Here is a 57,671-nt window from a genome sequence, read left to right as displayed (position 1 = left end):
AGTGCCACTTGTCAATTCGTGGGTAACAGGCATTGCGGTTTCCATTTTTGCAGGGGTGATTCCGTTAAATAAGTTGGCCCATTTGACAAATATCGGCACGTTGTTTGCGTTTACAACGGTTGCGATCGGCATTTTAATTTTACGTAAAACAGAACCGGACTTAAAACGAAGCTTTATGGTGCCATTCGTGCCGGTCATTCCATTGCTTGCGGTAGCGTTTTGTTTATATTTAGCGCTTCAGCTTCCAGCGACGACGTGGTTAAGCTTTGGCGGCTGGCTTGCGGTCGGTCTTGTCATTTATTTCTTGTACGGTCGCAAACATAGTAAGTTAAATGAGGCAAACGTTGGACAAAAACAAGTAAGTTAACGGATTGACAAAATAAGTTCGTACGCTTATAATGAAATTACAAATAACATAGTTTTCCTTTACAAAGGGGAGTAGCGTTCAGGCGTTGCCTGAAAACAAAGTCGTCAGTTCATGGACATCGTCCATCGGCTTTGTTGGCACAACATGTGTCTAGCGAGACCTTTGCCGTTCGGCAAAGGTCTTTTTTGCGTTCTCGTGATTTTTGCCGACGGACGAGGGAAAACTACATATTACAGGAGGGATCATTCATGGATGTATCATTATTGTTAGAGTACGGTTGGGTGCTTCTCGTTTTAATCGGTTTAGAAGGCATTTTAGCCGCCGATAACGCCGTTGTGATGGCGGTGATGGTAAAGCATTTGCCAGAGAAAGAGCAAAAGCGGGCGCTCTTTTACGGGCTTGCTGGGGCGTTTATTCTTCGTTTTGCGGCACTTTTCGTCATTTCGTATTTAGTGAACATTTGGCAAATTCAAGCGCTCGGCGCATTGTATTTAATGTTTATTGCGGTGCATCATTTTATAAGCAAAAACAGGGACGGTTCACATAAAGAAGGGAAAAAACAATCTGGCTTTTGGATGACGGTATTGAAAGTGGAACTTGCCGATTTAGCGTTTGCGATCGATTCGATTTTAGCGGCGGTCGCTTTAGCGATGACGTTGCCGAATACGAATTTACCACCAATCGGGGGGCTAGATGGCGGAAAGTTTTTAGTCATCTTTGCCGGTGGATTAATTGGTGTCATTATTATGCGTTTTGCGGCAAATGCGTTCGTGAAGCTATTACAAAAACGCCCAAGCTTAGAATCGGCTGCATTTTTAATCGTCGGTTGGGTTGGCGTGAAGTTGGCAATATATACGCTTGCGCATCCAAGTTTAGCGATCGTCTCTGAACATTTTGCGCATTCGGCGTTATGGAAGTCGATTTTCTGGATCGTGCTTTTAGCGATTGCAGCTGGCGGTTGGTTTTTCTCCGGAAAAGAAACGAAACAACAAAAAGAAGCCATTCAAACGTTGAAAAAAGCACAAAACGAATAAGGGGAGGCACGTTCCTCCTCTTTTTGTTATAATAAAGAAAGAGAGGAGTGTTGATGTATGTTAAGTGAAAAATTGTTAAACGGATTGAACGATCAAATGAATTTTGAATTTTATTCGGCGCATGCGTACATGGCGATGGCAGCATATTGCTCGGCGGAAGGGTTGGACGGTTTTGCGAACTTCTTTTTAGTTCAAGCGGAAGAAGAACGCTTCCATGCGATGAAGTTTTACAACTTTATTAACGCGCTTGGCGAACGAGCGATTATGACAGGCTTCCCATCGCCAAACAACGAATTTACGTCCGTTCGCGATTGTTTCGAAAAAGCGCTCGCTCATGAAAAAGAAGTGACGCGCCGCATTTATAAACTATCTGACTTAGCGTTAGACGAGCGCGAACATGCGACAATGAACTTTTTAAAATGGTTTATTGACGAACAAGTGGAAGAAGAGTCGCTGTTTGATACGCTTATCCAAAAGCTTAAGCGCATCGAAAACGACAGCAACTCGCTATTTATGCTTGACAACGAACTCGCTCAGCGCACATTTACACCAGAAGCATAAAGGGAATGCATACGCATTCTCTTTTTTTTCCCTCCTAACTAAATCCTGCGCATGAAGCGATAGATAAATGTAGGAGGGATGGAGATGAAATGGTTAGTCGATGATGATCCGTTGTTCGTATTGCCGTCTGTGGCGGTAAAGCTCGGATTGAATGAAAGCATTTTTTTACAACAGCTTCATTATTGGCTCGGAAAAAGTACGCATACGTACGATGGATATACATGGGTGTATAATACGTACGAAGGATGGAGAAAACAATTTCCGTTTTGGTCGGAAAGCACGATTCGGCGCACAATCGTTCGGCTTGAGAAAAAACGGATTGTCGTTTCGCGCTATCGCTCAAAGCTTGATAAAACAAAATGGTATCGCATTGATTATGATGTGCTTGCACAAGTGCTTGACACAAACGTTGTACATGACGAGTCGAGTAGGCAACATGACGAGCAAGCGATGTGCATAGAACAAAAAACGAATATTCAACATGACGAACAGACGATGCAACATGACATGTCGCACATGTCAACTTGCCAAGACGCACATCGCAATATGAACAGACAAACAAATATAACAACAGATGATACATTACAAAACATGATCCAATTTTATGAACAAAACGGTTTTGGGACGATGAATAGTTATATCGAAGAAAAAATGGCGTTATGGGTCAATGAAACGTCAGAGGAATGGGTGCTAGAAGCGCTAGCGACTGCATTAAAAAACGGGGTGAAAACGTGGACATATGCGGAAGGTATTTTACGCAACTGGAAGAAAAACGGATATATGCGTTCCAAACATAGAAGAAAACGAGCGGTGCGAACGGAAATGATTCCAGAATGGCTACATATCGACTATACACAATATGAGCGAAAAACGTATAGCGAAGCAGAGTTGCAACAAAAGAGGCGCGAACTAGAGGAGCGATTAAAAAAGAAAAGGGCATGAATACTCATACCCTATCCGATTTGTTTAAGCGGTTTGTTCATTTGTTTTGTCGCTTCCACAGCTTCTAAAAGCAATTCAACGAGATGAACGGCGCGCACGTTTGTGAGTCCTTCCCGTTCAATGCCGAGCTTCATTTGCAGCAAGCAGCCCGGATTGGCGGTCACAATCGTCGTTGCTTTCGTTTGTTTTACTTGTTCCATTTTGTAATCGAGCACTTGCATCGACATGTCCGGCTCGATGATGTTATAAATGCCTGCGGAACCACAACATCGGTCGGCATCTTTCATTTCACGAAATTCAACGCCCGAAATAGATTGCAGAAGAAGGCGCGGTTCACTTGCTGTTTTCATGACGTTGCGCAAATGGCATGAATCTTGGTACGTCACCATTTGGTTTGGCAAGCGCCATCTTTGCTCGTGAAAGCCGAGCTCGACTAAAATGACTGATACGTCTTTCACTTTTGCGACAAACGCTTTTGCGCGCTCGGCCCAAACAGGATCGTCTTTTAACAAATGGTCGTATTCGATTAAAAAGGCGCCGCAGCCGCCAGCGTTTGTGACGATGTAATCGACATCGAGTGTTTCAAACGCTTCGATGTTGCGTTTGGCTAACGTTTTTGCGTCCGCTTTTTCACCGCTATGTCCATGAAGCGCACCGCAGCACGTTTGCGCCTCAGGAATGACGATGTCGCACCCCACAAGCTGCAACAGTTTCATCGTTGCATCGTTTATGTCCATAAACATCGTATCCATTAAACAGCCGCTAAAAAAAGCGACGCGACGCTTTCGAGGGATGAGTGCCTCAACGTGCGTCGGGCGTTCGTTCATTTGTTTCCACGTTGGCACGTTCGGCAATACGTTTTCCATCGTCGCTAAATGGCTTGGTAATAGGCGCAACAAGCCGAGTTTACGAACGAGCGTCTGCAACCCTGAACGTTGATAAAAGCCGATAAGTGCCGTCAACATGCGCATGCGTTTTGGATGCGGAAAAAGCTGTTTGAATACAATGTGGCGAATGAAACGGACGATCGGTGAATACGTTTTATGTTGCGCAATAATGTCGCGCGCTTCTTCAAGCAAATGACCGTAGCGCACGCCAGAAGGGCAAACCGGCTCACAAGCGCGGCAGCCAAGACAGAGTTGAAGGGAACGTTCGACATCTTCATCCGGCTCAATGAGTCCATCGACGACCGCTTTCATTAACGCGATCCGTCCGCGCGGGGAGTGCGACTCTTGAAAGCCGGATTCAATATACGTCGGGCATGTCGGCAAGCAAAAACCGCAACGCATACAGTTTAATAGCTCGTCTTCATTCATGCGCGCTTGAAATTGTTGTTGGATATGATGTTCGTTTTTCATCGTGTAATCACCACCCGTTTGCGCGTGCTTTTGGCGAACACTTTTCCTGGATTCATAATGTTGTTTGGGTCAAGCGCTTGTTTAATCGCCTTCATGGCAGCGATTCCTTCTTTGCCGAGCTTCCACTCTACATACGGCGCTTTCATGACGCCGACGCCATGTTCGCCTGTAATCGTGCCGCCAAGTTCAATCGCTTTGGCAAATATGTCTTCAAACGCTTGCTCGACGCGATGCAGTTCATCTTTGTCGCGCACATCAGTCGGGCATGTCGGATGAAGGTTGCCGTCTCCCGCATGGCCAAACGTGCAAATGTTGACGTTATATTTTTGCGCAATATCGTTAATCGCTTTCACCATATTCGCAATTTGCGAACGCGGAACGGTCGCATCTTCTAAAATCGTCGTCGGCTTTAAACGGGCGAGTGCTGATAGTGCCGAACGTCTCGCTGTGCGCAAGTTGTTCGCTTCTTCTTCTGTTTTTGCTACTTGGACGGAAATGGCGTTTTGCTCTCGGCAAATGCGCGCCATCGCTTTCATATCTCGCTCAACGACTTCTTTTGGCCCGTCTTGTTCGATCAGCAATACCGCTTTGACGTCTGTCGGCAAGCCAATGTTGACGAATGATTCGACGACTTGTAACGTCGGTTGATCTAAAAATTCAAGCGTCGTCGGAATGATTTTATTGGCGATAATGGCTGAAACGGAACGTGCGGCTGCTTCTAAATCTTCGTATAACGCCAGCATCGTTTGTTTCGTCTCCGGCATCGGAATGAGTTTTAACGTCGCTTCTGTAATGACACCGAGCGTGCCTTCCGAGCCGACAAATAGGCGCGTTAAGTCGTAGCCAGCGACGTCTTTGGCGAGCTTTCCGCCTGTGCGAATGATGTCGCCATTGGCGAGCACGACTTCAAGCCCCATGACGTAATCGCGCGTCACTCCGTACTTTAAGCCGCGCAAGCCGCCGGAATTTTCATTAATGTTTCCTCCGATCGTCGAGATTTTCATCGAGCTTGGATCTGGCGGATAAAACAGCCCTTTTGCTTCAACGGCGTGAATGAGATCAAGCGTAATAACGCCGGGCTGAACGGTTACCGTTAAGTTTTCTTCATCAATTTCTAATATGCGATTCATATGTTTAAACAACATCACGATGCCGCCTTCGGTTGGGCATGTGCCTGCACAAAGATTCGTCCCTGAACCGCGCGGAACGATCGGAATGCGTTCTTTATTACAAATTTTTATAATTTCACTCACTTCTTTTGTGTTGCGTGGTGCGATGACGGCATCAGGAATAGATTGAAAGTTTGGTGTTGCGTCGTATGAATAAACGATCCGTCCAGCTTTCGAATCATCGTAGTTTTCTGCACCGACGATGTCAATGAGCTGTTGTTTCATTTGTTCGGTGATCATATCATCGACCTTCTTTCTCCCATTTTTACTATAAGCATAAAAAAAAGCGGGAAAACCCGCTATGGATGAATATATAAAAATAAAACGTTTACATCTTATTTTTTTGTTGTTTCATCTAAAAAACGAATAGCTAAATATAAAGTGACGACATGTTCGATATTGCGCACGTTTAAATTTGTATATTCTTGTACTTTTTTTAGCCGATAATGAAGCGTATTAATATGAATGTGAAGCGCTTCGGCTGTTTGTTTGAGCGATAAGTTGTTTTCGAAAAAAGCACGTAACGTATGAAGAAGCTCTTGTTCATTCATTAATGGCTCAATCGTTCGTTTGATAAGTTCTTGTTTTGTCGCAAGCGAAATGTCTTCTAAACACATGTCCAATCGTAAATCTTCATCGAAAACGATGTCTCCTGTTTGTTTGGCGATATGAAGTGCGCGTTCGGCTTGTTTATACGAATGGTACGCCTGTTTACTATCTCCCATTTTTCCGCATCCGATATGAAGCGTCACACCATATTTTTCTAATAGTGCGCGTTGCATCGTTTTTATTTTAGTGATCGTTCGTTCTTTATCGTCGTCTGTTTGTAAAATAAGTAAGCGGTCGTTTCCCCAACGGACGATGACGTCACGTTCATCGCTCCAAACGGTTTGAACGTATTTCCATATGTCAACAGAAAGCGGTTGTTTTTTCTCATCTAATGAAGCGATGATGGCGCGCCGTTTCGCATGCAAGTCAATATGAAACAGTTGAGCGCGTTCGTAAAACGATGGCGACCACTCGTGCGCTTGCAGCCATTCAAAAACGAACGTTTCAAGCGTCCGCGCTTCGAGTTGAAGTTGTTCGATGTAATAGTTTTCTTGAATAAGAAGCTCGGTCATTTTTTTTAATAGTTCTCCATAAGGTGACACTTTTTTCGGGTCGCCTGTAATGCCGATGACGCCGATGACATCGCCGTGAAAAAAGATCGGCAAGTTGATGCCAGCTTTTACGCCTCGCAATACGTTTTCATCTTCTTTTGTAATAACTCGTTTTTTCTTTTCTTGGCAAACGAGAAACGCCCCTTCATGAAATTTGCCGAGGCGCGTCGTATCGGTGCTCGCCATAATGATGCCGTTTGTCGCGACGATAATAATGTCTTCATCAATGAGGCGTCGGACGTCGGATACAATTTTTTTCGCCAGGTGAGGGGAAAGCATGCATTCACTTCCTTTCAAAAAGCAACCGTCCTTTTTGCTTTGCAAAGAAGGACGGTTGTCCGAGTTACATGTGAAAACGTGCGACCGCTTGACGAAGCTGTTCAGCGGTGCTTGCGAGTTCTTGCGAAGAAGCAAGCAACTCTTGCATCGTTGCGTTTTGTTCTTCCGTCGTTGCGGCAACTTGTTCAATGTTTCTTGCGGATTGCGATGAAATATCAATAATTTGATCGGCAAATGCGGTCATTGTTTTTACTTTTTCGTCAACGGCACGAATCGTATCGTGCACCGTATCGCTTTCTGTTTGGACGCGCGCCATATCGGTCGAAATGGAACGGAAAATATGTCCGACTTGTTCGACGAGCGAATGACCTGTTTGGAACGATTCGCTACTTTCATTCATCACATGTACAGCGTGCGCCGTTTGCGTTTGCGACTGCTCAGCAAGGGTGCGAATGTTGCCTGCCGCATGCGCCGTTTGTTCAGCAAGCTTACGCACTTCTTCAGCAACGACGCCAAATCCTTTTCCGTGCTCGCCTGCTCGTGCGGCTTCAATCGCCGCATTTAACGCAAGCAAGTTCGTTTGATCGGAAATGCTCGTAATAAAGCCGACGATTTGATGAATTTCTTTTGATTTATCGTTTAGTGATTCAATGACGGTAGCAAGCCGCTCAATTTGTTCGCGAATGAGCTTCATTTGTGCAACCGTTTGCTCTACTAGTTCCGTTCCTTCATTCACGCGTTTCGTTGCTTCGTTTGTTCGTTTCGTTGTTTCGGATACTTTCGCCATGACGGTCGTTAACGCATCAGATACGTTATGCACCGCCTCATTTGTTTGTTTCGATACGTTTACTTGCTCATCTGCACCAGAGGCAACTTCGAGAATCGCTTGTGTAATTTGTTCGTTCGCTTCTGTCGTTGCTTCTGCGTTAAGTCGCAACGTTTGCGACATGTCGTTGACGTGTGTAGCCGCCGCTTGAATTTGAGCAATCGATTGTTCCAATCCGTCCGCTAACTCATTCATCGCCTGAGCGATTTGTCCGACTTCGTCATTTTTCGTATCGGTCAACCGTTGAACGCGCAAATTGCCACGCGCGAGCTCATGACAAACGTGTACGACTTCGTGTAATCGTTTGCTAATTTTTCGGCTGACGACGATTAAAGCGATGACCGATAAAACGATCGCAACAATGACGGTTGCAATCATCATAAAAATATTTTTCGCAATCGTATCGTTCATTTGCGCCGTCAACGTGCTTCTATCATCCATGACGATTTTTCTTAATAGATCAAGCTTTTCAATGCTCATATCACGAATCGTTGCTGCTTTATTTTGAAAGCTAATGACTTGGAAAATATCAATTTGTTCGCCGCGATCGCGATACATGAGGACGACCGGTTGAATCGTTTTATAAAGAAGTTCGTTCAGTTGGTTTTCAATCGAAATGGTTGAATTGTAAATCGTTTTTGCTTCTTCTGTTTTCATATGCGGTTTTAGCTGTTTTATTTTCTTATTGAATTGATCTGTTAAATCGTTGTATTGCCAAAGCGTCTCTGGACGAGGATTTGTCATATAGTCAGTAATGACGATATATTTTTGTTTAAATAATGAGCCGAGGTCGGTAATTAAAATCGCTTGGTCGCTTTTTTGTTCGACTTGTTTGACGACGTTTGTTAAGTTGTTGACGAGTAAAAAGACAAAAATGAAAACGCTGACAAATAAAAGTGTAGCAAAACTGAAAACGATTCCATATTTTTTCCCAATCGTCATTGCTTTGTTCGATTGCGTCGTTTTCGTTTTTTTCTGAAAACGGTTTGTCCATCGTCCCTTCATCATGAAGCCTCCTTTGCTTTTTTCCCATTATAGCACGATTTGTGGAGAAGAAGGGAGAGTATTTTTGGACAAAATGCCACGAATTTTGTCACAAATTTTTTGTTGCAATCGGTTTCAATTTCGTTTACAATTCAAATCAACAAGGAATCCGAAACGTTTTGGAGGAAGTGAAAGTGACAACGATTAAAGATATTGCGAAAGCAGCTGGCGTGTCGGTAACGACTGTTTCGCGCGCGCTAAACGGTTATTCGGACGTTAGTGAAAAGACGCGCAAAAAAATTATGGACATTGCCAAGCAGCTGAATTACAGTCCGAATACGCTTGCGCGAAGCCTTGTCATGAATAAATCGAAAACGATTGGGCTGCTCGTTTCAGGGATGACGCGCTCAGCGGTGAAAGACAACTTTACGTTTGAAGTGATGACAGGCGTCAACGATTATATCGCAAAAACAGACTATGACGTCATTTTGTTTAATACAAATTCGACGAAACAGCGGGAAAAAACATATTCGCAACTATGTCGCGAACGGCGTGTCGACGGCGTCATTTTACAAGGGATTAAAACGGACGATCCGTATTTAACGGAAGTCGTCGAAAGCGATATCCCATGCGTGTTAATCGACATTCCGATTCAGTCCGACCGCGTCGGATACGTCACAACCGATAACGTACACGGGGCGAAAAAAGCGGTGCAACATTTGCTTGAACTTGGCCATCGCCACATTGCGATGATGAACGGACACGATTACGCTTTTGTAAGCAAACAGCGCCTGCAAGGGTTTTATGAGGCGATGGAAGAAGCGAACGTGCCGATTCAAAAAGAATGGATTGTAAACGGTGACTTTTCAGAGGAGATGGCAGAAGCCCGAGCGTATGAGCTGTTTATGAAACATCAACACATTACCGCGATCTTTTGTGCGAGCGATTTAATGGCGCTTGGCGTCATGAAAGCGCTCAAACAGCTCGGTTTACGCGTGCCTGAAGATGTATCGGTCGTTGGATATGACGACATTTTACTTGCTTCATATGTATCTCCCGCATTAACGACGGTGGCGCAAAATAAGTTTCAAATGGGCTATGAAGCGGCAAGTATGCTCATTGATATGCTTGAAGGAAATGAAGCGAAAGTCGTGACGTTGCGGACGCAACTTGTCGTGCGCGAGTCAACGGCGGAAGTGAAAAAGGGGTAGCCCTTTTTTCATACGCAAAATCCGAAACGTTTTGGAAAAACTACATTCATACGAGGAAAGGGAGTTTACGATGCTGCAGTACAACTTAGGAACAGGCGAGTATAAAAACTGGATCGTGTCAGAAGTGCAATTTAACCCGTATGCGCTCGGAAAATGTGAAGCGATTATGGCGCTCGGCAACGGATATATGGGGCTTCGTTCAGCGACGGAAGAGTCGTACGTCGGGCAAGTGCGCAATTTATTTGTCGCTGGTACGTTTAACAAATTTGATGAATACGAAGTGACAGAACTGCCGAATGCACCAGATGTCGTTGAGTTAGACATTTGGTTAAATGGCGAAAAGTTTTCGCTAGAAAAAGGAAAAATCATTCATTATCGCCGCGATTTAAACATAAAAGATGCGGAATTAGTGCGCCACATCATTTGGGAAAATACGCGCGGCGAGCAGTTTGAGCTTACGTTCCGCCGCTTTGTGTCGCTAAAAAACTTACATCTCATCGGTATGAAGATGGAAATAAAACCACTCAATTGCGATGCGAACATTCATATTACATCAGGCATTAACGGACAAATGACAAATAGCGGGGCGCAACATTTCCACGAAGGCGAAAAGCGCATTTTTGATAAAAAATACTTGCAACTTATTCAAACGACGACGGAATCGAAAATTGATTTTGTTGTGAATGCAACGCATCGATATATGATTGACGGAAAAGAAGTCGAAACAGAGCCGCGCATGGCGATCGACCGCCGCAAAGTGTTTATTCAAGTATCATTTGATGTCAAACGAGGAGAGACGTTTACGTTTGAAAAGCTCGCCAACGTGTACACAAGCCGCGATAAACAGTACGATCATGACGCATACAGCCTTGATGTCATGCGGCAAGAGGCGTTAAGCGACTTAAAAGAAGAAGCGAAAAAAGGGTACGATGCGCTCTTTTTCGAAAACGTTTCGGAATGGAAAAAACGTTGGGAGCAAATGAACATTACGATCGAAAGCGAAAACGAATTTGACCAGCTTGCGATTCGCTTTGCGCATTACCATTTAATCATTATGACGCCAGCGCATGACGCACGCTTTGGTGTAGCGGCAAAAGGGTTAACAGGCGAAGGATATAAAGGGCATTCGTTTTGGGATACGGAAATTTTCATTTTGCCGTTTTTCACATACACGTTCCCGCATATCGCCCGCAGCTTGCTTGAATATCGTTACAACACGATTGAAGGGGCGCGCCGAAAAGCGAAAGCGAACGGCTATGAAGGAGCGATGTATCCGTGGGAGTCAGCGTTTACAGGCGATGAAGTGACACCAGTATGGGGCGCGGTTGATATTGTAACAGGAAAAGCGACGAAAATTTGGTCGGGCTTTATCGAGCAACATATTACGAGCGATATCGCGTTTGCGGTATGGCAATATTACAAAGTGACAGGCGATGAGGATTTTATGAAACGTTGCGGCTATGAAATGTTGTTTGATACGGCAACGTTTTGGGCGAGCCGATTAGAATGGAACGAAGAAAAGAAACAATATCACATTAACGATGTCATCGGTCCAGATGAATATAAAGAGCACGTCAACAACAACGCTTTCACAAACTATATGGCGCATTGGAACATTGAAACAGCGATTCGCTATTATGAAAAATTAAAAGAAACGAACGCGGCACTTCTTGATGCGTTACACGAAAAAATTGGCGTGCATGAATCATATAAAAAATGGAAAGAAAAAGTCGATCTTATTTACTTGCCGCAGCCGCGCGAAGAAGATCTCGTCATCCCACAAGATGACACGTATTTAACGAAACAAATCATCGATTTAACGAAATATAAAAAGCAAACGCGCGTCGGCACGATTTTTGAAGATTACAACCTTGAACAAGTGAACAACATTCAAGTATCGAAACAGGCGGACATTATGGTGTTGTTTTACTTATTAGAAAATAAGTTTTCACAAGAAGTGAAACGAGCGAATTGGAGCTACTATGAGCCAAAAACGCTTCATGATTCATCGCTTAGCTTATCGACGCATTGCATTTTAGCGAGCGATATGGACGATCGTGAGTTAGCGTATGCATTGTTTGAACAAGCCGCGCGCATCGACTTAGGACCGAATATGAAATCATCGGATCACGGCATGCATACCGCGTCCATCGGTGGTGTTTGGCAATCAGTTGTATGCGGATTTGGCGGCGTGCGCATGCTTGATGGGAAATTGCGCATTCATCCGAAACTTCCAAAACAATGGAAAAAACTATCGTTCCCGATCTATTGGCGTGGTGATCGGTTAGAAGTAACGGTGACGCATGAACAACTTGTTGTGAAAAAAGTGACGAACGTTCACGATGCCGTGACGTTTGACGTGTTCGGCACAGCATATGAAGTCAAAGATGAAATCACCATTCCACTTACATGAAAGGGTTTGACATGATGAACAAACAATTGAATGCAGTCATTTTCGATTTAGACGGTGTCATTACCGATACGGCAGAGTATCATTTTATCGCGTGGAAACAGCTTGCCGAGGAATTAGGTATCACGTTTGATCGGGCGTTTAACGAGCAGTTAAAAGGAGTCAGCCGCATGGAGTCGCTTGAGCGCATTTTAGCGCTCGGCGGCCAAGCGGATCGCTATACGATGGCGGAAAAAGGGGCGCTAGCCGATAAAAAAAATGAGCATTATAAACAGCTCATTGCGCGCATGACGCCAAGCGATTTGCTTCCTGGCATGCTCGATTTATTGCGCGAGTTGAAGCGTAATCACATAAAAATCGGCTTAGCATCCGCAAGTAAAAACGCGTTTACGGTTATCGAACGGCTCGGCATTCGCGATTATTTCGATACGATCGTCGATGCGGCAAAAGTACAAAACAGCAAGCCACACCCAGAAATTTTTCTTACTGCCGCTGAGCAGTTACGTGTCGATCCGTCTACGTGCGTTGGCGTAGAAGATGCGCAAGCAGGAGTGGCTGCCATCAAAGCGGCAAACATGTTTGCTATTGGTGTCGGCGACAAAGAAGCGTTAAAAGAAGCGGACTATATCGTCGAAACGACAGCCGATTTAACGTACGCTGCGATTGTACACGCTTTTCATCGGGAATAAGGGAGCTCGTCTCCCTTCCATATATACTATATTGAATAAGAAAGGGGTCTTATATGATGAAAAAGAAACAATGGTTTGCAGTTGGGATGTCGACGATGCTTTTTGGAAGCGTTTTAGCGGGATGTGGCGGTGAAGAAAAAACAGCGAAAAACGAAAACAAAGGTGAAACGAAAGAAGAACAAGTGGAAGTGACGCTTGCTGGTTGGGGCGGCAACCCAATGGAACAAAAATTGTTAAAGCAAACGTTAGACGAATTTGAGAAAAAATATCCGAACATTAAAGTGAAACATGAAGTCATTTCTGATCAATATATGGATGTCATTAAAACGCGTTTAATTGGCGGCGAAGGTCCAGACGTATTTTATTTAGATGCGTTCGAAGCGCCAGCGATGATTGAAACAGGTGTTTTAGAGCCGCTTGATGACTACGTGACAGACGATTTTGATATCAACGATTTTGAAAAGCCGCTTCTTGAGGCGTTTAAAGGTCCAGACGGCAAAATATACGGCTTCCCGAAAGACTATTCGACGTTAGCGCTTTTCTACAACAAAAAAATGTTTGCAGAAGCAGGATTAGATGTACCGAAAACGTGGGATGAATTGCGCGAAGCGGCGAAAAAATTAACAAAGGGAACAGAAGTGTACGGATTTGGTGTCGCACCAGAATTAGCGCGCCTATACTACATTGCGGAATCAAAAGGAGGCAAAGTTGTAACAGACAATAAAGCGACTTTTGCCGATCCGAAAGTTGTTGAAGCGTTACAACCAATCGTCGATATGCGCTTAAAAGATAAATCAGCAGCGCAACCAAATGAAGTTGGCGCCGGCTGGGGCGGCGAAATGTTCGGTCAACAAAAAGCAGCGATGGTCATTGAAGGAAACTGGGCGATTCCGTTCCTACAAGAAACGTTCCCGAATACAGAGTTCGGCACAGCAGAAGTGCCAACGATTGACGGCAAAAAAGGAACGATGGCGTATACAGTAGCGTACGTCATGAACAAAGATTCGCAAAAGAAAGAAGCAGCATGGAAACTCATTTCATTTTTAACTGGAAAAGAAGGAATGAAAATTTGGACAAGTAAAGGGTTTGCGTTGCCAACTCGTAAATCAGTTGCCGCTGAATTAGGATACGACAAAGATGAATTGCGCGCAGCGCTCGTTGCAGGGGCACCGTATGCGACAGTATGGCAAAACGGGACGAACTTGCCAATTATTATGAACAACTTTAACAACCAATTTGTAAGCGCCTTTTTAGGTGAGCAACCACTTGCAGAAGCGCTCAAAAAAGCACAAGACATTGCGAATAAAGAAATCGAAGCGAAGTAACGGCTGAGGGGATATTCCCCTCGCTGTTCCCTTCTTTCAAGTGAAGTGATGCACAATCTTCACTTGAAAGAGGCGAATAGCACGATATAAAGGAGATGAAACTATGTTTAGTCGTAAGCGATGGAAAGAAGCGGGAACGGCATATACGTTATTATCGCCAACGTTATTTGTTCTTCTTTTATTCGTTATTGGTCCGATTTTATTTGCGATTTATTTATCGTTTCATAAAGTGCAGTTGTTAGGAGGAGCAAGTTTTGAATTTGTCGGTTTCGACAACTTTACGCGTATATTAGACGATACGCGAGCAAAAATTGCGCTTTGGAATACAGTGAAATACGTGGCGATCGTCGTACCGACGCAAACGATGTTAGCGCTCGTTTTAGCGGCAACGTTAAATGCGGGTTTAAAAGGGGAAAAGTTTTTCCGCATCGTCTACTTTTTGCCGACGTTAACATCATCGGCTGTTTTGACGCTCATTTTTATGTGGATGTACAACCAAAACGGGCTTGTCAATCACGTGCTTCAATTTTTCGGCTTGCCGACGTACAACTGGCTTGGTGATCCGTCTGTCGCATTAAATGCCATTATGATTATGAACATTTGGTCAACCGCACCGTTTTTTATGGTCATTTATTTAGCCGCACTGCAAGACATTCCTGATTCGTTATATGAAGCGGCAGAGTTAGACGGGGCAAACGCTTGGCATAAGTTTTGGTATGTTACTGTGCCGTACTTAAAACCTGTCACATCGTTCGTCGTCATTATGGGCTTAATTGGCACGTTCCAATTATTTGACCAATCGTACATTTTTTCTGGTGGTTCAGGGGGACCGAACAACGCCACGTTAACGGTTGTTCTACTTATTTATCAATACGCATTTAAATCGCTCGGAACGATGGGATATGCGGCAGCGCTCGCGTTTGCATTAGCGATCGTTATTTTACTTGCGACGTGGCTGCAACGGAAATTTTCAAAAGAAGAGTCGCTTTATTAAGGGGGACTAGTGATGAAAAAGTTTGGCAAAGCGTTGTTATATACGATTCTCGTGTTATATGCGATCGTAACGATGATTCCGTTTTTATGGGCGCTTTCGTCATCGTTTAAAACGCTTGAAGAAATTGTGAGCGGTTCGATCAATTTTATTCCAAAACACTTTACGTTAGATAACTATAAACAAATTTTTATTGAACAAGAGCTTTTCCCGCGTTGGTTTATGAACAGCGTCATCATTGCGGTAACGGTGACGATTTTGAATTTAATGTTTAACTCGATGGCTGGTTATGCGCTCGCTCGTCTTCATTTCCGAGGAAAACAGACGATTTTTATGATCATTCTTGCGGTGTTAATGATTCCCGCGCAAGTGACGATGATTCCGAACTATTTAATTTTAAAACAGCTCGGTTGGTTGAACTCGTATCAAGGCATGATTGTCCCAGCGATGATTAATGCGACGTTTATTTTTATGATGCGCCAATTTTTCATTAACTTCCCGAAAGAGTTAGAAGAAGCGGCAGCGTTAGACGGATTAAGCCGCATCGGCACATTTTTCCGCATCGTGTTGCCGCTCGCTCGTCCAGCGCTCGCCGCGCAAGCCATTTTCGTCTTTATGGGCTCATGGAACGACTTTATGCGTCCGCTCATCATTTTGTCTGATCCAAACTTGTTTACGTTGCCGCTTGGATTAAATAGCTTTAAAGGACAATACATTAGCTATTGGAACTACATTATGGCGGCATCAATGGTATTTACGCTACCTGTGTTAGTTATTTATGCGTTTTTCAACCGTTACTTTATTAAAGGCATTTCGTTTACAGGGGGGAAATAACCTCGTGCATGTCGCACGAGGTTATTTTAATCCGCCCCGTATCCGACATCTTTATCCGGGTGCATAAATGGCGCGTTTCCGCCTCGTTTTTTTTCGAGCAGTTGGCGGTTTTCGGGTGTATTCCAACCGATGTCGTTCGTCGGGTGCACCCATTCATCGCCGGTCATGACGCTTGGATCGGTTTCATCGCTCCATTCATTAAGCGGGGAGTGTGGCGAGTTGTATTTGCTGTCGCCGATCACGACCCCGTGTTGATTAACAAATGGTGGCTTCATCTCGATGCCCGTTCCTTTAAACGACGGCGCATGAATTTGATGCGGCTGTGTCTCATCGAAAATGGGCGATTCGATTTTTTTATCCATTATCATCACCTCAGTATTAATGTGGCTAAATGGCGTATAAAATATGTCGCTTTGCGTGACATTACTTGTGAGGGGGAATGAATATGCGTTTTCCAATTGCATCTTTAAATGAACGCGACATTGCCGAAGTGCAACAATTTGAGCGAAAGCTTCGTCAACAAACGGGCGAAGACATCATACTCATTGCGTACAAAAAAGAACGTACGAGAGGTGAACGATTATGAAACGAAAAGTAACGCACGATGCCGCAAAAACGAACAACCAAACACCGACGGAAAGCATGCCAAAAGACGAATTTGAAGCGCAATATGCTGGAGGAGAAGATATGAGCCGCGGGGCAAACCGAAATTCAAAAAAAGGACGGCAAGGAAAATGAAAAAGAAACAAGCGGGCAAAACAGTTCCGATTCCAAGCGACATATTAAAGGAAGAATTCGGACACGAACAAGGCGACATCAATGCTCATAAAGTGATTGAGCTGTTAGAAGAAGCGAAAAAGGAAAAGAAAAATGAGTAAAGTATATTTATGAAATGATTGCATAGTATAAAGTGTAGGCGACATAGGTTCGGACTATGTAGCCATAGAGAAAGGGCTGCTTACGTATACATGAAAGCAGCCCAATTTGTTACGTTTTTTACTTTTTTAAAAATAAATACAATGGTAAAATGGAATAGTAATGGCTCTTTACCAAAAGTCGTACTTGAGATTTACTCTCACATTGGATGGTAGTTAGTACGTCGACGGCTTTTCACGCGGAATCCCGAGTTACTCACCGCCTATATTCAATATCACGCGGAGCCCCGAGGGATATTGATGTACTTTCATATTATAATACGACTTAGGCAAAAGTCAACTTCCAGTTGTTAAGGAACGGTGTTAATTAATGGGTAAGGAAAAGATCATGATATTTTTTGATGAGAGCGGCAAAAGGAGTGTCAAACCTAATTTAATGGGTGGTCTATCTATTCCGTATGAAATATACTATCAAGACGATTTTCAATTATTAACTCAAAAATTGAGAGATGGATTGATTAAGTTACATTTTAAGAGCTATTATGGCGATTCGAATGAAAGGGATAATTTTATTCGTGTTGGCGAGACTTTAGCAAAGTATTCTGAGTTCATCAAAATGATTGTCATTAATTATGATTATTCTGCTCTTGTTGGTACCACTGAATTAGGAAAAGATGTAGTTGAAGATATGATTTACACGAAGTTTCCTGAAAGAATTCTGTATGGTTTACTAAGAGGATACGGTAAGAACATTGACATAGAAGCAGAAGTGTTAATCGAAAAAGCTAATGAGTACGAAAATCTTAATCTTTTCCAACTTAAAGACAAATACGAACATGATGTTGCATTGAATTTAGATGGTTTAGTAAAGGATTTGTTAAATATTCAAGCGCTTTATAGAGGGGAAAATTACGTGATTAATAATTGTAAACTAGTTCCCAAGGGTGAAGAAATCGGCGTAGAAATGACTGACATGATGTTGGGGATTGTGAGAACAATTATAGAAAACAAGCCATCAACTACCTTAAAATATACTGCCAAAAATAAATTAACGATGCACTTATTACGGAATCGAGAGTTTTGTTCTTTAATACAAAATATAAGATATTTTGAATGGGATCAATCCGAAGAATTACCAGAAATAAGTTTAACGAGTTACTTGCAGCTATTCATGGCTAGACATTTTAATGAAACACTAAACTGAGTACCACCAAAGTGGGTGGTATCAGAATGTTGACAGGTTCCATCATGAGGAACCTGTCTTTTTTCTCCCACAAACATTTTACTCATACGTGACTGACTTGTTGTTCCATTTCCAAAAAATACGTCTCCGCTTTCATCGTCGTTTGGTCAAAGTAAACGATCATCGCCATGTTGCATCGGCGAATATGTTTCGTTTGTAAATAATGCGGCAAGTCGAACGGGATCATTTCAACGACCGTATGTTTAAATAGCTCTTTTTCCGTTAATGAAAGAAGGTGCGGCTGTTTTGCTAATTGTTCATATACGTACGCGCGTACATGTTTGTCCGTTTTTTCGTCCCACCACGGTTTGCGCGGTTTTTGTTTTTGATTGCGCAAATAGTCGTATTTCATCAACGCCTCAACGATTGGCAAGTCGTCTGTCTTTGTCGTTTGCAAAAACGAATGGAGGCGGCGAAATAAATCTTCAAGTTGATGTCCGATGCGCGCCCAACCTTGTTCGTCCCAATACGTGCCGAACGCTTGGAAAAAGTCAAACGGCGTGTCAAATAGATGGGTGACGATATATTCAATCGTTTCGTCCATGCGATGATCGTTCCAATATTTTTCGAGCACATCTTCGACTTGTTTTAATCGAATGATGTCATCAAACGAAAGCACATGGTTGCGCAAAATTTCATACGGGGCGCGGTCCATAAAGACGTAGCCGTATTCGTTTGCTTTTTGGCGCAGCCCTGTGCCGCGCAACATTTTTAAAAAGCCGAGCTGCAACTCTTCTGGACGGAGCGCAAATACGTCGTTAAACGTTTTGCGAAACGATGTGTAATCTTCTTCCGGAAGCCCGGCAATTAAATCAAGATGTTGCGCGATTTTTCCGCCTTGTTTCACCATCGTGACGGTGCGGGTGAGCTTTTCAAAATTTTGTTTCCGCATGACGAGTTTATTCACTTCATCGTTTGTCGATTGCACGCCAATTTCAAACCGGAATAGCCCTGGCGGTGCATGATCGTTTAAAAATTGAATGACTTCTGGACGCATAATATCAGCCGTAATTTCAAATTGAAAGACGACGCCGGGAACGTGCTCGTCAATTAAAAATTGAAACATATCCATCGCGTAGCTGCGGCTAATATTAAATGTGCGGTCGACAAATTTAATGACTTTTGCGCCGTGTTTCATTAAATAACGTAAATCTTCCTTTATTTTTTCACGGTCAAAATATCGAACGCCAACTTCAATCGACGATAAACAAAATTGACAGCTAAACGGACAGCCGCGGCTCGTCTCGACGTATGTGACACGTTTTGATAAATGCGGGATATCTTCTGGAAAGCGAAACGGTGACGGCATGCTCGCTAAGTTCATTTTATTTCGTTGTGGGTTAATGACCGCTTTGCCGTCTTGATGAAACGCAAGCCCAGCGATGTTTGCGACATCATCGCCATTTTGAAGCGCTGTCAGAAGCTGTTTAAACGTTTCTTCTCCTTCGCCGATGACGATGTAATCAAACTGTGGTACGCGCTCAAGCCAATAAGCGACGTCATATGACACTTCTGGTCCACCGACGACGATTGTGACGGTCGGATGTACTTTTTTCAAGAGCTGAATAACTTCAATCGTCTGTTCGATGTTCCAAATGTAACAGCTAAACCCGACGACATCGGGTTTGCGGCGATATAAATCGGTGACGATGTTTAACACCGAGTCTTTAATTGTATATTCGACAAGCTCCACGTGGAACTCCGGTTGGGCGTACGCTTTTAAATAGCGAATTGCTAAGTTCGTATGAATATATTTTGCATTTAACGTTGTACAGATGATATGCACTGCAAACGACTCCTTTATGTGTAGGTTGCAACGAACAATTATACCATATCCGAAGGGAAGGAAAAAGGTGCCCTTTTTGTGAGGACACCCTTTTGTATTATGCAGATATTTGATTTTCTGCCCGTTTCGTTTTGCCGCGGTTTGATACCATAAACAAAATGAATGCGACGACGACGATGGCATAAAGAATAAACCAAATGTTGAAGCCGCCGACGATGAAGCCCATGCCGAGCATACCAGCAGCTAAAATGTAATACGTCATCGGAATGAGCGCTTTACGAATTAAGCTTCCTTCTTGACCGACGAGACCGACTGTGGCGGAAGCGGCGACGACGTTATGAACGCAAATCATATTTCCAGCTGCCCCACCAACCGCTTGTAGTGCTACGACGACAGCAGCGCCTGAAGCGGATAAACCGATGCTTTCCGCTGTACCGAATTGGAAAAGCGAGAACATCATGTTGCTGAACGTGTTGCTGCCTGCGATAAACGCGCCGAGCGCACCGATGAGCGGCGCAACGATTGGCCATGCGGAACCAGCGATATGTGATACGCCTTCAGCTAAAACGAGCGGCATGCTTGCAAGCTCATCTGTTTTCGTATTAATGAAAATGTTGATCATCGGTACGGCGAAAATGAGTGCCGAACCTGCGCTTAATGCGGTTTTAAACGAATCGCTAAATGCTTTTTTGTAGCTTTTTGCATCCATCCGATGTAACACGTACGTGACGAGCGAAACGATGAAGAAAATTGTACCTGGCAAATAAAGTGGCGTTGATTTAATCGCAATGCCAGAGTTGAATACGTTGTCGATTAAAATCGTGACGCTTTCTCCTGTTAAAAACGCTTTCACTTCAGCGACGGTGCGCGTAATGACAAGCAAAATCGCAACTAAGACGTACGGGAACCAAGCGTTCAAAAGCGAAATGCGCTTTTTCCCTTGCGTGATATTCGTTTGTTCGTTGTTTAAACGACCGATCCATTCTTGTTCCCAATGGCTGCGATGTTCGAAATCAAACGTATCTTTCGGCATAAATAGTCCGGCTTTTGCAGCTGGAACGACGATAATAAGACCGATTAACGAACCGAGCAATGAAGGAAACTCTGGTCCGAGTACGTTCGCGATAATCGCATAAGGAACGGTAAACGCAAAGCCAGCAAGCATCGCAAACTTCCAGACGCGCAATCCTTCGCGGAACGAACGATTTTTGCCGAAAAAGCGCGTAAGCATCCCGACCATAATAAGCGGAATAAACGTTCCGACTAAGGCGTGAATGATGCCGACGTTGGCGGCAATTTGTAATAAATAGTCGGTAAATTCCATATCGCCAATCGCTTTCATGACCGCTTCTTGATTGGCAAGCCCTGTATTGACCCCGACGAGAATAGGCGTTCCGATCGCTCCAAATGATACAGGCGTACTTTGAATAATAAGTGCCACTAATACAGCAGCCATCGCTGGAAAGCCGATCGCAACGAGAAGCGGAGCGGCGATTGCTGCTGGTGTACCGAATCCTGCGGCACCTTCAATAAATGAACCGAACAACCAGGCAATAATGATGGCTTGAATGCGGCGGTCTGGCGAAATGTGAATGAATCCTTGGCGAATCGTCTCGATTGCGCCGCTTTCTTTTACCGTATTTAAAAGCAATACCGCTCCAAATACGATAAACATAATTTCAATGGCTGTTTTTATACCGTTTACGCTTGCGGCGGCAACAACGTTCATTTTCGTCCCCCAAACGAATAGGGCGATTGCCGCAGTGACGACGAGCGCAACAGGCATCGCGCGACTCGCTGGCCATTTCAGTATAACAAGAAATAAGAAAACTGTTAAAATTGGCAATAGTGCGATAAATGATAACATACCGATACTCATATGCATCCCCCTTTGTTCAATATGATGATGTAATTCCTTATCCCCTTATCATAAGGTCATACAATCATCTGATGAGTATATCATAATGTAAGCGCAACCAATTTTCAATATGAATATTTAAAAATTTTTCACAGTTATTTTGTAGAAAAATATGATATGATATTCTATTTGTATGGGGGAGCAAACAAGAAACAATGGGGTGGACAACGTGTACAAACAAATTAAACCGAAAAAAATATATGAAGAAGTAGCGGAAGCGATTTTACATATGATTCAAACGGGGCAGTTAAAGCCCGGCGATAAACTCGATTCCGTTCAACAGCTAGCAGAAAATTTTCAAGTTGGACGGGCGGCCATTCGTGAAGCGCTGACGGCGCTTCGGGCGATGGGGCTCATTGAAATGAAACAAGGGGAAGGCACATACGTGCGCGAGTTTGATCCAGCGATGTTATCGTTTCCGATTTCTGCTGCGGTGCTCATGAATAAAGAAGATGTCGCTCATTTATTAGAAGTAAGAAAGCTGCTTGAAGTTGGTGCCGCAGGCGTTGCAGCGAAACGAAGAACAGACGAAGATTTGCGCGCGATGCAAAGCGCCCTTACGCAAATGCGCGAAGCGATTGGCGATGAAGAGCTTGGCGAAAAAGCGGACTTTTTATTTCATATGGCAATTGCCGCTGCAACAAAAAATCCGTTGTTAGTCAGCTTAATGAACAACGTCTCAGGCATGATGATGGAGACGATGCGCGAGACGCGCCGCATTTGGCTGTTTGCCAAACAAGCGACGACCGAACAGCTGCTTGAAGATCATATTGCTATTTTTGAGGCGATTCGCGAACAAGACGCCGAACTTGCCCAAGAGCGAATGAAAGACCATTTAGGGCATGTTGAAAAAGTGCTTGCTCACTACATATCTTTATAATGGAGGTGCTCCCTCCGCCCTTAATCATCAGATGACCGGTTGACTAATTTGGCAATGAGATGTAAAGTGAAAAAAAGAAAACGTTTTCTTGGAGAGGGGATCGGGAATGAACGTCACATTATTTGTTACATGTTTAGTCGATTTGTTTCACGTCAACGTCGGAAAAGCGACAGTCGAGCTATTAGAGCGGCTTGGCTGTACGATTCATTTTCCCGAAGCGCAAACGTGCTGTGGACAGCCGGCGTACAATAGCGGCTATGTAAAAGAAGCGAAAGAAGCGATGAAACATATGATTCGCACATTTGAACATGCCGAATATATCGTTACGCCATCTGGTTCGTGTGCAACGATGTTTAAAGAATATCCGCACATTTTTAAAGGCGACAGTGAATGGGAAGAGCGGGCGAAACGCGTTGCGGATCGAACGTATGAACTGACGCAATTTATCGTTAATGTGTTAAAGGTAGAAGACGTTGGGGCGCGGTTAGAAGGAAAAGCGACGTATCATACGTCATGTCATATGACGCGCTTACTTGGCGTTAAAGACGCCCCGCTTACGTTATTACAACACGTAAAAGGGCTTGAAGTAGTTCCTTTGCCGAACGCGCACAATTGTTGCGGATTTGGCGGTACGTTTTCCGTCAAAATGGGGCCGATTTCGGAACAAATGGTCGATGAAAAAATACAATGTATCGAACAAGTGGAAGCGGATTATTTAATCGGAGCCGATTGCGGCTGTTTAATGAACATCGGCGGGCGCATCGAGCGAAAGGGAAAACCGATTCGCGTCATGCACATTGCCGAAGTGTTAAATAGCCGATAAAAGGGGGGATTCATATGGCGATGAAAATTAACATGGGAGAATTTCACGAGCGAGTGGAAAAAGGCATTCATAATACGTTTATGCGCGGAGCAGTGGCAGGGGCGCAAGAGAGGCTGCGCACGCGTCGGCTTGAGGCGGCTCAAGAGCTCGGCAACTGGGAAGAGTGGCGTGCGCTCGGAGAAGAAATTCGCCAACATACACTTGAACACTTAGACTATTATTTAATGCAACTGAGCGAAAACGTAAAAAAACGCGGGGGGCACGTCTTTTTTGCGCAGACGGCAGAAGAAGCAAACGACTACATTTGCCGCGTCGTTGCAAGCAAACAAGCAAAAAAAATTGTGAAATCAAAATCGATGGTGACGGAAGAAATTCATATGAACGCTGCGTTAGAGAAGCTCGGCTGCGAAGTCATTGAAACAGACCTTGGCGAATACATTTTGCAAGTTGATGACCACGATCCGCCGTCGCATATCGTCGCACCTGCGCTTCATAAAAATAAAGAGCAAATTCGCGACGTATTTCAAGAAAAGCTTGCGTATACAAAAACAGAAAAGCCAGAAGAGCTTGCGCTTCATGCGCGCCATATGCTTCGCCATGAATATATGACGGCAGACGTCGGCATTACAGGATGCAACTTTGCGGTTGCGGAAACGGGTTCGATCACGTTAGTGACGAACGAAGGAAACGCCGATTTAGTGACCGCGTTGCCGAAAACACAAATTACGGTCATGGGGATGGAGCGCATCGTACCGACGTTTGAAGAAATGGAAGTGCTCGTTAGTTTACTGACAAGAAGTGCAGTCGGACAAAAATTGACGAGCTACATTACGGTATTAACAGGTCCGCGCGAGGAAGGAGAAGTGGACGGACCAGAAGAATTTCACCTCGTCATTGTCGATAACGGACGTTCCGACATATTAGGAACAGAATTTCAACCGGTGTTGCAATGTATTCGTTGCGCCGCTTGCGTTAACGTCTGTCCGGTATATCGCCATATCGGCGGTCATTCGTACGGCTCGATTTATTCGGGACCGATCGGAGCGGTATTGTCACCGCTTCTTGGCGGATATGACGACTATAAAGAATTGCCGTACGCATCAACGTTATGCGCGGCATGTACAGAAGCATGTCCGGTCAAAATCCCGCTTCATGAACTGTTGTTAAAACATCGCCAAACGATTGTCGAACGGGAAGGAAAAGCGCCAATTTCGGAAAAGCTGGCGATGAAAGCGTTCGGATTAGGTGCGGCATCGTCTTTGTTATATAAGCTCGGGTCAAAAATTGCACCGACTGCCGTCCATCCATTTACGACAAACGACCGCATTTCGAAAGGCCCTGGACCGTTAAAAGCGTGGACGGACATTCGTGAATTTCCAGCGCCAGAAAAAGAACGGTTTCGCGATTGGTTCAAACAAAGGGGGGAAGAGTAATGGAAGCTTTTTTACAACGCCTCGCTTCTCGTCTTGGACGTGACATGCCAACATTTGTCGAACGTCCGCAATGGAAACATGCGCCGCAACAGACGGTATTTCGAGGGTATAGTCAAGACGAGTTACTTGATGAATTAAAAAAGCAATGTACCCGCATTCATACGACGCTCGTTGAAACGACAACAGATGGGCTCTATCACACGATCGAACAGGTCATTGACGCACATGGCGGCGGACCGATCGTTGTCGCAAATGATGAGCGATATGAACAAGTCGGTTTATCTTCGTTTTTAAAAAGAGAAGATGTGCACGTCTGGGACGTATCGCTCGGACGAGCAAACATTGAAGCGGCGGAAAAAGCGAACATCGGCATCACATTTAGCGACATGACGTTAGCGGAATCCGGAACGGTCGTATTGCTTAATGATCGCAACCAAGGGCGGACGATTAGCTTTTTACCGAAAACGTACGTGGCGATCATCCCGAAAAGTACAATCGTTCCACGCATGACGCAAGCGGCGCGTATCATTCGAAAGAAGCACGTTCCGTCATGTATTAACTTTATTACAGGTCCGAGCAACTCCGCAGATATTGAAATGAATTTAGTCGTCGGTGTACACGGACCGGTGAAAGCAACATATATCGTCATTACCGATCGTTGAGCAGCAAATGAGCTGCTCTTTTTTAATCCGATCAGATTAGTGAAATTTTCAGAATGTTAAGAAGGAATAAAAAAACAGATGGCGAATATACATAATAAATATGGAGAGGGAGTAGTGGGGAGGGAAAGGGATTGAGTTTGAAAGATATGATGGAGGAATCTGTATTCGTTCAGCTTTCAAAACGAGAGAAAGAAGCGATCGAGGAGCGAATCAGTCGGTATGATTTTATGTTGCAACAAGTGACAGATGCGATGATTATTGTGAAAGATGACGGGGCGTTCGTTGACGTCAACGATGCGGCGTGCCGTTTATTTCGTACGCCAAAAGAACAACTGTTGCGAAAAAAATTTCAAGAATATTTATACCTTGTACCTGAACATATTTTTCAATTTCAAAAGCAAATGTTGCGTAAATTTGGGGCGTACGATGATGAACTCGTCGTCCGTTTAGCTGATGGTGAATTAAAACATGTGCAACTATTTATGCGTCGCCATCAAAAGCAACAATTTGATTTATATATCATCCGTGACATTTCCTCGAAAAAAGCGCTTGAGCGTGAACGAACGATTAACGAAACGTTATTTAAAGATTTGTTTAATCGCGCAGGCGACGGCATCGTTATTTTTGATGGACAAGGTCGCTTCATTGACGCCAATCCTTCCTTTTGTGCAAGCGTCAACGTAAAAAAAGAAGATTTGTTCAAGCTTTCGATGCAAACATTTATTCCGATTGAATATCACGATTTATTTGAGCAACTGTTGCTGACGTTAAAACGAAACGGAACGGTATCAAGCGAGCTTCCGTTTATTTTAGGAGACGGCATGCAAAAATTGTTTGAACTGACGTTAACAGCGAACGTACATAGCGGCTTTTTTATGGCGATTATGCGCAACGTGACAGAAAAACGAAACATGGAAATGAATTTACAACGAAGCGAAGAGCGATTTCGCGCCATTTTTGAACAAGCGCATGAAGCGATTTTAATTTGCGACGATTTCGGAAATATTTTGCGCGCCAATCCTGCCGCGAGCCGAACGTTTGAATTGCCGCTTCACGATCTCGTTCATGCGAATTTAATGCAGTTTATTGATGGAAGACATGAAAAAGTACGCCGCGTGTTACGCTCCTTTTTCCGCGATGGACAAATTCGCGATGAACTGACGTTTCATATGCCAAACGGGGAACAAAAACAGCTTGAATTTACATCGAAAAAGGGCGTCATTAACGGCTACCATTTAACGATTTTTCGCAATGTCAGCGAACGACGCAAAATGGAAAAACAGTTGCGCGAACAAGAACAAAAGTTTCGTAGCGTCTTTAATCATGCGATGGACGGCATTGTGTTAATTGACGACAAACAGCGCATTTTTGATGCCAATCCGATGGCGTGCCGCATTTTCGCCCTTTCAAAACAACAGCTTATCGAAAAAAGTGTGCATACGTTTATCGGAAGTAACGCTTTAAACAAATTCCAAAAGTGGCTGAATAATGGAGAGGAAGAAGAACAATTTACGATTATAGACGGCGAAGGAAAGAAAAAAATCGTGGCATTATCGTTTAAACCGAACATTATTGAACGTGTCGGTCTCATGATGGTGCGCGATATTACCGAGAAAAAAGAAATGGAAGAGCAATTGCGTAAGTCTGATACGCTAAGCGTTGTCGGTCAGCTTGCAGCAGGCATAGCCCACGAAATTCGCAATCCGATGACAGCATTAAAAGGATTTATCCAACTTTTACAAGGAAGCATCGGCAATGATTGCGAACAGTACAATATGTATTTTCACGTCATTATGTCGGAATTAAAGCGCATTGAGTCCATTATTACCGAATTTCTCGTATTAGCGAAACCGCAAGCTGTTCATTATGAACGAGGCGACGTCGCAAAAATTATGCAAGAAACGGTCGATTTATTAAGCGTGCAGGCGATGATGCATAACATTCAAATTGAATCAACATACGAACAAGTCCCGCTCATTTATTGCGAACCGAAACAATTAAAACAAGTATTTATTAACATATTAAAAAATGCGATTGAAGTGATGCCAAACGGCGGGACGATTACCGTTTCCGTTAAGCATGTCGGAGACGATATACGCATCGCCATTCGCGACGAAGGGAGCGGCATTCCGAAAGATAAAATCAAAAAATTAGGAGAGCCGTTTTATACGACGAAAGAGCGCGGAACGGGGCTTGGCTTAATGGTCAGCTATAAAATTATTGAAGAACATCATGGGCGCATTGATGTGGAAAGCGAAGTGGGGACTGGCACAACGTTTTATATTACCTTACCAATAAATAATGACATGCGATAAAGCGATGTAGTACAATAGACTTATATGTCAAGACAGCTAAAGAGGTGAATAGCATGTTATTTAAGCGCCTTCGTCCGTCATTAAACGAATTGCTTGAAAAAGGGACAGACTATTCGTTTCACGGACGATTTGTTGATACGTTATCATACAATCATTTTACAACAGAAGATTTCGCAAAGTTAAAACAAATTGATGAACTCATTGCCTCGCATAAAAAAGAAATGGTTCATCTTTTTTATGAAGGATTAAAACAAGTGCAGCCGGAAGCGGCAAAAACGATTACGGAAGCGCGCATCGAGGCGTATTTGAACGCCTTTTTTACGATGGAGCGAAATCGTGCGTACGTCGATGAATCGCTTCGCTTTTTCCATTTGTTGCGAAAAGAAAAAGTGAACGTCGGGAAACTCATCGTTGCGTTTAACCAGTTCAATTTCTTCGTTTTAACGACGTTGTTAGCGAAAGTAGCGCTTGCGCCGAAACGGTGTTTAACGCTTATGGAAGCGTTGCAGCGGGCGATTAATATCGAACAGCAGCTTCTTGTCGAAGTGTACACAGAAACGATGATGGAACAAATCGCAAGCGGAACGGCAAAACTAATGGAACAAAATGCGGAAATTATGTTTATTAAAGACTTGCTGCAAGCGCTCGATCAACAAAATAGCGACGTGCAAATGGTCACTGCGGCAACGGAAGAAATGACGACGGCGGTGTCAGAAGTGGCGCACGCAGCGACAGTTATCGCTGAAAAAACGACGACGTCTGTTGAACGGGCAGAAAAAGGGCAACAAATGATGACGGAAGCGTTCGGAGAAATTATTGAAACGTCTGAACAATTTACGAATATGGTTGACCGTTTTGAACATTTACAACAACATTTAAGCGCGATTGAAAAAGTGATGCAGCTCGTTAACGGGATTGCAGATCAAACGAATTTGCTAGCGTTAAATGCATCCATTGAAGCAGCACGTGCTGGGGAATACGGAAAAGGGTTTTCGGTCGTCGCGGAAGAAATTCGCAAACTCGCCGACCATACGGTACAATCGCTCGGGGAAGTACAACGAAATGTCGGAGAATTGCGAACGATTTCATCGGAAGTATCGTCAGCCATTTACTCGACGTCATCAACGATTCGTCAAGCGGTCAATCAAGCACAAGAAGCAATGCCCCTCTTAGAAGAAATTGTATCTGCTATGGGAGAAATTCAAGATAGCACAAATACGAACGCCGCTGTGGCTGAGCAACAAGCTGCGGCTGTAGATGAAATCGCGACGCGCATGTCATCGATCGCATCACTTACAGAATTCGTTCGCGAGCTTGGTGAAAAAACAGGAAAAACTGTGCATGCGTTAAGCAAAGCGATTGACGAGTTCCGTTTAAATATGGTGAATGAAAATAGTGTGAAACTATCTGCTAAAGCGTTGTTGCATTTAGCTAAAACAGACCATTTATTATGGAAATGGCGCATTTACAATATGATCGTCGGTTATGAAACTGTGCGACCTGAAGATGTTGCCTCGCACCATCAATGCCGATTAGGCAAATGGTATTTTGATGAACAGACGAAAAAACAACTGCAAGGCACGCCAGCATACGAAAAGTTAGACGCTCCACACGAACGCGTACACATCGCAGCGAAAAAAGCAGCTGAGGCGTACGCCAAAGGCGATATAAAAGGTGCCGAAGCGCAATTAATGGAACTAGAACAAGCGTCGATAGAAGTCATTCATTTCCTTGATGAACTCATCGAAAAAGTCGAAAAAGAACGGACGTTTGAAACCCACCTCGCATAAGGTGGGTTATTTTTTGACCATATGGGACAACGCAAGTGCGAAAATTAATAGTGCGCCTTTGACAATATCTTGCGCGTAATACGGAACGTTCATCATCGTTAACCCGTTTAACAAGACGCCGATAAAAATTGAGCCAAGTAGTGTACCGATCACATTTGGTTTGCCGATGCCAAATACAGAAAAGCCGATAAACGCGGCAGCTACCCCGTCCATTAATAGTGATGCGCCCGCGGATACTTGCCCCGTGCCGATGCGCGAAGCAAGAACAATGCCGCCTAAAGCCGCAAACAATCCGCTAATCATATACGCATATGTGCGGTAGCGGTTGACAGGAATGCCGGTGAGATGAGCGGCTTCACGATTTTCGCCTGTCATATAAAACAAGCGACCGAATTTCGTATACGTTAAAAAAAGGTGAGCACAAACGACGACAAAAAGCATAAGCAACACAGAAAATGGAATGCCAAACAGCTCTCCTTGCCCGATAAATAAAAACGATGGAATAAATTTTCCCGGCGCCACGCCACCTTCGGGAAGCGGCATGTCGTTATAAATCGAAAAACCTTTCGTATATGTGAGCTGTACGCCGTTAATGATGTACATGACCGCTAACGTCGCCAACAAATCAGGCAAACGAAGGCGAATGATAAGAAAGGCGTTCAGCAATCCAACGAGCGCCCCGAGAAGAAGCGGAACGATGAGCGCGACGAACAGCTCTTGGCGATGTAAAACGAGCGCGGAGGCGCTTGCGATTGTCGCTAAACTGACGGTTGAGCCGACCGATAAATCAAATCCATCGACAATTAATGAAAACGTAATGCCGATCGCAACGAGCGTCACAATGGAAATAGAGCGTAAAATGTCGCTAAAATTGGCGTATGTGAAAAACGAATCGAGCGAGAAGCTAAAAAAAGCGATGACGATCACGATGGCGAGCATCGTTCCGTATTTGTGTAAAAACTTCAATTTGTTCCACCCCCTGTCATGTCATAGACGAGCTGTTCGTATGTCGCCTCTTGTGCGTCGATTTGTTTGATTAACTGCCCGTCGACCATAACGTAAATCGTATCGGCAATATGGAGCAGTTCTTGACATTCGCTCGTTAAATAAATGATCGCTTTTCCTTTTTCAGCAAGTGTGCGAATGATCGAAAACACTTCTTCTTTGGCGTGGGCATCAATGCCTTTTGTCGGTTCATCAAAAATCAAGACGTCGCTATTTGTTTGTAACCATTTCCCGATGACGACTTTTTGTTGATTGCCACCGCTTAAATGTTTCACAAGTGCATTCGGCGAAGATGGGCGAATGCGTAAAGAAGAAATGAGACGCGTTGCTAATGCACGTTCCTTTCGTTTTTGAATCCATTGCCATGCGGCGATGTTTGACAATAGACGGACGGTCAAATTTTTTTCGATCGTTTCGTTCATAAAAAGCCCTTGTTTTCGCCGTTCTTCAGGAATCAAACAAACGCCTGCTTCAATGGCATCTTTTGGCGAGTTCCACGTTTGTTTTTTTTCATGCAACAAGCGTTCGCCCGTCGTTTTCACGTGAGCAATCATGCTTTCGGCCAATTCTGTTTTTCCAGCGCCAACGAGACCGGCAATGCCGACAATTTCACCGCGTCGAACAGCAAGGTCTACCGTCGTTTTCGTTTTTGGAATGTATAGTTGTTTCACTTCAAATATCGTTTCTTCACTTTTTTCCCGCGCAAAAGTGTTGCGCGTCTCCGGTTGCCGCCCGACCATATGGCGCACGATTTGTTCCGTCGGAAGCGATACATCACCTTCATATACAACTGTGCCGTCGCGTAAAATCGTCATCCGATCGCAAATGCGTTTTACTTCGTGCAATTTATGTGAAATGTAAATAAATGATACCCCTTGTACTTTCAATTGTTCAATCATTGCGAATAATCGTTTCGTTTCTTCTTCGCTTAACGAGGCGGTTGGCTCATCTAAAATGATGTAGCGAGCGGAAGAAGAAAGGACGCGCGCAAGTAAAATGAGCTGTTTTTCATGGAGCGAGCACGTCTGTACCGGCGTATCAAGCGACACATGCGCCAAACCGACGCGCTCAAGAAGTTGTAACACAAACGCCCGCTTGTTCGTTTTTGAAAACAACATGTTCGGTTGTTCAACAATTTGTTCAGCGAGTACATTTTCATATACGGATAGGGCAGGGAATAACGCCGCATCGACTTCTTGCACGACATGTCCGATGCCGGCTCGTTTCGCATCTTTCGGAGAAGAAAATGTATACAGTTGTCCATCAATTTCAATCGTTCCGCCAGTCGGTTGCAACACGCCAGCTAAAATGTTCATTAACGTGCTTTTTCCAGCTCCATTCATACCTAAAAGGGCGTGAACTTCGCCCGATTGGACATGGAAGTTCACGCCGTTTAATACGGTTATATCGCCAAATGAATGTACCATTTGTTTCATGCGTAAACCGCTCATTGTTTTTTCACCTTTTCTTCGAGCGTTTTCATCCATGGCGAGACAGCAACATTCGATTGCCCCCAGCTCGCAATATAGTTGTGCAACTCATTCATCGTAATCGACGTATTCGGTAAGTCGGAGCGTTTCACTAAATGAGGTTCAAGTGAATAAATGTTTGGCGTTTTTTCCCCGGCAATTTTTTGATACGCAAAGCGCACTTGCACGCGTCCGACTTCTGCTGGGTCGGTTGCTGTCGTTGCGACCCATGGGCTATTTGGTTGTTGAATGAGTTGTAAATCTTCATCGCTTAAGTCGATACCGTACACTTTAATTTCTGTTCGACCTGCTTGTTGAATGGCGCGCGTTGCTCCTTTGGCGAATTCATCCCACGTCGCAAAGACAGCGTCGATGTCGCCTTTATTCGGATATTTTTTCAAAATGGCTTCCATTTGTGTTTGTGTATCTAATGCTGTATTGGCGCTTGCGGTGCCGAATTTGGCAACTTCTTTAATGTTTGGATATCGTTTTTGAAACGCTTCGTAAATGACGTGGCGCCGTTCCATCGGCGTAAAGCCGCCGACCCAAATCGTGACGATTTCGCCTTCACCGTTTAAATCTTCCGCTAACGTTTTTAACGTTTTCCATGCTAAGCTGTAATCGTCTTGGTCAATGACGGTCACACCCGGAATGTTTAAATCATTATCGAACGCGACGACGTGAATGCCTTTTGCTAGCGCTTTTTCCACAGGGGCTTTTAATGCATCCGCCCGTCCATGATCTAATAAAATCGCATCGACGTTTTGGCTAATTGCTGTTTCGACGTACGATGCCATTTTCGTTAAGTCGTTATCGGCGTTATAAATTTGCACGTCGCCTCCGAATTTCGCTACTTGTTCTTTTACACCAGCGATATATTGCGATGAAAATGTACCGATCGACATTTGCATAATCGCCGCAATTTTAATCGGTTTGTTTAATGCGGCTGGAATGTCCGCTTTTGCATCCGTTGTTTCGTTCGTTTGTTTCGTTTCTTCTTTCGGCTGCTCTGTCGGTTTCGAGACGGCGTCTTGTTCGTTCGTGCAACCGACTAACAGCGCGAATAAAAGCACGATGATTGCCCATATGTTTTTCATGCAAAAACCTCCTCAAATAATGTCGGTAATTTCGTTTCGTAGTCGCCAAAGATGATTCCTTTTTCGGTAATAATGCCCGTAATGAGTTCGTGCGGTGTCACGTCAAATGCTGGGTTGTAGACGTTCACATCCGGTGCGATGCGCACGCCGCCGATATGCGTCACTTCTTCTTTAGCGCGTTCTTCAATCGGAATGTCGTCGCCTGTTTTCGTCTGTAAGTCGATCGTTGAGAGCGGGGCGGCGACGTAAAATGGGATGTTGAACGCTTTTGCTAAAATGGCTAGACCGAACGTGCCGATTTTGTTTGCGGTATCGCCGTTTGCGGCGATGCGATCGGCTCCGACGATGACTGCAGAAATATGTTTGGCTTTCATCGTTTGCGCGGCCATGTTGTCGGTAATAAGCGTCACATCAACGCCAGCTTCAGAAAGCTCCCATGCGGTCAGTCTTGCGCCTTGCAACACCGGGCGTGTTTCACAAGCATACGCATGAAGGGTAATCCCCTTTTCTTTCGCTAAATGAAACGGCGCAAGGGCGGTGCCGTAGCGCGCTGTCGCAATTGCGCCCGCATTGCAAATCGTCATAATGCGGTCACCGTCTTGAAACAAAGAAAGGGCATGTTCGCCGATGCGGCGGCATACGTCTTCATCTTCTACTTGAATGCAAATCGCTTCATGAATGAGCGTCGTTTTCGCTTCGTTGACGGATTTTGCTTGCGCGACGCTTTTCATAAGCCGATCAAGCGCCCAAAATAAGTTGACAGCGGTCGGACGCGAGCTAGCTAAATAGTCGCGGTCGCGCTTTAACTCGGCATGAAATTGCGCTAAGTCGTCCGTCTCATACGATTTTGCCGCAAGCGCTAAGCCGTAGGCGGCAGTCATGCCGATTGCCGGCGCCCCGCGCACTTTTAACGTCACGATCGCATCCCATACGTCTTTTATGTTTTTTAATTCTAAATATTCCGTCTTATGAGGCAACGCTTGTTGGTTTAAAATTGTGATATGTGTATCGTGCCATTGTACAGATTTCATTGTCTTCCTCCTAGCTGTTCACATGTACCGTTTGTTGCACAAGTTGTTTGATCGCCTGAATCGGCAATTGTTCACGCTGTACGATCAGCGCACGTCCGAGGCTAAGCGCGTGACGTTTCGCATCAAGTCGGCGCTCAAGCGGCAATTCGTCAATGTCTGCGACATGGGCTAAACCGATCGTTCGGCGAATGACTTCACAACCAGCAAATCCAATCGCTTCAATCCGTGCATCGTGAAGCACGTCTTGAAGCACGCCAGAAATTTGCGCATACGGTTCATCGCTTTCACGCCACAGTTCAGAAAATGTGCGAACAAACACGTCCCACGTTTTTTCGATATGATGAAAGAGCGGTTCGCGGTCACGTTCATCGCGAGCGAGAGTGTTTAACAGCAAATTAGCGAAAAATTGCCCAAGATCAAAGCCGATCGGACCGTAAAAGGCAAATTCTGGGTCGATCACTTTCGTTTCATCATCGCTTGCAAAAATGCTTCCCGTATGTAAATCGCCATGAAGCAACACATCTGCTTTCGTTAAAAAAAGCCGTTTTAATTTTGCTGTTTCTCGCTTTAGCTCATCATCTTGCCAAAGTTGTTCGACATCGGCGCGAAGTTCTGCTTCAAAGTTGTTCGTGTCGTGGTCAAAAAACGGGTCGGTAAAGACGAGATCTTCCGTAATTTTACATAGCTCAGGGTTTGTAAATTGTTGCACGAGCTTCTTTTTTTGTTGTTGGTTCATGCCGAAATCGGACGTGTAAAACGCCGTTTTTGCGACAAATTCGCCAATATGTGTTGAAAGATTTGGGAACGTTTTTCTTTCGATTAGTCCACGGCGTGCAATTTGTAAATGCGACAAATCTTCCATCACCGTAATTGCTAAAACCTCATCGGAATAGTACACTTTTGGCACGTATTGAGGAACGTAGCTAGCGAATGTGCGCAACGCTTGGCTTTCAATTGTCGCCCGTTTTAATGTGAGCGGCCAGCTTTCGCCAACGACTTTCGCGTACGGTAACGCTTGTTTGATAATGATGCTGTCGTTTGTGCGCTCGTTGACGATACGAAAGACGAGATTTAAGTTTCCATCACCAATTTCTTTGCATGAAAGAAGCGCATCTTTTTCAAAAAGCCCTAAACGAACAGCGAGGGCAATCGCTTTTTGTTCTGTTAACGGTTCGTACATACAAATTCCTCCCTTGACATAAATAAAAAACCTCTTTCGCTGAACGAAAGAGGTTTGAAGTTTGCTTCGCACCTCTTATCTCTCAGCCTACTGCTGCAAGAATTAGCACCGTGCGTGATCGCCGGTTGCCGGGCTTCATCGGGCTCGTCCCTCCACCTGCTCTTGATAAGAGTGTTTATTGTTATTTGAATATTTTTAATAGTGAAAACGTTTCGTGAATTCGCTTGATTCGAATCATACATCGCTTTATGCTCGTTTGTCAATCTTTTTTTTCAAAAATTTTATACACGTCTGGACGGCGATCAGAAAAAATCGGGATGCGTGCGCGCACGCGTTGTACTTCATGTATGTCGATCGTTGCCTTGATGACCGCTTCTTGTTCGTCTCCTTCGGCAAGCACGTTTCCCCACGGATCGATAATCATCGAATGTCCAGCAAACTCGTTGTTCCGGTCTTTTCCTGCGCGGTTGCAGGCGACGATGTAACATTGATTTTCGATCGCCCGCGCCATTAATAACGTGCGCCAATGATGAAGGCGAGCGAGCGGCCACTCCGCGACGACAAATAATACTTCTGCGCCGTGTAATGTATGAGCGCGAATCCATTCCGGAAAACGAATGTCGTAACAAATGACGCCTGCGCACGTCGTTTCGCCGAGTGAAAATAGCCCCGTTGTTTCTCCAGCTTGTAAATATAAATGCTCATCCATCAATTTGAACAAATGAAGTTTACTATATTCACAAACGACATCACCGTTTCGGTTGACGACATACATCGTATTTGTTATGTTATCTGCCACTTTTTTGGCGACCGATCCGCCGACGATATGTACATCGTACGTGCGCGCAAGCTCGGAAAGAAACGTTTTTGTTTCTTCGCCGTCTTCATCGGCGATGTCTGTTAATCTCGTTAAATCGTAACCTGTCGTCCATAGTTCAGGTAAAACGACGACATCGACGTCACGCGCCATTTGTTCCATGTAGCGTCCGACCGTTTGCTTATTTTTTTCCGGTGCTCCAAACGCAATGTCCATTTGTATACAAGCGATATTCATGTCATTCACCTCGAAAAATTTTCTTTACATTTTGATTTTTACGATATATGATACAGGACTAGAATTTCAACCTTTTTGTGAAGTAGGTGTGAAAAATGAAAACATTTCCACAATCGAACTTGTTACAGCAACTACCGAAGCAATTTTTTGCTTCGCTCGTACAAAAAGTACAGACGGTCATCGCTGAAGGGCATGACGTCATTAATCTCGGACAAGGAAATCCCGATCAGCCAACGCCAGCTCATATTGTAAGCGCGATGCAACAGGCGGTAGCAAAACCTATGTATCATAAATATTCGCCATTTCGCGGTTATTCGTTTTTGAAGGAAGCAGTCGCTGCGTTTTATGAGCGCGAGTATGGCGTAACGATTGATCCTGAAAAAGAAGTCGCTATTTTATTTGGCGGCAAAGCCGGGCTCGTTGAGATGCCGATTTGTTTATTAAATTCGGGCGATGTTGTGCTCGTTCCCGATCCCGGTTACCCGGACTATTGGTCAGGGGTCGTGCTTGCGCGGGCGCGCATGGAAATGATGCCGCTAAGGGCGGAAAACGGCTTTTTGCCCGATTACGAGGAACTAAACGAAGACGTCGTGCGCCACGCAAAATTGATGTTTTTAAACTACCCGAACAATCCGACAGGAGCGACAGCAACGAAATCGTTTTTTCAACAAACCGTTTCATTTGCCGAAAGACATAACATCGCTGTCGTACACGATTTCGCATATGGAGCGATCGGCTTTGATGGGAAAAAGCCGGTGAGCTTTTTACAAGCCGAAGGGTCGAAAGATGTCGGCATTGAAATTTATACGTTTTCAAAAACGTACAATATGGCAGGATGGCGCATCGGCTTTGCGGTCGGCAACGAAAGTATGATTGAAGCAATCAACTTGTTGCAAGATCATTTATACGTCAGCATGTTCGGCGCCATTCAAGAAGCGGCTGCGGTGGCGCTGCTTGAGTCGCAACAGTGCGTCGCCGAGCTTGTCGCCACGTATGAAGCGAGACGAAACACGTTCGTTCATGCGTTACGTGACATCGGTTGGGACGTTCAAGCGCCAGCAGGTTCGTTTTTCGCTTGGCTTCCGGTGCCAAACGGTTATACGTCGGAAACATTTGCTGACCTTTTGCTTCAAAAAGCGCACGTGGCGGTCGCTCCGGGCGTCGGCTTTGGTGAGCATGGTGAAGGCTATGTGCGCACAGGGTTGCTCACAAGCGAAGACAGGCTAAAAGAAGCGGCCGAACGAATCGGACGATTGCAACTTTTTTAAAAAAATCATTGACAAAATCGGCATGTGCTGTCATAATTCGAATTAAATTTGTGAAAAACGAACTGTTCGAAAAAATTATATACATTTTGAATTCTTATCAAGAGTAGGCGGAGGGACGAGCCCGATGAAGCCCGGCAACCGACTTAAACAGCTGTTTAAGCACGGTGCTAATTCTCGCAGCAATAAGCTGAGAGATAAGAAGAGACGAACAATTAGCCTCTTCTTATGAAGAGGTTTTTTATTTGTAAAGGAGTGATACGATGATTACCGCAACATATTTGATTCATGATGACAAAGATTTGGCGAAAAAAGCAGAAGGGATTGCGCTCGGGCTAACTGTCGGGTCGTGGACCGATTTGCCGCAGCTTGAACAAGAGCAGTTGAAAAAACATAAAGGCATCGTCGAGTTGATCGAAGAGCTTGAAGAAGACGAGCGTGTCAATACGTTTTTTGGAAAACGACTGAAACGCGCACTCGTGCGCATTTCGTATCCGAGCGTCAATTTTAGCGCTGATTTTCCAGCTATTTTGACGACGACGTTTGGCAAATTATCGCTTGATGGAACGATTAAACTCGTTGACCTTACGTTTTCCGACGAACTAAAACGCGCGTTTCCAGGTCCGCGCTTTGGCATTGACGGTATTCGTGAAAAGCTTGGCGTCTTTGACCGTCCGCTTGTGATGAGCATTTTTAAAGCGGTGATTGGGCGCGATTTACAATACGTCACCGAGCAATTAAAACTTCAAGCGCTAGGTGGCGTCGATCTTGTGAAAGACGATGAAATTTTATTTGACAACGACTTAACGCCGTTTGAAAAACGCATTGTCGCAGGAAAAGAAGCGCTACAAGATGTGTACGAACAAACAGGGCATCGAACGCTATATGCGGTGAACTTAACAGGCAAAACGTTTCAGTTAAAAGACAAAGCAAAACGCGCGGCAGAGCTTGGTGCGGACGTGTTGTTGTTTAACGTGTTTACATACGGACTTGACGTGCTACAAGCGCTTCGCGAAGACGATGACATTCGCTTGCCGATTATGGCGCATCCGTCGTTTAGCGGCGCGATCGCCTCATCGCGCGTATATGGAGTTAGCTATGCGCTTCTTCTCGGGAAACTATTGCGCATGGCAGGCGCAGACTTTTCGCTTTTCCCATCACCGTACGGAAGCGTCGCGCTTGAAAAAGAGCAGACGCTTGCGATTGCTGAAGAACTTACGAAAGAAGAGCCGTTTTTACGGGCGTTTCCTGTACCATCCGCCGGCATTCATCCGGGGCTTGTGCCGCTTTTAATTCGCGACTTTGGCATCGATTCGGTCATTAACGCAGGCGGCGGGGTGCACGGTCATCCGGCCGGAGCGGTTGGAGGCGGGCAAGCGTTTCGTGCCGCAGTCGACGCGGTGCTTGCTGGGCGTTCGCTTCATGACGCCGCAAAAGAACACGAACCGTTACAACAAGCGCTTGACTTATGGGGGAGCGCATCATGAAGCCGGTCATTTTTTGCGACTTTGACGGGACGATTACGTTAAACGATAACATTATTGCGCTTATGAAACAGTTCGCTCCGCCCGAATGGGAAGCGATCAAAGACGATATACTCGCGCAAAGATGTTCCGTACAACAAGGGGTCGGGCGCATGTTTTCGCTGTTGCCAACGACGCTAAAAGAAGACATCGTGCAATTTTTGCTTGACACAGCAAGTATTCGCGATGGATTTTCCGACTTTGTCGCATTTACGAACGAACGGAAAATTCCGCTTTATATTGTGAGCGGCGGCATCGACTTTTTCGTTTATCCGCTCCTTGACGGACTTGTTGAAAAAGAGCGCATTTTTTGCAATCGTGCTGACTTTAGCAGGGAAACGATTCGAATTACGTGGCCGTATGCGTGTGATGAACATTGTCAAAATGAATGCGGTTGTTGTAAGCCGTCCCTTCTTCGTAAACTTGCGCCAAAAGGAGCGAAAACGATTGTGATTGGCGATTCGATTACCGATTTAGCGGCGGCAAAATTAGCGGATCATGTCATCGCGCGCGACTTTTTGCTTGAAAAATGCCGCGAGCTTCACTTGTCGCATACACCGTTTACGACGTTTTATGATGTCATTGATGTGTTAAAAGAAAGCGAGGTGGTCGCATGAGGCAAAAAAAATGGGAAGAACTTGCTGAAGTGAAACGAGAACTAGCGGCGCGCGACTGGTTTATGGGAACAAGCGGCAATTTGTCGCTAAAGGTGAGCGATGAGCCGCTCACGTTTCTTGTGACCGCAAGCGGAAAAGATAAACGAAAAGAGACGGCAGAAGATTTTTTGCTCGTCGGTGCGGACGGGCAGCCAGCGGAAGCAACGTCTCTCAAACCGTCAGCCGAGACGCTTCTTCACGTTAAAATTTACAACAAAACGAACGCCGGTTGTGTGCTTCATGTTCATACGGTTGACAACAACATCATTTCGGAATGGTATGGTGACAAAGGAGAAGTCGTTTTTACCAATCAAGAAATCATTAAAGCGTTCGGATTATGGGAAGAAAATGCGGCGTTCCGCATTCCGATTATTCCGAATTTCGCGCATATTCCGACGTTGGCGGATGAATTTGCGAAACATGTGCATGAAAGCACAGGTGCGGTACTTATTCGCAACCACGGCATTACTGTTTGGGGAAAAGATGCGTTTGAAGCGAAAAAATGGCTAGAAGCGTGCGAGTTTTTATGTCAGTACTATGTGAAATTATTACTTTTAAAACGATAAGGGGGAAGAAATATGGCAGTCATTAAAGTGCGCAACACAGGTGAAGTGATTGAGGGGAACGAAAACGTCGCAGCGTTTTTAAACAACCAAGGTGTGTTGTACGAACATTGGGATGCAAGTAAACTTCCAAATCATCTTCAAAACAAATTTGTATTAACAGATGAAGAAAAAGCGGACATTTTAGCAACGTTTCAATCGGAAATTGAAGATTTAGCCAAGCGAAGAGGGTATCAAGCGTGGGACGTTGTCGCTTTGTGCGAACAAACGCCAAATTTAGAAGAGCTATTGAAAAAATTTGAACAAGTGCATACGCACACAGAAGACGAAGTGCGTGCAATCGTTGCTGGCCATGGCATTTTCGTCATTAAAGGGGACGAAAAAACAGGCTACTTTGACGTCGAATTAGAAGCAGGGGACGTCATTTCTGTGCCGGAAGGAAATCCACATTTCTTTACATTAATGGACGATCGCCAAGTCGTTGCGGTTCGGTTGTTTATTGATCCATCTGGTTGGGTAGCACATCCGTATGAAGAAAAAGAAGGGGTATAATTGCCCCTTCTATTTTTTTGTAAACAATATGACCCCTGCAATGGTTACGAATGAACCAATCCATTGTGGTGGCGTTAACGTTTCCCCAAGAAGTATGTATGCAAACAAGGCAGTAAAAAGCGGATTAAAATTTAAAAACATGCCCGCTGTCGTCGCACCAACTCGTTTGACGCCGACGTTCCAAAGAAACATCGCGAGCACTGTCGCTCCGACGCTCGTATATAAAATGGCCGATACAAACGAGAGGTTGACGTCATGGATCGAAAAAGAAGAAAGAAACGGCAACAACCCGATAGCGCCAAACACGCCGGACCAAAACGTCGCCGCAAGCGGAGAGTACGATGTCATCACCGCTTTGGCACAGGCTGAATAAACGCCCCAAATGATGACCGCTCCGATCATCCATAAATCGCCGATGTTTACATCCGCTAGACGATGCAGTTGCCCGTGCGTCATGACGATGAGCACGCCAATGAGTGAGACGACCATCGCGAGCCATTGCCGAAGCGTCAGTTTGTCACGGTAGACGACGTATGCAACGAGCGCAATCGCCATCGGGTTTAACGTTGAAATTAACCCGACATGATCCGCTGATGTGTAGCGAAGCGCTTGAAACATAAATACGTTAAACAACATGACGCCTGACATCCCCATCGCAATCAAAGGAACGATGCCGCGCGTTTGAAGACGAACGGATCGCTCTTTTCTCAACACGATCGGAAATAAAAAAAGGACGGCGATCGTCCAGCGAATAAACGTCAGCGTGAGCGGGGAGGCGTGCGCAACAAGCAATTTGCTTGCGACAAAGTTTCCTCCCCATAATGCGCTTGTCAATAAAAGAAGCATATAATATTTCGACATGTGGATCATCCTTTAAAATGTTTCAATTAAAAATACCATCACTAATAGTCCGATAATAAAAGCGTACGTTGACGATTGTTCATTCCCATCACCATGGCTTTCAGGAATTAACTCTTTATAAATAATAAACAACATCGCTCCAGCGGCAAACGCTAATCCGTACGGGACGAGCGCATCGACGACCGACGTTAAATAAAAGCCGATGACGGAAGCGACAAGTTCAATCAGTCCTGTCCCTGTTGCCATCAAAAACGCTTTTCCTTTTGAAATTTGTTGATTAAATAAAAAAAGCGCAACGAGCAATCCTTCAGGTGCGTTTTGGAAGCCGATCGCAAGCGCAATTAAATCACCCATATGATTTTGTTCACCAGAGGCGTAACTCACGCCGACAGATAAACCTTCTGGAATGTTGTGAAGCGTAATCGCCGCAAGCACAAGCAGCGCTTTTTGATCCATTTTCATGCCGCTTTTCGTATGCGCCAAATCGATGTGCGGCACGATTTTTTCAAGGAACGTTAACGTGAGCACTCCAATGCACAATCCAACCGAAAGGGCAAAAAACGTGCCAGATGATAACGCCTCAGGAATTAACCCAAGCATCGATGCCGCCATCATAACACCAGCCGTAAAAGCGAGCAACATGTCGCGCCATTTGTGTGTTAACGAGCGCGACAAAAATAAAATGGGAATCGCGCCAGCCCCTGTTGCTAGCGCAGATAACGTACTTCCGATCAGCATGTCAACCATTATTCCACCTCCTGTCGCAAAGGAAGACGAACGATAATTGTCGTTCCTTCCTTTTCTATACTATGAATGTCGATTGTCCCTTCGTGCATATCGATGATGCGTTTACATATGACGAGCCCAAGTCCTGTGCCTGCTTGTTTGGACGTGACAAACGGTTGAAACAGTTTGTGTTTTACGTCGTCTGGAATGCCGCATCCATTGTCCGTCACTTGTAGCACCGCCCAGTCGTTTTGTTTCGTAAGAGAAATCGTCAGCTTGCCGCCATGCGGCATCGCTTCGATCGCATTTTTTGCTAAATTTAAGACGACTTGTTTTAAATGATCTTTTGAACAGCGAATCGGAAGCGGTACGTCCGCACGTTGAAACGTATATGCGACGTTATGTAAATGCGCTTGCGACTCAATCATCGGATGAATGCTTTGTACAATGTAGTTCAGGTCACACGTTTCAAGTTTTTGCGCTGTTGGCTTGCCGAGAATTAAAAATTCATTCACAATGTCGTTAATGCGCGTAATTTCATTTTGAATGACGGAAAAATAAAGCTGTGATTCGTTATCTTTATGTTTTTCACTTAATAGTTGAATAAACCCTTTAATGCCCGCAAGCGGGTTGCGAATTTCATGCGCCGTACTTGCGGCGAGCGTGCCGACTAATTCCAGCTTTTGCGCTTCCGTCTCTATGCGTTCCATCGTCGCTTGCCGCTTCAGTAGCCAATATTGAACGAATAACCAAATGATATGAATGAAAACGATTAGCGACAAAATATATGGAAGAGCCATTTGCATTTTTTGTTTTGTGCTTATGCTTGGCACGTTTGCTTCAATCGCCCATGGTGCGTGATTTAAGTGAACCGTTACTGTTTGTTGCGATGGGCGAAGTTCGTTTGTTGCCAACAAAATCGCCCCATGTTCATCGTATAAGCGAAATGATGCGTTCGGGTCAATGATTTTTATCCGTTTTTTTATGTAATCCATCCGTAATTCTGCCACAAAAAAGCCGACTGCATCACTTGTTTTTTCATCTATAATCGGTGTGACGATCGTCGTCGGACCGCTGTCAATGACCGTTTGTTTTGTCGTTTTTGCCAATCGCATCGCTTGATTTGTACTTTCAGAAAAAAACGATATGTGATGAAAACGAACGTCGTGTTTTTGCATTTGTTGCAAAATATTGTTTATGTCTTTTTCACTTAACATTGCCATATGTTTGCTGACTATAAACGCTAACGTCTCGAGTTTTGTTGTTGTCTCCGCAAGAAAGCGGTCGAGATCGTTTTTATGTATATTCGCAAACAAGCGCGTTTCTTCAAGCAATTGTTGTTGCTGTTGTTCATCTTGCCAAAGCACAATCCACACGCTTCCTACAAGGCATGGGATCATAACAAGCAAGATGTACAACCATCGTCTCATTTTCTCTCTCCCCATATATGCTCCCTCAACAAAACAAAATTCAAGGAATATTATAACATAAAGATGAAAAAAAGACGGAAAAAATCATTGGTGTAAGCAGGGGGATTTTGCTCGGGTAGGAAGGACGAAAAATAAATATAGGGAGGGGCTAATCAATGACCATTTATTATTCCTTGCCTGTCTGAAACAATGCTAGGAGACGAAAAATACGAAACCCCAGCACCGAAGTACTGGGGCAAAAACGATGATTTCCCCGCTAACAGGGGGAAATGGCCTGCGACGTGGCAGGCAACTTATCGTTAGTTTATGATTCTATTGACGATAATATGCAAAGAGAGGAGCCTAAATGGCTCCTCTCCGTTGCAAAAACAAACGAATCCACGTTTTTTACGTGTGAAATAGTCTGTGACGAGACAGACAACTTATTTTGTAATTTAAGTATAGAAAAAAACTAGGGAAATGTCAATACGATGTAAGTTCGTTACAGGTCAAATACCCACTTTACACGGTTCATAATCTTATTTAAGTCATCATCGTTTATATTACCAATATGTTGTTTTAATCGTACTTTGTTGACGGTCGTTAATTCTTCCACCTTTACCGCGGAAGTCTGCGCTAAAAACGGATACACTTCCTTTTGAAGAAAGTAATGTGTCTTTAAACGAGGAACTACTTTTGTTTTTCCTTTTCGATCTGTAATCGTTTTTGTTTTTAACTTTGTCGACAGAGGAGCTATCTTAACGCTTCCAGATGTACGGTTAATCCAGTCATTCGAAATAATAAGCACCGGTCGCTCTCCATTTTGTTCTGTGCCTATATTTTCTCCCAGTTCACAAGTGAAAATAGCTCCTCGTATGATTGGGCGCTTCATTTGTGTTTGCTCATTCTCAATCCATTCATTTGCTAAAGCAATCTTCTTTGGATGCCATTCATCTAGTTTTTCCTTTTTACCCACTTTTTTCAAACGCAAACGTTCGCGTTGAATTGTATCTAACTCCATTTTCTCCTACGTCCCCCTCGTTTTATATATCACGCTCATGATTGTATCACATTTCAACTACTTCTATAACCGTTCAATCGCATTCAAGACGGTAGAAGAAATAGAGTACAGCGCCTCGCCATGATCAAGAAATGCTTGCACCAGGATTTTGTTATGCCGATTGTTTTTGTTTGTTCGGTTGTTCGTTATGTTGTTTCATAACCATTGGATAGAAGAGCAAGCTGCTTGCAAGCAAGGCGATGCCGAGTAAAAAGGTTTTCATGTCAGCCGTGCCTGCTTTCACAAGCCAAATGGAATAAATAGTCGCAAAGACAGCGATCGTTCCGTCTATCATTCGTTCTTGCATCGTGCGATATGTTTCGCCTGTCCAAACGAGCTTCAATTGGAAGACGGATGCGATGACGTACGGAACGAGATATGATAACGTCGCAATGTAAATGACGAAATCGAACGCTGCCGCCATTGAGTTTGAAATCGTTGAAAAAATGAATAGTTGCGCAATCATATTTGAGACAATTAAAGAAAAGCGCGGCATACCTTTATTGTTTTCTTGTAAAAAGGCACGAATAAATAATCCTTGTTTTGCCGCTTGATACGGCACTTCGGCACTTAAAAAAATCCAGCCGAGCGTCGAGCCGATTAAACTAATTAAACCGAGACCTGCCAAAAGCTGCGATCCGATCGGACCCAATACAGTACCAATCGCATCGACGAGCGGCTTTTCCGACTGCATGAGCACCTCTTGTTTTAATAGTCCCATCACAAGTACGCTAATGCCGATGTAAATCGCTAAGGCGATAAATAAACCGACAATGGTTGCGCGTTTCACATCGCTTTGTTTGCGCGCGCGCGAAGCAAAGACGATCGCTGATTCAATGCCGATAAACGCCCAAAGCGTGCTTAATGCGACGTTGTTCATTTGCGAAAGAAGTCCGAGCGTATGCCCTGCTTCATCGTAACGCGGAGCAACAAACGGTTGGAGATAGCTTTTTTCAAAGGCGAACAATCCGATCACAATAAATAAGAAAAAGCCAAGCACTTTCGTTGCCGTTGCGACGAAATTCAGTTTTCCAGCGTTTTCTGCTCCTTGTAAAATAATCGCATGCATCACCCATAAAAGCACGGTGCAAACGAGAAACGTGAGCAAATTGCCGAGCTTTAACGTCAATGAACCAGCAGAGAAGACGACATGTCCGCTCGTTAAAATAGGGAAAAACGTTGATAAGTAACTAGCAAACGTCGTAATGATGGCGACGTTTCCAGCGACGTTTCCGATCCAATATCCCCAAGATGACATAAAACCGGATAAGATTGACGCATTTGAACCTTTTGGAAACAGCTCTTTCGCATAAATTTGCGGTCCACCATTTAATTCTGGTTTTCGAATCGCTAAGTTGCCGAAAATCATCGCAATCATAAGCACACCAGCCCCCGTCAATAGCCATCCGAGCAATACGCCAGCCGGGCTTGCTGCTTCCGCAAGCGAACGAGGAAGCATAAAAATACCAGAGCCGACCATATTCCCGACAACGAGCGCCGTCAATAGCCAAAAGCCGAGTTTTTGTTGTTTCATGTTGTTCATCCTTTCGTTCATAAAATATACGGTGTGTACGGTAGAGCGCTGTTGTCGTGCACTTTTTTCAAACAAAAAAGTGCACCCTAAGTTTTCAACGGGTGCACAATATATGACACATCCGCATCAAACTTAAGATCGATAGCTCTCCACCGCATGCGCGATGACAGTCCTGCACCTATTCGGCAACAGGCCCAGCTTATAGCGCCAGAGCACGCTATAAACTTCGGCGACAAATCCTTTCATCTCACTTCATCGACGTCTCTGCGTCTCCATGAAACTACTATTATTTGCCGCGACCTCTATCTCATCTTAGTTGACGAGAAAGATTTCGTATGCAATTGACGTTACTATCGTACAAAAATCTCTTTGTTTCGTCAATGAAAAATTTTTTAGCACATATATACAAGAAGGGAACGGAATATATATAATAAAAAGTGAGTACTCACTCATTTTTATGAAAGCGAGGGAAGATGATGGTCATTCAATTACAGCACGTATATAAGCAGTTCCATAAAAAAGAAGTCATTCACGATGTGTCTTTAACCGTAAACAAAGGAGAAATTTTCGGTATGCTCGGCCCATCCGGAGCAGGGAAAACGACGGTTGTGAAAATGATCGCAGGCATTGATATGGCGACAAAAGGGGAGATTCACGTGCTCGGCGCGCGCATGCCGAACTTGCAAACGATGGCGCGCATCGGCTTTATGGCGCAATCCGATGCGTTATATGGGGAGTTAACGGCACTTGAAAATTTACATTTTTTCGCATCGATTTATGGGCTAAAAGGAAAAAAGAGGAAAGAACGCATCGAAGAAGTGTTGGAGCTTGTCAATTTAACAGACGATATGAAAAAAGCCGTTCATCAATTTTCAGGCGGGATGAAACGGCGGTTATCGCTCGCCGCGGCGCTTTTACATGAACCAGAAGTGCTCATTTTAGACGAGCCGACCGTTGGGATCGATCCGCTTCTTCGCCAAGCGATTTGGGAAGAGCTCGAACGCATTCGCCAAAAAGGAACGACGATTGTTGTGACGACGCATGTGATGGACGAAGCGGAAAAATGTATGCGGCTCGCGATGATTCGCGACGGACGGTTGATTGCCGTCGGCAGCCCAGATGAATTAAAGAAACAAACAGGGGCATTGACGATTGAACAAGCATTTTTACATTTTGGAGGGATGCAATCATGAGAATACAAGCGATTGTCGTCCGCATTATTCGTCAGTTTTTTCGCGATAAACGCACGCTTGCGCTAATGATTATCGCACCGATGTTTGTGTTGTTTTTAATGGACTTAGTGTTTAATGGTGAGACGTACGAACCACAAATTGCGATTGATTCAAACGTACCGCAACAGCTTGCCGACGCATTACAAGAAACAGATGCACACGTGACGACAATGACAAAAAAGAAAGCGATGGATAAACTGGACGAACAACAAATCGACGCGTTTATCGAAATGGACAAAACGACGTTGCGCATCACGCTTGAAGGAAGCGATCCGTCCGTCAGCAAACAGGTGCTCATGACGGTGCAAAAAGCAGCCCAGACGCTTATGCCGCCGATGAAACAAACGTTAACGATTGATACGGTATATATGTACGGCTCAGAACATATGGCGCTATTTGACAATTTCGGTCCCGTACTCATCGGCTTTTTCATTTTCTTTTTCGTCTTTTTAATTGCTGGAGTGTCGTTTTTGCGCGAGCGGACGAGCGGCACGCTGGAGCGGTTGCTAGCAACGCCATTAAAGCGATGGGAAATCGTCATCGGCTACGTCATCGGTTTTGGCATCTTTACAACGATTCAAGCAAGCCTTATTTCTTCGTTTGCGATTTATGTATTAGACATGATGATGGAAGGTTCGTTCGGTTATGTGCTACTCGTGACATTTTTATTGGCGATGACAGCGCTTACGTTAGGGACGTTATTGTCCACATTTGCGAACAATGAACTGCAAATGATTCAATTTATTCCGCTCGTTGTCGTTCCGCAAGTGTTTTTCTCTGGACTGTTTAACTTGGATACGATGGAACCGTGGCTTCGTTCCATTGGGGTTGCGATGCCGTTATATTACGGGGCGGATGCGTTAAGAGAAATTATGATTCGCGGCAAAGGATGGGAAGCGATTTCGTTCGATGTGTCCGTTTTAGTTGGCTTTTCTCTTTTATTTATGATATTAAATGTATTAGCATTAAAGAAATATCGAAAGTTGTGAGGATGATGATGGACGAACGAAAATGGTTGCTTGATTTGTTGAATGTCGAAGAACAGCAAGTTAGTGAAAAGCAAATCAACATTTTACAAGCCGCAATTGAAATGTTTGCGGAAAAAGGATATGCGGCGACGTCGACGAGCGAAATTGCGCGGCGGGCAGGTGTAGCGGAAGGGACGATTTTTCGCCATTATAAAACGAAAAAAGATTTGTTGCTTGCCATTGTAAAACCGACGTTATTTCAATCGGTTGCCCCGTTTTTAGCGAAAAAGTTTGTGAAAGACGTATTCGAAAACGAATATGAGCATTACGAGCAGTTTGTGCGCGCCGTTTTTCAAAACCGATATGAATTTGTCAAAACGTATTTGCCTGCGATTCGTGTATTTTGGCAAGAGATGGCATTTCACAGCGACATTAAAGCGCAGTTTCAAACGATTTTTATCAATCATGTGTACGAAAAGTTTAAACAAATTGTCGAGCATTTCCAACAAAAAGGGGAGCTTGCTCCACTTCCGCCGGAGACGATTATTCGTTTGACGATTACGACAATTGCGGGGTTTTTATTTACTCGTTTTCTCCTCATGCCCGACTATCCGTGGGATGATGAACAAGAGATCGAGCGGACGATTCAGTTTTTGATGAATGGACTTAAAGCCTAATCCATGTGCGGATTAGGCTTTTTCAGCTTTTACAACGATGCGGTCATCTTCTACATCGATATGGATTGCGCGTACATCTTGTTCATCAAGCAACACATCGGCAATTTCGTCTTCGACGTGTTCTTGTATGACGCGACGGAGTGGACGAGCACCGAACGTTGGATGATAGCCGAGTTCGGCTAATTTTTCTTTCGCTTTGTCGCTAATCGTCATTGTGATATGTTGTTCATCAAGCGTGCGTTGCAACTCGGCAAGCATGAGGTCAACGATTTGCAACATATGCGCTTTTTCAAGCGGTTTAAATTCGATAATCGCATCGAGACGGTTTAAAAATTCTGGTTTAAAGTATAGACCAAGACGTTGAAGCAAGTCGCCTTCGACATTCGTACCTGCGTTCGATGTCATAATGATGACCGTATCTTTAAAGCTGACGGTACGACCTTGGCTATCTGTTAAACGACCGTCTTCTAAAATTTGCAAGAACATATGTTGTACGTCCGGATGCGCTTTTTCCATTTCATCAAGCAAGATGATGCTGTAAGGGTTGCGGCGCACTTTTTCTGTTAATTGACCGGCTTCTTCGTGACCAATGTAGCCAGGAGGTGCACCGATCAGTTTGGCGACCGCATGTTTTTCCATATATTCGCTCATATCTAAGCGAATCATTGCATCTTTAGAGCCGAACAATTGTTCAGCAAGCGTCTTTGACAATTCTGTTTTACCGACGCCAGTGGGACCGACGAATAAGAACGAACCGATCGGACGGTTTTTCGCTTTTAAGCCGGCGCGGCTTCTACGAATCGCTTTTGCGATTTTTCTCACCGCTTCTTCTTGACCGATTACTTTTTTCGCTAAGTTTTCTTCTAAATGTTTCATTTTTGCTTGTTCATCAGATTGTAATTTACCAACTGGAATTCCTGTTTTTTCTTCAATCATTTGTTGAATATGCATGACGTCTACAACAGGTGGCTCAGCTTGTCCGTTTTGTTTTAATTGTTTTTCGAGCTGCAATTCTTCTGTGCGCAATTTGGCAGCGAGTTCGTAATTTTCTTCTTGCGCTGCTTTTTCTTTTTCTTTTTTGATTTGTTCGAGACGTTGTTCGATCGCTTCTTTATTTGTCGGTGTCGCTTTTAAGCTCACTTTTGAACCCGCTTCGTCTAACAAGTCAATTGCTTTGTCAGGAAGAAAGCGGTCTTGAATGTAGCGATGTGACAACGTAACGCAGGCGCGAATCGCTTCATCTGTATATTTCACTTGATGGAATTGTTCGTATTTTGGCTGAATGCCTTTTAACATGTCGATGGCTTGTTCGATTGTTGGTTCGTGAACGAGAACAGGCTGGAAACGACGTTCAAGCGCCGCGTCTTTTTCGATTTGACGATATTCTTTTAATGTTGTTGCGCCGATGATTTGTAATTCCCCGCGAGCAAGCGTCGGTTTTAATATGTTGCTTGCGTCCATCGAACCTTCGGCTGAGCCTGCGCCGACGAGTAAATGAATTTCGTCAATGAACAAAATGACGTTTTTCCGTTGTTGCAATTCGGCAATTAATTGTTTCATTCGTTCTTCAAATTGACCGCGAATGCCTGTATTCGCAACGAGTGATGCGACGTCAAGCACGTACACTTCTTTATTCAATAATTTCGTAGGAACAGACCCTTCGGCAATTTTAAGCGCTAATCCTTCGACGATCGCTGTTTTACCGACGCCCGGTTCACCGATTAATACCGGGTTATTTTTGTTGCGGCGATTTAAAATTTCGATGACGCGTTCAATTTCTTTTTCACGTCCGATAACCGGATCGATAAGCCCCGCTTTCGCAAGTTGTGTTAAGTTGCGACCGAATTGATCAAGCAATCCGTTTCGCTTCGGTTGTTCTTGTTGTATTTGTTGCTCGATATGGGAATGTTCTGTAAGCGGTGCGAAAAAGTCGGAGAACCATTGGTCGAGACGATCGAAGTGGAATCCTGCTGGCACTTTTAATTGTTGTTTTTGCTTTGCATAGCATGCATCGCAAAGGTGTAATTGTTGTTTTTCGTTGTTCACTTGTACGTGTAAAAAGATGTTTGCTTCATTTTGTTTACATACTTGGCACATCATAGGCACCAACCTCCTTTGACTTTGACTATATTTGACCTTTCTGTCTTTATTATAATTTGACCTTCTTTGACTTTCAAGACCTTTTTTTAAAAAAAATAAAAATTTTTTTCGTGACGAAAAAAAACTGCCGCGATGGGCAGTTATAAAAGCTTCGTCAGTTTGTCTGTAATTTTCACCATATGTTGCTGCACTTGATGAAGTTCGTCAATCGCTTCGGTGCTATTGTTTATTTTTTCCGCCACTTCTTGTAGCATATGCACCATTTCTAATACAGAGCTTGTAATGTGATTAAGCTGTTCAGAAATGTCTTCGGCAGATGTTTTGCTTTTTTCTGCCATTTTGCGCACTTCTTCCGCGACGATCGCAAAACCGCGGCCGTGTTCGCCAGCGCGGGCGGCTTCGATGGCGGCGTTTAATCCGAGCAAGTTTGACTGTATCGAAATGTCTTTCACAAACGAAATAACGGACTGAATTTGTTCGGTGCTTTTGCTTACGCGTTCCGCTTTTTCGCTTAATCGTTGCAAATGTTCGTGAATGAGTTGCGACGTTTGATGAATATCGTTTGTGCTCGCATTCATTTCTTCAAGTAAACTCGCAAACTCTTCATTTAATGTGTTTTGACGATCGGTGACGTCCGTTGCGATTTTAAAAATCGCTTGCACTTGCCCAGCCTCATCTAACACCGGAGCGTAAAGCGCTTCAAGCCATATATGTTTGCCGTGACGAGTGACGCGTTGCACCGTTCCATAAAACGGTTGTTTATTTTTTAGGCGATTCCAAAACTCTGTATACTCGTGGCTGTTTGCGTATGATGGCAGGCAAAATTGACGGTGGGATAAACCGAGCAATTGTTGCTCCGTGTAGCCCATCGCATGAAGAAACGCATCGTTTGCCCATAATACTGTTGTATCTGGGCGAAATAAAATCATCGCAAATGAGTGGCACATCGATTCAAATATGCGCTCTAAATCGAGCGGAATCGTATGTAACTTCATGTCATCCCTCCTAAACATATGATAGATCTATTGTACTATGATTCATCATATAACGGCAATTGAACGTACACGGTCGTTCCTTTTCCTTGTTCGCTTTCAAAACGAATCGAGCCGCCGTGTAGCTTGACAATTTGCTTGACGATCGCAATGCCAAGCCCTGTGCCGCCATGTTCGCGCGAGCGTGAGCGGTCGGCGCGGAAAAATCGTTCTCCTAATCGTTCGATGTCTTGTTTCGACATTCCTTGTCCTGAATCGGAAATGACGAGCTCGCACATCGGATGTTTATTTACAGTACGCACCAATATGTTGCCGCCAGCAGGGGTGTAGCGCAACGCATTATCAAGCAAGTTTTGCAACACTTGTTCGATGCGATCTGGATCGCCATCGACGATTAAGTCGTGATCGAGGTCGAGCGAAAGGTGAATGTTCTTTTCTTGCAACATCGGTTCGTATTTTTCAATCGTCTCCTCAACTAATTGCGCAATTGAAAACGGGGTGCTAACAAGCGGATACGTGCCTTCCAGTTGTGCTAAGTCAAGTAAGTCGCGCACGAGACGTTGCATGCGGCTCGCTTCGCGGTGAATGAGTTTCATATATTTCTTTTGTTGCGCTTCATCTTTGATGACGTCGTCTAGTAGCGCTTCACTATATCCTTTCACATAGCTTAGCGGCGTGCGCAATTCGTGAGAAACGTTCGCTAAAAATTCTTTTTTTCGTTCATCTTCTTTCGCGAGCGCATGCGCCATTTGATTGAACGCTTTCGCTAATTGCCCAATTTCATCTTCCGTTTCAACATCCACTTGGACAGAAAAATCGCCTTGCGAGACGCGATAGGCGGCTTGTTGCATATGTTGCAGTGATTTCGTCAAATGCATCGCAATTTTTCGGCCGACAAATACCGTAATGAATAAAAAAAGGATGCCGCCGATCATGACGAACGTTTGAATGCGCTCGAGCACATCTTCAATCGATGCAAGCGGTACGTACAAATATAAAATGCCCATGAGCCGATGTTCGTCTAATAGCGGAATGATGACGCCGACGATTTGGCGGTCAAACGTTTGTTCATATCCTTTTTTCGTTACCGTTTTCCCTGCAAGCAATTGTTGCCGTTCCGCCTCGCTAATGATGGAATGATGGTCGACTTCAAACGGTAAGCATGCGCTTAATTCACGCGGATTGTTCACAAGTACAATTTCGGTATCAGATATGTCATTCATCAGAGAGACGATGTGACGAAACGAATCGGTCATCTCGCCGCCGTTGTATTTGGCAGCTATATTCATTCCTTCTTGGAATAAACGTTGTTCGACGTTGGCGATATAAATGTTTTCATATATATAAACAGCAACTGTATATAAAAGCAACACCGCCAGCACTAAAAAAGCGCTAATCGTCAGCCATAGTTTTTGTTGTAAGGAAAGAGAATTAAATCGTTTCATCAAATTTATATCCCACTCCCCATACCGTTTGGATGAGTTGCCCTGCTTCGCCGAGTTTAATGCGCAACGTTTTAATATGCGTATCGACCGTGCGCGTACTGCCGACATAATGAATGCCCCAGACTCGATCTAACAGCTGTTCACGCGTAAATACTTGCCCGCGATGTTTTAAAAACAATACAAGCAATTCAAATTCTTTTAACGTTAACACAACCGGTTTTCCGTTTACCGTTACTTTTCGTGCTTTTTCATCGACAACAATCGAACCTGCTTCATATTGTGATGTTGCATCTGTTCCTTTCGTTCGTCGAAGGACGGCATGCACGCGTGCGACAACTTCATTGGGGCTGAATGGTTTCACGATGTAGTCGTCCGCACCAATTTTTAATCCATATACGCGATCCCACTCATCGCTTCTTGCTGTTAAAAAAATGATTGGCACTTGTGAACGTTCGCGTACGTGCATGCAAAAGCGGTAGCCGTCAAGTTTCGGCATCATAATATCAAGTAAAATTAAATCGATATGTCTTCGTCCGAACTCCGCTAGCCCTGCTTCGCCATCGTCTGCTTCAATGCACGTAAATCCTTCTGGTTCTAAATAAAGGCGAAGCAATTCGCGCATCTCTTTTTCATCGTCAATAATTAAAATCGTTGCCATGTTTATTCCTCCTTCGCATTGCGGAAAAAGATGTAAAACGGCCCACGTCCGACAGAAACGGTTTTTGTTTGTTTTAACGTTTTTTCATCGACAAAAATTAGTTCATTGCTGTCGTAGCTGGCGATGGCGATGTCGTCTTTCGCCTTTATCATTGCGAAAGGGTTTGCGCCAATATTAAGTGAGCGCATGAAATGTTTCGTTTTTGGTTCAAATGCATATAGCATGTTCGAGCCGTGGCAAAGCACGTATATCGTTTCGTTCGTCTGTACAAATTGAACCGGCATCGTTTCTGCCTTCACACGTGTGAGCAACTGGCCGTCGACAAGCGAATGAACATATGCTTCTTGTTGAATATTCGCTCCGCTCCCATGTCCGCCAACCCATAGTTCATCCGTTTCTGGAACAACTAAGCCGCTGACGGCAAAATCGAGCGTATCGACCGTTCGTGTCACACGTTTTGTCGTCTTGTCAATAAATGAGATGGCGCCATGTTTAAAATGAATGACAATCCATTGATGATGTTTGTCGTCGGCGACAATGGAAAAAGGGGAGGGGGGAGTAACAATCGTATGTTTTACTTTTCCATCGAACGTCATGATCGACACTGTTCCATCTTTTTCGTTCACCACAAGTAACTCATGTGCGGTGACAAGTACGTCGGTCACACCTTTACGTACGTTCCATCGTTTTTTTTCTGTTCCTGTCGATAATGTATACGCGATCATCTCGTCCATCTCTTGTCCGAATAAAATGACCGTATCGCCATCAGGAAGAAGGACGGCTTTCGTTATCGGCTTTTTCATTTTCCATGTTGCAATACGTTTTTTCGTGTTATAATCAATAAATGACAAGCTTTTGTCTTTTATATTGACGACGCTAACGACCGATTTGTCTCGTGGAATCGGAGTGTACGTCTCTCGAGTGCAGCTTGTCAACAAAACGACGATGATAAGCAAAAAAAAGAAACGAACTTGCATCGCATGCATCCTCCGTCGAGTATATTTATTATCATTGTAGCAAATCATTGTGATAACTTTGTGAAATTATTGTAACACGGAAGGGGATCCAAATGAAAAAATGGCTACTGTTGTTTGCCTTCGCTTTGCTTTTTGTCGCTGGTTGTGCAAACAATGCGGAAGAAGAAGAGCTGGCGTATTTAGACGTCAAAATGGCGGTTGAAGAAAAGCTTCCAGCTAATCAAGAAGTCGAGCTCGCTTGTTTTGTCACATACGGTGATGAAAAAGTGACAGATGCATCAGAAGTGAAGTTTGAAGTGTGGAAACATGGTGAAGAAGACCGGCAAATGATTGAAGGAAAACATGTCGGGGACGGAAAATACGTTGCGCCATATACGTTTCCAACGAAAGGGACGTATTCGGTTGTCGCACATGTGACCGCAAAAAATATGCACAATATGCCAAAAGTTGATGTAGTTGTAGAGTAGGAAAAACGGCGGAAAATATTCGCCGTTTTTTTTCATATATATAATAGAAAAAATGGACGAGTGGGGGAGAGTATATGTGGATGCGGGCGATTCAAATTGCGTTTGTATATGTCGGAACAGTAGTCGGTGCAGGATTTGCGACCGGGAAAGAAATTGTGCAATTTTTTACACAATACGGGGCGATTGGGATGGGGATGATTGTAGTAAGCGGGGGGCTATTCATTTTTTTTGGGACGCGTTTAATGATCATGGCGAATCGGCTTCATGCGCGTTCATATGAACAATTCAATGCATATTTATTTGGGAAAGTGAGCGTTGTTGTCAATTTGTTTATGTTTGTTGTGCTATTTAGTGTCACCGCGGTCATGTTATCTGGAGCGGGGGCGGTGTTTGAAGAACAGCTGCATATGCCGGCATATGTTGGACTTTTGTTTACCATGGTAGTGACGTTTGTCACGATGTTGTTTGGTTTAAATGGCATTTTAAGCGTCAATATGGTCGTTGTGCCGCTGATGATTATCTTTAGTTTGTCTATTGCGATGATGAACGGAGGCGACATCGTATGGACGAAGCCGCCGCTTGCTGCGTTTTTTTCTCCGTTTGCGTATGTGGCGTTTAATTTAGCGATGGCACAAGTCGTGCTCGTTCCACTTGCGACAGAAGTAAAAGATGAACGGACGATTCGCCTTGGAGGATGGCTTGGCGGCATGTTGCTTATGTTTATTTTATTCAGCAGTCATTTGGCGCTTTCTTTGCTTCCAAACTTCCAATCTTACAGCATTCCGATGGCGGAAGTGGTGAAACGTTCGCTCGCATCGTTTTATGGACTATATGTCGTCATCATTTACGGTGAAATTTTCACTTCATTTATTGCAGGCGTGTTCGGCTTGCATCGGAAATTGGCGCTTTTTTTTCGGACGCCGATCTTCGTCCTTATTGCGCTTTTAATAGCGATGTATGCGTTTAGTTTAGTCGGATACCACTCGCTTCTTACTGTACTATATCCTTTATTTGGATATATGAGCATCATATTTATTTTCTTACTTTTCTATCGAAAAATGCCTAGCTAGAAAAAAGGAAGTGTAGTACATTGAATGTAAGGGGGTGAAATGATGCGTCAAACGGTCATGGCAATGTTCGTTTTACTTCTTTTCTTTACGCTCGAAACGTTTCACATCATTCAATGGTATGATGCAAGTGTATGGCCTCTTATTGTTTTTTCTTTTGGACTTATTGTGCATATATATGTGTTCAAGCGCGGTGTACGTGAGCACGAGGTGTTTCTTTTATTGCCAGCAGCCATTG

General features: G+C 44.2%; 54 protein-coding genes and 4 riboswitches (2 of these 58 cut by a window edge). Of the genes, 31 read left to right on the top strand and 23 right to left on the bottom strand.

Going from position 1 to position 57,671, the window contains the following annotated elements; all coding sequences use genetic code 11:
- The 4 genes from bcaP to CS060_RS01775 form a co-directional block, all read left to right on the top strand.
- A protein-coding gene (gene bcaP / locus CS060_RS01790) for a branched-chain amino acid transporter BcaP (protein ID WP_035049656.1) crosses the window boundary here: on the top strand, positions 1–367 show its 3' portion. It extends 1,049 nt beyond the left edge of the window; only the last 367 of its 1,416 coding nucleotides appear in the window; the start codon falls outside the window, past its left edge; its stop codon occupies positions 365–367.
- Between the two features lie 54 nt (positions 368–421).
- A riboswitch (yybP-ykoY riboswitch) is annotated at positions 422–574 on the top strand.
- Between the two features lie 41 nt (positions 575–615).
- Complete coding sequence (locus tag CS060_RS01785) at positions 616–1,401, top strand: TerC family protein (RefSeq protein ID WP_035049655.1); 786 nt, start codon at positions 616–618, stop codon at positions 1,399–1,401.
- A gap of 57 nt (positions 1,402–1,458) precedes the next feature.
- Complete coding sequence (locus tag CS060_RS01780; RefSeq protein ID WP_021094305.1) at positions 1,459–1,962, top strand: ferritin; 504 nt, start codon at positions 1,459–1,461, stop codon at positions 1,960–1,962.
- A gap of 84 nt (positions 1,963–2,046) precedes the next feature.
- On the top strand, positions 2,047–2,904 hold the full coding sequence (locus tag CS060_RS01775) for a DnaD domain-containing protein (RefSeq protein ID WP_035049653.1): 858 nt from the start codon (positions 2,047–2,049) through the stop codon (positions 2,902–2,904).
- Positions 2,905–2,915: 11 nt separating this feature from the next.
- Here CS060_RS01775 and CS060_RS01770 read toward each other — a convergent pair whose 3' ends face one another.
- From CS060_RS01770 to CS060_RS01755, 4 genes are all read right to left on the bottom strand, one after another.
- Positions 2,916–4,262, bottom strand: coding sequence for a (Fe-S)-binding protein (locus CS060_RS01770; RefSeq protein WP_099668622.1), 1,347 nt, complete (start codon positions 4,260–4,262; stop codon positions 2,916–2,918).
- Positions 4,259–5,671 (bottom strand): glycolate oxidase subunit GlcD, encoded by a 1,413-nt coding sequence (gene glcD, locus CS060_RS01765; RefSeq protein ID WP_035049652.1) that lies wholly within the window; start codon positions 5,669–5,671, stop codon positions 4,259–4,261. Before glcD ends, CS060_RS01770 begins: the two co-directional genes overlap by 4 nt.
- Before the next feature lie 95 nt (positions 5,672–5,766).
- Positions 5,767–6,870, bottom strand: coding sequence for a CdaR family transcriptional regulator (locus tag CS060_RS01760; protein WP_099668621.1), 1,104 nt, complete (start codon positions 6,868–6,870; stop codon positions 5,767–5,769).
- Positions 6,871–6,934: 64 nt separating this feature from the next.
- Entirely contained in the window at positions 6,935–8,701 is a 1,767-nt protein-coding gene (locus tag CS060_RS01755; protein WP_035049650.1) for a methyl-accepting chemotaxis protein, read from the bottom strand.
- Positions 8,702–8,874: 173 nt separating this feature from the next.
- Between CS060_RS01755 and CS060_RS01750 the strand changes: the two genes are divergently transcribed.
- The 6 genes from CS060_RS01750 (at position 8,875) to CS060_RS01725 (ending at position 16,140) form a co-directional block, all read left to right on the top strand.
- A complete protein-coding gene (locus CS060_RS01750) occupies positions 8,875–9,891 on the top strand; it encodes a LacI family DNA-binding transcriptional regulator (RefSeq protein ID WP_035049648.1) in 1,017 nt (338 codons plus the stop codon).
- Between the two features lie 70 nt (positions 9,892–9,961).
- Complete coding sequence (locus tag CS060_RS01745; RefSeq protein ID WP_099668620.1) at positions 9,962–12,304, top strand: glycoside hydrolase family 65 protein; 2,343 nt, start codon at positions 9,962–9,964, stop codon at positions 12,302–12,304.
- Positions 12,301–12,990, top strand: coding sequence for a beta-phosphoglucomutase (gene pgmB, locus CS060_RS01740; RefSeq protein ID WP_082180340.1), 690 nt, complete (start codon positions 12,301–12,303; stop codon positions 12,988–12,990). Before CS060_RS01745 ends, pgmB begins: the two co-directional genes overlap by 4 nt.
- A 56-nt stretch (positions 12,991–13,046) precedes the next feature.
- Positions 13,047–14,315 (top strand): ABC transporter substrate-binding protein, encoded by a 1,269-nt coding sequence (locus tag CS060_RS01735; protein WP_099668644.1) that lies wholly within the window; start codon positions 13,047–13,049, stop codon positions 14,313–14,315.
- A gap of 103 nt (positions 14,316–14,418) precedes the next feature.
- A complete protein-coding gene (locus CS060_RS01730; protein WP_035049542.1) occupies positions 14,419–15,309 on the top strand; it encodes a carbohydrate ABC transporter permease in 891 nt (296 codons plus the stop codon).
- A gap of 12 nt (positions 15,310–15,321) precedes the next feature.
- Positions 15,322–16,140 (top strand): carbohydrate ABC transporter permease, encoded by an 819-nt coding sequence (locus tag CS060_RS01725; protein WP_035049544.1) that lies wholly within the window; start codon positions 15,322–15,324, stop codon positions 16,138–16,140.
- Between the two features lie 26 nt (positions 16,141–16,166).
- On the opposite strand, the gene CS060_RS01720 is transcribed toward CS060_RS01725, so the two are convergent.
- On the bottom strand, positions 16,167–16,502 hold the full coding sequence (locus CS060_RS01720; protein WP_035049546.1) for a DUF3905 domain-containing protein: 336 nt from the start codon (positions 16,500–16,502) through the stop codon (positions 16,167–16,169).
- Positions 16,503–16,585: 83 nt separating this feature from the next.
- Between CS060_RS01720 and CS060_RS14015 the strand changes: the two genes are divergently transcribed.
- The 4 genes from CS060_RS14015 (at position 16,586) to CS060_RS01710 (ending at position 18,219) form a co-directional block, all read left to right on the top strand.
- The gene (locus CS060_RS14015) at positions 16,586–16,726 is read left to right on the top strand and encodes a hypothetical protein (protein ID WP_180271035.1); all 141 of its coding nucleotides are present in this window, start codon (positions 16,586–16,588) and stop codon (positions 16,724–16,726) included.
- A complete protein-coding gene (gene ykzP, locus CS060_RS14010; protein ID WP_006321568.1) occupies positions 16,723–16,878 on the top strand; it encodes a protein YkzP in 156 nt (51 codons plus the stop codon). Before CS060_RS14015 ends, ykzP begins: the two co-directional genes overlap by 4 nt.
- Positions 16,875–17,018 carry a protein YkzE gene (gene ykzE, locus CS060_RS14005; RefSeq protein ID WP_009362504.1) on the top strand — a complete coding sequence of 48 codons (144 nt, stop codon included), beginning with the start codon at positions 16,875–16,877 and terminating at the stop codon, positions 17,016–17,018. Before ykzP ends, ykzE begins: the two co-directional genes overlap by 4 nt.
- A 367-nt stretch (positions 17,019–17,385) precedes the next feature.
- Positions 17,386–18,219, top strand: coding sequence for a hypothetical protein (locus tag CS060_RS01710; RefSeq protein WP_035049548.1), 834 nt, complete (start codon positions 17,386–17,388; stop codon positions 18,217–18,219).
- A gap of 82 nt (positions 18,220–18,301) precedes the next feature.
- On the opposite strand, the gene CS060_RS01705 is transcribed toward CS060_RS01710, so the two are convergent.
- Together CS060_RS01705 and CS060_RS01700 are read right to left on the bottom strand one after the other, a co-directional pair.
- On the bottom strand, positions 18,302–20,044 hold the full coding sequence (locus tag CS060_RS01705) for a B12-binding domain-containing radical SAM protein (protein WP_035049550.1): 1,743 nt from the start codon (positions 20,042–20,044) through the stop codon (positions 18,302–18,304).
- 97 nt (positions 20,045–20,141) lie between these two features.
- Complete coding sequence (locus CS060_RS01700) at positions 20,142–21,923, bottom strand: L-lactate permease (RefSeq protein WP_035049552.1); 1,782 nt, start codon at positions 21,921–21,923, stop codon at positions 20,142–20,144.
- Between the two features lie 172 nt (positions 21,924–22,095).
- Here CS060_RS01700 and CS060_RS01695 point away from each other — a divergent pair, with 172 nt between their 5' ends.
- From CS060_RS01695 to CS060_RS01670, 6 genes are all read left to right on the top strand, one after another.
- A complete protein-coding gene (locus tag CS060_RS01695; protein WP_052025626.1) occupies positions 22,096–22,842 on the top strand; it encodes a FadR/GntR family transcriptional regulator in 747 nt (248 codons plus the stop codon).
- A gap of 106 nt (positions 22,843–22,948) precedes the next feature.
- A complete protein-coding gene (gene lutA, locus CS060_RS01690) occupies positions 22,949–23,665 on the top strand; it encodes a lactate utilization iron-sulfur protein LutA (RefSeq protein ID WP_035049556.1) in 717 nt (238 codons plus the stop codon).
- A 14-nt stretch (positions 23,666–23,679) separates the two neighbouring features.
- Positions 23,680–25,098 (top strand): LutB/LldF family L-lactate oxidation iron-sulfur protein, encoded by a 1,419-nt coding sequence (locus CS060_RS01685; protein ID WP_099668619.1) that lies wholly within the window; start codon positions 23,680–23,682, stop codon positions 25,096–25,098.
- On the top strand, positions 25,098–25,760 hold the full coding sequence (locus tag CS060_RS01680) for a LutC/YkgG family protein (RefSeq protein ID WP_035049558.1): 663 nt from the start codon (positions 25,098–25,100) through the stop codon (positions 25,758–25,760). Before CS060_RS01685 ends, CS060_RS01680 begins: the two co-directional genes overlap by 1 nt.
- Before the next feature lie 146 nt (positions 25,761–25,906).
- Positions 25,907–28,075, top strand: a complete 2,169-nt coding sequence (locus tag CS060_RS01675; RefSeq protein ID WP_035049571.1) for a PAS domain-containing sensor histidine kinase — start codon at positions 25,907–25,909, stop codon at positions 28,073–28,075.
- 53 nt (positions 28,076–28,128) lie between these two features.
- Positions 28,129–29,865 carry a methyl-accepting chemotaxis protein gene (locus tag CS060_RS01670; RefSeq protein WP_035049561.1) on the top strand — a complete coding sequence of 579 codons (1,737 nt, stop codon included), beginning with the start codon at positions 28,129–28,131 and terminating at the stop codon, positions 29,863–29,865.
- A 6-nt stretch (positions 29,866–29,871) separates the two neighbouring features.
- Here CS060_RS01670 and CS060_RS01665 read toward each other — a convergent pair whose 3' ends face one another.
- The 6 genes from CS060_RS01665 to CS060_RS01640 form a co-directional block, all read right to left on the bottom strand.
- The gene (locus CS060_RS01665; protein ID WP_231563691.1) at positions 29,872–30,804 is read right to left on the bottom strand and encodes an ABC transporter permease; all 933 of its coding nucleotides are present in this window, start codon (positions 30,802–30,804) and stop codon (positions 29,872–29,874) included.
- Positions 30,805–30,827: 23 nt separating this feature from the next.
- The gene (locus CS060_RS01660) at positions 30,828–32,321 is read right to left on the bottom strand and encodes a sugar ABC transporter ATP-binding protein (RefSeq protein WP_099668618.1); all 1,494 of its coding nucleotides are present in this window, start codon (positions 32,319–32,321) and stop codon (positions 30,828–30,830) included.
- Positions 32,318–33,436, bottom strand: a complete 1,119-nt coding sequence (locus tag CS060_RS01655) for a sugar ABC transporter substrate-binding protein (RefSeq protein WP_035049567.1) — start codon at positions 33,434–33,436, stop codon at positions 32,318–32,320. Before CS060_RS01655 ends, CS060_RS01660 begins: the two co-directional genes overlap by 4 nt.
- On the bottom strand, positions 33,433–34,467 hold the full coding sequence (mtnA, locus tag CS060_RS01650) for an S-methyl-5-thioribose-1-phosphate isomerase (RefSeq protein ID WP_035049569.1): 1,035 nt from the start codon (positions 34,465–34,467) through the stop codon (positions 33,433–33,435). The genes CS060_RS01655 and mtnA overlap by 4 nt, the downstream gene beginning before the upstream one ends.
- 10 nt (positions 34,468–34,477) lie before the next feature.
- Complete coding sequence (gene mtnK, locus CS060_RS01645; protein ID WP_099668617.1) at positions 34,478–35,647, bottom strand: S-methyl-5-thioribose kinase; 1,170 nt, start codon at positions 35,645–35,647, stop codon at positions 34,478–34,480.
- 72 nt (positions 35,648–35,719) lie between these two features.
- Positions 35,720–35,819: riboswitch (SAM riboswitch) on the bottom strand.
- Positions 35,820–35,906: 87 nt separating this feature from the next.
- On the bottom strand, positions 35,907–36,701 hold the full coding sequence (locus CS060_RS01640; RefSeq protein ID WP_180271034.1) for a carbon-nitrogen family hydrolase: 795 nt from the start codon (positions 36,699–36,701) through the stop codon (positions 35,907–35,909).
- Positions 36,702–36,796: 95 nt separating this feature from the next.
- On the opposite strand from CS060_RS01640, the gene CS060_RS01635 reads away from it, so the two are divergent.
- From CS060_RS01635 to mtnD, 5 genes are all read left to right on the top strand, one after another.
- Entirely contained in the window at positions 36,797–37,969 is a 1,173-nt protein-coding gene (locus CS060_RS01635; RefSeq protein WP_035048167.1) for a pyridoxal phosphate-dependent aminotransferase, read from the top strand.
- A 91-nt stretch (positions 37,970–38,060) separates the two neighbouring features.
- Positions 38,061–38,170: riboswitch (SAM riboswitch) on the top strand.
- Positions 38,171–38,229: 59 nt separating this feature from the next.
- On the top strand, positions 38,230–39,453 hold the full coding sequence (mtnW, locus tag CS060_RS01630) for a 2,3-diketo-5-methylthiopentyl-1-phosphate enolase (RefSeq protein ID WP_035048105.1): 1,224 nt from the start codon (positions 38,230–38,232) through the stop codon (positions 39,451–39,453).
- Complete coding sequence (locus tag CS060_RS01625; protein WP_035048106.1) at positions 39,450–40,106, top strand: 2-hydroxy-3-keto-5-methylthiopentenyl-1-phosphate phosphatase; 657 nt, start codon at positions 39,450–39,452, stop codon at positions 40,104–40,106. Before mtnW ends, CS060_RS01625 begins: the two co-directional genes overlap by 4 nt.
- On the top strand, positions 40,103–40,711 hold the full coding sequence (locus tag CS060_RS01620; RefSeq protein WP_035048107.1) for a methylthioribulose 1-phosphate dehydratase: 609 nt from the start codon (positions 40,103–40,105) through the stop codon (positions 40,709–40,711). Before CS060_RS01625 ends, CS060_RS01620 begins: the two co-directional genes overlap by 4 nt.
- Positions 40,712–40,723: 12 nt before the next feature.
- On the top strand, positions 40,724–41,260 hold the full coding sequence (mtnD, locus tag CS060_RS01615; protein ID WP_099668615.1) for an acireductone dioxygenase: 537 nt from the start codon (positions 40,724–40,726) through the stop codon (positions 41,258–41,260).
- Between the two features lie 9 nt (positions 41,261–41,269).
- On the opposite strand, the gene CS060_RS01610 is transcribed toward mtnD, so the two are convergent.
- The 5 genes from CS060_RS01610 to CS060_RS01585 form a co-directional block, all read right to left on the bottom strand.
- Positions 41,270–42,121 carry a DMT family transporter gene (locus CS060_RS01610; RefSeq protein WP_035048108.1) on the bottom strand — a complete coding sequence of 284 codons (852 nt, stop codon included), beginning with the start codon at positions 42,119–42,121 and terminating at the stop codon, positions 41,270–41,272.
- A 12-nt stretch (positions 42,122–42,133) separates the two neighbouring features.
- On the bottom strand, positions 42,134–42,868 hold the full coding sequence (locus CS060_RS01605) for a ZIP family metal transporter (RefSeq protein ID WP_035048109.1): 735 nt from the start codon (positions 42,866–42,868) through the stop codon (positions 42,134–42,136).
- Positions 42,868–44,292 (bottom strand): sensor histidine kinase, encoded by a 1,425-nt coding sequence (locus CS060_RS01600; RefSeq protein WP_099668614.1) that lies wholly within the window; start codon positions 44,290–44,292, stop codon positions 42,868–42,870. Before CS060_RS01600 ends, CS060_RS01605 begins: the two co-directional genes overlap by 1 nt.
- Positions 44,293–44,758: 466 nt before the next feature.
- Positions 44,759–45,277, bottom strand: coding sequence for a type II toxin-antitoxin system PemK/MazF family toxin (locus CS060_RS01590; RefSeq protein WP_035048111.1), 519 nt, complete (start codon positions 45,275–45,277; stop codon positions 44,759–44,761).
- A gap of 151 nt (positions 45,278–45,428) precedes the next feature.
- Positions 45,429–46,850 (bottom strand): amino acid permease, encoded by a 1,422-nt coding sequence (locus CS060_RS01585; RefSeq protein WP_035048114.1) that lies wholly within the window; start codon positions 46,848–46,850, stop codon positions 45,429–45,431.
- A gap of 134 nt (positions 46,851–46,984) precedes the next feature.
- Positions 46,985–47,163, bottom strand: a riboswitch (Lysine riboswitch).
- Between the two features lie 163 nt (positions 47,164–47,326).
- Here CS060_RS01585 and CS060_RS01580 point away from each other — a divergent pair.
- From CS060_RS01580 to CS060_RS01570, 3 genes are read left to right on the top strand one after another with little or no spacing between them, the layout of a single operon-like run.
- A complete protein-coding gene (locus CS060_RS01580) occupies positions 47,327–48,043 on the top strand; it encodes an ABC transporter ATP-binding protein (protein WP_035048116.1) in 717 nt (238 codons plus the stop codon).
- A complete protein-coding gene (locus tag CS060_RS01575) occupies positions 48,040–49,071 on the top strand; it encodes an ABC transporter permease (protein WP_035048117.1) in 1,032 nt (343 codons plus the stop codon). Before CS060_RS01580 ends, CS060_RS01575 begins: the two co-directional genes overlap by 4 nt.
- 8 nt (positions 49,072–49,079) lie before the next feature.
- On the top strand, positions 49,080–49,727 hold the full coding sequence (locus CS060_RS01570) for a TetR/AcrR family transcriptional regulator (protein ID WP_035048119.1): 648 nt from the start codon (positions 49,080–49,082) through the stop codon (positions 49,725–49,727).
- A 12-nt stretch (positions 49,728–49,739) separates the two neighbouring features.
- Here the strand turns inward: CS060_RS01570 and CS060_RS01565 are convergent, their stop codons facing one another.
- The 5 genes from CS060_RS01565 to CS060_RS01545 form a co-directional block, all read right to left on the bottom strand.
- The gene (locus CS060_RS01565; protein ID WP_035048121.1) at positions 49,740–51,827 is read right to left on the bottom strand and encodes an ATP-dependent Clp protease ATP-binding subunit; all 2,088 of its coding nucleotides are present in this window, start codon (positions 51,825–51,827) and stop codon (positions 49,740–49,742) included.
- 140 nt (positions 51,828–51,967) lie between these two features.
- The gene (locus CS060_RS14390) at positions 51,968–52,822 is read right to left on the bottom strand and encodes a methyl-accepting chemotaxis protein (RefSeq protein WP_035048123.1); all 855 of its coding nucleotides are present in this window, start codon (positions 52,820–52,822) and stop codon (positions 51,968–51,970) included.
- 35 nt (positions 52,823–52,857) lie between these two features.
- Positions 52,858–54,264, bottom strand: a complete 1,407-nt coding sequence (locus CS060_RS01555; protein WP_035048169.1) for a sensor histidine kinase — start codon at positions 54,262–54,264, stop codon at positions 52,858–52,860.
- Positions 54,251–54,922 carry a response regulator transcription factor gene (locus tag CS060_RS01550; RefSeq protein WP_035048125.1) on the bottom strand — a complete coding sequence of 224 codons (672 nt, stop codon included), beginning with the start codon at positions 54,920–54,922 and terminating at the stop codon, positions 54,251–54,253. The genes CS060_RS01555 and CS060_RS01550 overlap by 14 nt, the downstream gene beginning before the upstream one ends.
- 2 nt (positions 54,923–54,924) lie before the next feature.
- Positions 54,925–55,899: a YncE family protein gene (locus CS060_RS01545; protein ID WP_035048127.1), complete on the bottom strand. Its 975-nt coding sequence runs from the start codon at positions 55,897–55,899 to the stop codon at positions 54,925–54,927.
- Positions 55,900–55,991: 92 nt separating this feature from the next.
- Here CS060_RS01545 and CS060_RS01540 point away from each other — a divergent pair, with 92 nt between their 5' ends.
- From CS060_RS01540 to CS060_RS01530, 3 genes are all read left to right on the top strand, one after another.
- The gene (locus CS060_RS01540) at positions 55,992–56,366 is read left to right on the top strand and encodes a FixH family protein (RefSeq protein ID WP_099668613.1); all 375 of its coding nucleotides are present in this window, start codon (positions 55,992–55,994) and stop codon (positions 56,364–56,366) included.
- 74 nt (positions 56,367–56,440) lie between these two features.
- Positions 56,441–57,436: a YkvI family membrane protein gene (locus CS060_RS01535; protein ID WP_099668612.1), complete on the top strand. Its 996-nt coding sequence runs from the start codon at positions 56,441–56,443 to the stop codon at positions 57,434–57,436.
- 42 nt (positions 57,437–57,478) lie between these two features.
- Positions 57,479–57,671: the 5' portion of a hypothetical protein gene (locus tag CS060_RS01530; RefSeq protein ID WP_035048131.1), read on the top strand. The gene runs 266 nt beyond the window's last position; the window shows 193 of its 459 coding nt (coding positions 1–193); it begins with the start codon at positions 57,479–57,481; its stop codon lies beyond the right edge, outside the window.

The organism is Anoxybacillus flavithermus (assembly GCF_002742685.1).
GTDB lineage: Bacteria > Bacillota > Bacilli > Bacillales > Anoxybacillaceae > Anoxybacillus > Anoxybacillus flavithermus_E.
Note: the sequence above shows the minus strand (reverse complement) of the source record. Positions and strands in the feature narration are given on the sequence as shown.

Coding starts and splice junctions, on each gene's coding strand:
- CS060_RS01635 (WP_035048167.1), top strand. CDS start 36,797: ATGAAAACATTTCCACAATCGAACTTGTTACAGCAACTACCGAAGCAA.
- mtnA (WP_035049569.1), bottom strand. CDS start 34,467: ATGAAATCTGTACAATGGCACGATACACATATCACAATTTTAAACCAA.
- CS060_RS01670 (WP_035049561.1), top strand. CDS start 28,129: ATGTTATTTAAGCGCCTTCGTCCGTCATTAAACGAATTGCTTGAAAAA.
- CS060_RS01710 (WP_035049548.1), top strand. CDS start 17,386: ATGGGTAAGGAAAAGATCATGATATTTTTTGATGAGAGCGGCAAAAGG.
- CS060_RS14015 (WP_180271035.1), top strand. CDS start 16,586: ATGCGTTTTCCAATTGCATCTTTAAATGAACGCGACATTGCCGAAGTG.
- CS060_RS01540 (WP_099668613.1), top strand. CDS start 55,992: ATGAAAAAATGGCTACTGTTGTTTGCCTTCGCTTTGCTTTTTGTCGCT.
- CS060_RS01585 (WP_035048114.1), bottom strand. CDS start 46,850: ATGAAACAACAAAAACTCGGCTTTTGGCTATTGACGGCGCTCGTTGTC.
- CS060_RS01555 (WP_035048169.1), bottom strand. CDS start 54,264: ATGAAACGATTTAATTCTCTTTCCTTACAACAAAAACTATGGCTGACG.
- CS060_RS01720 (WP_035049546.1), bottom strand. CDS start 16,502: ATGGATAAAAAAATCGAATCGCCCATTTTCGATGAGACACAGCCGCAT.
- CS060_RS01685 (WP_099668619.1), top strand. CDS start 23,680: ATGGCGATGAAAATTAACATGGGAGAATTTCACGAGCGAGTGGAAAAA.
- CS060_RS01625 (WP_035048106.1), top strand. CDS start 39,450: ATGAAGCCGGTCATTTTTTGCGACTTTGACGGGACGATTACGTTAAAC.
- CS060_RS01640 (WP_180271034.1), bottom strand. CDS start 36,701: ATGAATATCGCTTGTATACAAATGGACATTGCGTTTGGAGCACCGGAA.
- CS060_RS01785 (WP_035049655.1), top strand. CDS start 616: ATGGATGTATCATTATTGTTAGAGTACGGTTGGGTGCTTCTCGTTTTA.
- CS060_RS01775 (WP_035049653.1), top strand. CDS start 2,047: ATGAAATGGTTAGTCGATGATGATCCGTTGTTCGTATTGCCGTCTGTG.
- CS060_RS01760 (WP_099668621.1), bottom strand. CDS start 6,870: ATGCTTTCCCCTCACCTGGCGAAAAAAATTGTATCCGACGTCCGACGC.
- CS060_RS01665 (WP_231563691.1), bottom strand. CDS start 30,804: ATGCTCGCCATCGTGATCGTCATCGCTTTTTTTAGCTTCTCGCTCGAT.
- CS060_RS01570 (WP_035048119.1), top strand. CDS start 49,080: ATGGACGAACGAAAATGGTTGCTTGATTTGTTGAATGTCGAAGAACAG.
- CS060_RS01725 (WP_035049544.1), top strand. CDS start 15,322: ATGAAAAAGTTTGGCAAAGCGTTGTTATATACGATTCTCGTGTTATAT.
- CS060_RS01695 (WP_052025626.1), top strand. CDS start 22,096: ATGGGGGAGCAAACAAGAAACAATGGGGTGGACAACGTGTACAAACAA.
- CS060_RS01575 (WP_035048117.1), top strand. CDS start 48,040: ATGAGAATACAAGCGATTGTCGTCCGCATTATTCGTCAGTTTTTTCGC.
- CS060_RS01605 (WP_035048109.1), bottom strand. CDS start 42,868: ATGGTTGACATGCTGATCGGAAGTACGTTATCTGCGCTAGCAACAGGG.
- CS060_RS01580 (WP_035048116.1), top strand. CDS start 47,327: ATGGTCATTCAATTACAGCACGTATATAAGCAGTTCCATAAAAAAGAA.
- CS060_RS01610 (WP_035048108.1), bottom strand. CDS start 42,121: ATGTCGAAATATTATATGCTTCTTTTATTGACAAGCGCATTATGGGGA.
- CS060_RS01655 (WP_035049567.1), bottom strand. CDS start 33,436: ATGAAAAACATATGGGCAATCATCGTGCTTTTATTCGCGCTGTTAGTC.
- mtnD (WP_099668615.1), top strand. CDS start 40,724: ATGGCAGTCATTAAAGTGCGCAACACAGGTGAAGTGATTGAGGGGAAC.
- CS060_RS01730 (WP_035049542.1), top strand. CDS start 14,419: ATGTTTAGTCGTAAGCGATGGAAAGAAGCGGGAACGGCATATACGTTA.
- glcD (WP_035049652.1), bottom strand. CDS start 5,671: ATGATCACCGAACAAATGAAACAACAGCTCATTGACATCGTCGGTGCA.
- CS060_RS01745 (WP_099668620.1), top strand. CDS start 9,962: ATGCTGCAGTACAACTTAGGAACAGGCGAGTATAAAAACTGGATCGTG.
- CS060_RS01680 (WP_035049558.1), top strand. CDS start 25,098: ATGGAAGCTTTTTTACAACGCCTCGCTTCTCGTCTTGGACGTGACATG.
- CS060_RS01770 (WP_099668622.1), bottom strand. CDS start 4,262: ATGAAAAACGAACATCATATCCAACAACAATTTCAAGCGCGCATGAAT.
- CS060_RS01735 (WP_099668644.1), top strand. CDS start 13,047: ATGAAAAAGAAACAATGGTTTGCAGTTGGGATGTCGACGATGCTTTTT.
- ykzP (WP_006321568.1), top strand. CDS start 16,723: ATGAAACGAAAAGTAACGCACGATGCCGCAAAAACGAACAACCAAACA.
- CS060_RS01675 (WP_035049571.1), top strand. CDS start 25,907: ATGATGGAGGAATCTGTATTCGTTCAGCTTTCAAAACGAGAGAAAGAA.
- CS060_RS01620 (WP_035048107.1), top strand. CDS start 40,103: ATGAGGCAAAAAAAATGGGAAGAACTTGCTGAAGTGAAACGAGAACTA.
- CS060_RS01780 (WP_021094305.1), top strand. CDS start 1,459: ATGTTAAGTGAAAAATTGTTAAACGGATTGAACGATCAAATGAATTTT.
- mtnW (WP_035048105.1), top strand. CDS start 38,230: ATGATTACCGCAACATATTTGATTCATGATGACAAAGATTTGGCGAAA.
- mtnK (WP_099668617.1), bottom strand. CDS start 35,647: ATGTACGAACCGTTAACAGAACAAAAAGCGATTGCCCTCGCTGTTCGT.
- CS060_RS01535 (WP_099668612.1), top strand. CDS start 56,441: ATGTGGATGCGGGCGATTCAAATTGCGTTTGTATATGTCGGAACAGTA.
- pgmB (WP_082180340.1), top strand. CDS start 12,301: ATGAAAGGGTTTGACATGATGAACAAACAATTGAATGCAGTCATTTTC.
- CS060_RS01545 (WP_035048127.1), bottom strand. CDS start 55,899: ATGCAAGTTCGTTTCTTTTTTTTGCTTATCATCGTCGTTTTGTTGACA.
- CS060_RS01755 (WP_035049650.1), bottom strand. CDS start 8,701: ATGAAGGGACGATGGACAAACCGTTTTCAGAAAAAAACGAAAACGACG.
- CS060_RS14390 (WP_035048123.1), bottom strand. CDS start 52,822: ATGAAGTTACATACGATTCCGCTCGATTTAGAGCGCATATTTGAATCG.
- CS060_RS01660 (WP_099668618.1), bottom strand. CDS start 32,321: ATGAGCGGTTTACGCATGAAACAAATGGTACATTCATTTGGCGATATA.
- CS060_RS01590 (WP_035048111.1), bottom strand. CDS start 45,277: ATGGAGTTAGATACAATTCAACGCGAACGTTTGCGTTTGAAAAAAGTG.
- CS060_RS01600 (WP_099668614.1), bottom strand. CDS start 44,292: ATGGGGAGAGAGAAAATGAGACGATGGTTGTACATCTTGCTTGTTATG.
- CS060_RS01700 (WP_035049552.1), bottom strand. CDS start 21,923: ATGAGTATCGGTATGTTATCATTTATCGCACTATTGCCAATTTTAACA.
- ykzE (WP_009362504.1), top strand. CDS start 16,875: ATGAAAAAGAAACAAGCGGGCAAAACAGTTCCGATTCCAAGCGACATA.
- lutA (WP_035049556.1), top strand. CDS start 22,949: ATGAACGTCACATTATTTGTTACATGTTTAGTCGATTTGTTTCACGTC.
- CS060_RS01565 (WP_035048121.1), bottom strand. CDS start 51,827: ATGATGTGCCAAGTATGTAAACAAAATGAAGCAAACATCTTTTTACAC.
- CS060_RS01550 (WP_035048125.1), bottom strand. CDS start 54,922: ATGGCAACGATTTTAATTATTGACGATGAAAAAGAGATGCGCGAATTG.